Consider the following 56271-nt stretch of genomic DNA (forward strand, 5'->3'; position numbering starts at 1 on the left):
GGCACGGTCGGCTTCATCGGCGGTGTCGAGGTTCCGCTGATCAAGAAGTTCGAGGCGGGCTTCGTCCAGGGCGTCAAGGACACCAACCCCAAGGCGAAGGTGCTCACCCAGTACCTGACCCAGCCGCCGAACTTCGACGGCTTCTCGAAGCCCGACCTCGGCAAGGCCGCCGCCCAGGGTCAGCTCGACAAGGGCGCCGACGTGATCTACGCCGCCGCCGGTCTCGCCGGCTCCGGCGCCATCGAGGCCGCCTCCGCCGCGGGCAAGTGGGCCATCGGCGTCGACTCCGACCAGTACAAGCAGGCGGGTCTGGCCGCGTACAAGAACCAGATCCTGACCTCGGTCACCAAGGACGTCCAGGGCTCGGTCTACAACGTGATCAAGTCGGTCAAGGACGGCAAGCCGCAGACCGGTGAGATCCGCTACGGCCTCGCCACCAACGGCGTCGGCCTGGCCGACTCCAACCCGGCGTACGTCAAGATGACCGACGTCACCGCCGCCGTCGAGAAGGCGAAGAAGGAAATCGTCGACGGCAAGATCACGGTCAAGACCACTCCGTAAGGACATCCAGGTCACGACCTGAGCCCGGGCCCGGGTCCGGTGGCACCCCCCACCGGACCCGGGCCCCGGGCCCGTTCCCGTACGGGTTTTCACTTTTCGGCAGCGCTACGCGTGTAGATGTCTCCCTGGCACGATAACTTCGCCCCGCCCTGCCCTCCCCGCTCCCACTCCTTCCGGCCAAGGAGAGTGCGTCATCAACGCGTCCAGCCCCCCTGCCGTAGAACTGCACGGCATCACCAAGCGATTCCCCGGCGTCGTCGCCAACAAGGACATCGCCATCACGGTCCGCAAGGGCACCGTGCACGCCCTCATCGGCGAGAACGGTGCCGGCAAGTCGACCCTCATGAAGATCCTCTACGGCATGCAGAAGCCGGACGAGGGCACCATCGCGGTCGACGGCGAGCAGGTCACCTTCTCCAGCCCCGGTGACGCGATCGCCCGCGGCATCGGCATGGTGCACCAGCACTTCATGCTCGCCGACAACCTGACGGTCCTGGAGAACGTCGTCCTCGGCGGCGAGAAGCTCCACGGCATCGGCGCCAAGGCGCGGAAGAAGATCCAGGAGATCTCCGACGCGTACGGTCTCGGGGTCCGCCCCGACGCCCTCCTGGAGGACCTCGGCGTCGCCGACCGGCAGCGCGTGGAGATCCTCAAGGTCCTCTACCGCGGCGCGAAGATCCTCATTCTCGACGAGCCGACCGCGGTCCTCGTCCCGCAGGAGGTCGACGCACTCTTCGACAACCTGCGCGAGCTCAAGTCCGAGGGCCTCACGGTCATCTTCATCTCGCACAAGCTGGGCGAGGTCCTGAAGGTCGCCGACGACATCACCGTCATCCGCCGGGGCACCACGGTCGGCACCGCCGACCCGAAGACCGCCACCACCAAGCAGCTCGCCGAGCTGATGGTCGGCAGCGAGCTGCCCTCCCCGGAGACCCGCGAGTCGACGGTCACCGACGTGGCGATGCTCAAGGTCGAAGGCCTGACGCTGCTGGAGAGCGGCGCCTCCGGTGCCCCGCTGACCACCGCCGCCCCGGCCGACCCGTCCGCGACCGTCACCGTGCACGAGGAGGCCGCGGTCGGCCGCAAGCTCCTCGACGACATCTCGCTCACCATCCACAAGGGCGAGATCCTCGGCATCGCCGGTGTCGAGGGCAACGGCCAGACCGAGCTCATCGAGGCCCTGATGGGCATCGCCAGCCCCGACACCGGCGTCATCACCCTCGACGGCGACGACATCTCCAAGGTCTCGGTGCGCAAGCGCCGCGAGGGCGGCATCGGCTACATCCCCGAGGACCGGCACCGCCACGGCCTGCTCCTGGAGGCCCCGCTCTGGGAGAACCGCATCCTCGGCCACGTCACCGAGGCGCCCAACTCCAAGCGCGGCATCCTCGACCCGAAGGCCGCCCGCAAGGACACCGAGCGGATCGTGCGCGAGTACGACGTGCGCACCCCCGGCATCGACGTCACCGCGGCCTCGCTCTCCGGCGGCAACCAGCAGAAGCTGATCGTCGGCCGCGAGATGAGCCACAACCCCAAGTTCCTGATCGCCGCCCACCCCACCCGCGGTGTGGACGTCGGCGCGCAGGCGCAGATCTGGGACGCGATCCGGGACGCCCGCCGCGACGGCCTCGCGGTGCTGCTGATCTCGGCCGACCTCGACGAGCTGATCGGCCTCTCCGACACCCTCCGTGTCATGTACCGCGGCAAGCTGGTCGCCGACGCCGACCCCGCCACCATCACGCCCGAGCAGCTGGGATCCGCCATGACCGGCGCAGCCACCGGCCGCCTCGAAGGCACCGAAGAGCAGCCCGAAGACGGTGACGCCCGATGATGAAGATCGACAAGGACAAGCTGATCATCGGGGCCGCCGGCCCCGTGCTCGCCCTGGTCACGTCCTTCGTGCTCACCGTCCTGGTGCTGCTCGCGACGGGCCTCGACCCGATCGAGCCGATCCGGCTGATGATCGAGAACGCCGGGTACTCCGACGTCCAGGTCCTCATCGTCAATCAGACGGGGATCTACTACCTGGCGGCCCTGGCCGTGGCCATCGGCTTCCGGATGAACCTCTTCAACATCGGTGTCGAGGGCCAGTACCGCCTCGCCGCGATGGTCTCGGCGCTGGTGGGCGCCGCCGTGGACCTGCCCGGTCCGCTGCACATCCTGCTCATCGTCGTCGTCGCCATCGCGACCGGCGCGATCTGGGCCGGCATCGCGGGCATCCTGAAGACCACCCGGGGCGTCTCCGAGGTCGTCTCCACGATCATGCTCAACGCCATCACCACCTCCCTGGTGGCCTGGCTCATCCTGCCCAAGAACTTCGGCGTCCAGCCCGCCGGCTCCAACGACCTGACCACCGGTCAGATCGCCGAGTCCGGCTGGTTCCCCGGCATCGACATGGGCGACGGCGGCCAGATCTACGGCTTCACCTTCGTCGCGCTCGCGCTCGGCGTCGTCTACTGGTTCGTCCTCAACCGCACCCGCTTCGGCTTCGACCTGCGCGCCACCGGTGAGAGCGAGTCCGCGGCCCAGGCCAGCGGCGTCGACGCCAAGAAGATGATCCTCACCGCGATGCTGATCTCGGGCGGCCTCGCCGGTCTGGCCGGCATGCCGATCCTGCTCGGCGAGTCGCACACGTACAGCCTGGCCTTCCCGGTCAACGTCGGCTTCACCGCCATCACCGTCGCCCTACTCGGCCGCAACCACCCGGTCGGCATCCTCTTCTCGGCCCTCCTCTTCGCGTTCCTCGACAAGGCGTCCTCGAACCTCGACGTCTCGGGTTACCCGAAGGAGATCACCCAGATCATGCAGGGCATCATCGTGATCGCCGTGGTCGTCTCCTACGAGCTCGTCCGCCGTTACGGCACCCGTCGCCAGCAGCAGAAGGTCGGCGAGGAGCTCGCCGCCGGCGGCGCCATCAAGACCGACAAGGAGGTCTCGGCATGAGCACCGGCACTGTCGCCAAGCCGAGCGCCGCGCCCAAGAAGGCCGGACGCCGCAAGCTGACCTGGCCCTGGATCCTGCTGATCGTCGCGGCCGGCCTCGTCCTCTTCTCGCTGGTCCGGGTCGTCTCCGGCGCCGACGACCTCACCTCCGTCGGCCAGATCTCCGGCGCGCTCCAGCTCGCCGTGCCGATCGCCATGGCCGGTCTCGGCGGCCTGTGGGCCGAGCGCGCGGGCGTGGTCAACATCGGCCTCGAAGGCATGATGGTGCTCGGCACCTGGTTCGGTGCCTGGGCCGGCTACCAGTGGGGCCCGTGGACCGGCGTGCTCGTCGGCATCCTCGGCGGCGCGATCGGCGGCCTGCTGCACGCGATCATCACCGTCACGTTCAACGTGAACCACATCGTCTCCGGTGTGGCGATCAACATCCTGGCGGTCGGCTTCACCCAGTACCTGTCGAACTTCACCTTCGACAAGGCCGAGGGCGGCTCCTCGAAGCAGTCCCCGCGCATCGATCCGATCACCGACATCACGATCCCAGGGCTCTCCGACTGGCTGATGGACCTCCAGCAGAAGCACTGGTTCCTGATCTCGGACGTCGCCGGCATCCTCGGCGGCCTGGTCACCAACCTGTCGTTGCTGACGATCGTGGCCGCCCTGCTCATCCCGGCCACCTGGTGGCTCCTCTGGCGCACGGCCTTCGGCCTGCGGCTGCGCTCCTGCGGTGAGAACCCGGTCGCGGCCGAGTCCCTGGGCGTCAACGTCTACAAGTACAAGTACATCGCCGTCGTCGTCTCCGGCGGCCTCGCCGGCCTCGGCGGCGCGTTCCTCGCGATCGTCTCCACCGGCATCTACCAGGAGGGCCAGACCGGCGGCCGCGGCTACATCGGTCTCGCCGCGATGATCTTCGGCAACTGGATGCCCGGCGGCATGGCGCTCGGCGCGAGCCTGTTCGGCTTCACCGACAGCCTCAAGCTGCGCGGCGGCGCCGAGAACGTCCACGCGCTGCTGCTGCTCGTCGCGCTGCTGCTCGTGATCGCCGCGCTCTGGCAGCTGTACCGGAAGAAGTACGTGGTGGCGGCCGTCTCCGCCGGCTTCTCCGCCGCCTTCTTCCTCTGGTACTTCCTGACCGACGAGGTCCCGAGCCAGTTCGTCGACGCCGCCCCGTACATCACCACCCTGCTCGTGCTCGCCCTCTCGGCGCAGCGCCTGCGGATGCCCAAGGCGGACGGCTTGCCGTACCGCAAGGGCGAGGGCAAGTGACGACCCAGCTCCCGGAGGCCGACTGGGACCTGCTCCGGGAGACCGCCCGCGAGGCGATGTCCCGCGCGTACGCCCCGTACTCGGGCTTCCCGGTCGGTGCGGCGGCGCTCGTGGACGACGGGCGCGTGGTCTCCGGCTGCAACGTGGAGAACGCCTCGTTCGGCCTCGCCCTGTGCGCCGAGTGCGGCCTGGTGTCGCAGCTCCAGGCGACCGGGGGCGGCCGGCTGACGCACTTCGTGTGCGTGGACGGCAGCGGCGGCCCGCTGGTGCCGTGCGGCCGCTGCCGGCAGCTGCTGTACGAGTTCGGGGGACCCGAGCTCGTCCTGGAGACGCCCGCCGGCCGCAGCACGCTGGCGGAGATGCTGCCGCAGGCCTTCGGCCCGGACCACCTGAGCAAGTAGCACGACGGAGCGGCCCTTCCGCCACCATGGAGGGGCCGCTCCCGCCTTCCCACCCGTATCACCCTCTATGCGCGTAGAAAGAGGCTCCACCATGGACGTCATCTCCGTCATCCGCACGAAGCGGGACAAGGGCGAGCTGAGCCCCGAGCAGATCGACTGGGTCATCGACGCCTACACCCGCGGCGAGGTCGCCGACGAGCAGATGTCCGCCCTGGCCATGGCGATCCTGCTCAACGGCATGAACCGGGACGAGATCGCCCGCTGGACCGCGGCGATGATCGCCAGCGGCGAGCGCATGGACTTCTCCTCCCTCTCGCGCCCCACCTCCGACAAGCACTCCACCGGTGGCGTCGGCGACAAGATCACCCTGCCGCTCGCCCCGCTGGTCGCCGCGTGCGGCGCGGCCGTGCCGCAGCTCTCCGGCCGGGGCCTCGGCCACACCGGCGGCACCCTCGACAAGCTGGAGTCCATCCCGGGCTGGCGGGCGCTGCTCTCCAACGAGGAGATGCTGCACGTCCTGGACACCACCGGCGCGGTCATCTGCGCGGCGGGCGACGGCCTGGCCCCCGCGGACAAGAAGCTCTACGCGCTCCGTGACGTGACCGGCACGGTGGAGGCCATCCCGCTGATCGCCTCCTCGATCATGTCGAAGAAGATCGCCGAGGGTACCGGCTCGCTCGTCCTCGACGTGAAGGTCGGCACCGGCGCCTTCATGAAGAACATCGAGGACGCCCGTGAGCTGGCCTCCACGATGGTGCAGCTCGGCACCGACAGCGGTGTGAAGACCGTCGCGCTGCTCACCGACATGTCGACCCCGCTCGGCCTCACCGCGGGCAACGCCCTGGAGGTCCGCGAGTCCGTCGAGGTCCTCGCGGGCGGCGGTCCCCAGGACGTCGTCGACCTCACCATCGCCCTCGCGCGCGAGATGCTGACCGCGGCCGGCATCAAGGACGCCGACCCGGCGAAGGCCCTCGCGGACGGCTCCGCGATGGACGTCTGGCGCCGCATGATCGCGGCCCAGGGCGGCGACCCGGACGCGACCCTCCCGGTCGCCCGCGAGCAGCACGTCATCACCGCCCCGTCCTCCGGCGTCCTGACCCGTCTCGACGCCTACGACATCGGCATCGCCGCCTGGCGCCTGGGCGCCGGCCGCGCCCGCAAGGAGGACCCGGTGCAGGCCGGCGCGGGCGTCGAGCTGCACGCCAAGCCGGGCGACACGGTCACGGCGGGCCAGCCCCTGCTGACCCTCCACACGGACACCCCGGAGAAGTTCGACTACGCCCTGAAGTCCCTGACGGCGGCGTGGGACATCGCCCCGGCCGGCACCTCGTTCACGGCGAACCCGATCGTGCTGGACCGCATCGCGTAGCCAGGAGATCGCCCCTGGCATGTGCCAGTGACACCTTCGGGTGAACGGGACCGGTAGCCCCCCGCCGGTCCCGTTCGGCATGCTGGGATCGGTGACGACCGATTGAGGAGCACACCATGAGCGCACTCACCGTCGACCACTCGTCCCACGGGTACGGGTGGAGCGATCTCGTCCGGCTCTGGGAGGGGACGGACGCACCCGAGGGCTGCAAGGTGGAGATCATCGAGGGGATCATCACCGTGTCACCGCCGCCGTCCAACAAGCACAACTACATCGCCGACAGGATCCAACGGGCGCTCTACAGGGTCATTCCCGACGACTGGGGGATCTATCAGACGCTCGGTACGACAGTCCCGTCCCGCCAGGGGCTGTTCATCCCTGACCTGGCCGTAGTGCCTCAGAAAGTCCTGCACGGAGAAGGCGGCCACTTCGTCGCTGCCGACGGTGCCGAGATGATCGTAGAGATCACGTCGCCGTCGAATGCGGCCACCGACCGCATCACGAAAGCCGCCGGATACGCGCATGCCGGAGTGCCGCTCTACCTACTCGTCGACTCCTTCGCGCCCGGCGGGCCCACCGTCACCCTCTACGGCGAGCCGAAGGGCGACGTCTACCGCGTCCTGAGCGCCGTCCCCTTCGGCGAGGGCATCCACCTCCCCGCCCCCTTCGACCTCACCCTCGACACCGCCGACTTCCCCGTCAGCTGAGCAGCCCCACCAGGTCCCGCATGTCGTCGAAGACCACCGTGCCCGGCCCCGCCAGGCGGTCGGCCCGGGTGAGCCCCCCGGCGTAGCCGAAGGCGCGCATGCCGGCGGCGCGGGCGGCCTGGACGCCGTACGGGCTGTCCTCGACGACCGCGCAGCGCTCGGGCGGGACGCCCATCGTGGCGGCGGCGTGCAGGAAGAGGTCGGGTGCCGGCTTCGGGTGGGGGACGTGGCGGGCGCTGAAGAGGCGGCCCTCGAAGCGGTCGAGGAGGCCCGTGCGGGTGAGGTTGGCGCGGATGCTCTCGGGGCTGCCGTTGGAGGCGAGGCAGAAGGGGACGTCGAGGGCGTCGAGGACGTCCGTGATGCCCTCGACCACGGTCAGCTCCGCGTCCAGCGCCTCCTCGTAGCGGTGCCGGAAGGCGTGCTGCCAGTCCGGGGCCAGGGTGCGGCCGGCCCGCTCCTCGACGAGCGTCGTGAGGCGCTTGTGGGAGACGCCGATGAAGAGCTCGGCCATCTCCGTCTCGGTGAACTCCGCGCCCACCTCCGCGAAGACCTCCCGGTCCACCCGGCAGTAGACGCGCTCGCTGTCGACCAGAACACCGTCACAGTCGAAGATCACCAGTTCGACACGATCATGAGTCATGGGCCGAGCCTAAGGGGCGCCGCAAGAGCGGCGCGATGAGTTACGGGGGCGGCGGCGGTCTGCCTGGTGTGGACACCCATCGCACTCTCGAACTGCGGCTCACGGGCCGCACCGATCCGGACGAGCTCGGGCGGCTCTGCGCCCTCCTCGCCGCCGCCGAGCCCACCGACGTGGTCTGCGAGCTCGGCGGCCTCGGCCGCCGGGCCGACCTCGGCGTCGTGGACGCCCTGGCCCGGCTGCGGCTGGCCGCCCGGCGGCGCGGGCACCGGCTCACCTTCCGGGGAGCCGGGCCCGAGCTGCGCGCCGTGCTCGGCCTCGTCGGCCTCGACGGACTGCTCTGAGGGCTACGCCTCCAGCCGCGGCGGCAGGTCGAACAGCGGGAACCAGCGCTTGGTGTCCAGGAAGAAGTCCATCCCGCCGACCTTCCCGTCGTGCAGCTGGAGCACGATCAGCGCCCACGGGGCGAAACCGCCCTCCGGGTCCGGGTGGTAGTGCGCGAAGGCCGGCGAACCGTTCGCCACGGTCGGCACCAGCTTCGAGCCCCGGCACACCTCGCCGACCCCGAGCATCCAGCCCACGATGTCCTCGTGGCCGCGCAGCCACAGGTCGTAAGGCGGCATGGACATCGTCGCGTCCTCGTGGAGGAGCGCGGTCAGCGCCTGCATGTCGTAGCCCTCGAAGGCCGCCACGTACCGGTCGAGGAGCGCCTTCTGCTCCTCGTCCAGCGGGTCCGCCGCGTCCGAGGCGGCCGGCGCCTGCTCGGCCAGCGTCGCCCGGGCCCGCTGGAGCGCGCTGTTGACGGAGGCGACGCTCGTGTCGAGCAGCTCGGACACCTCGCTCGCCTTCCACGCGAGGACCTCGCGCAGGATCAGCACCGCCCGCTGCTTCGGCGGCAGGTGCTGGAGCGCCGCCACGAAGGCGAGCCGCACGGTCTCCCGGGAGACCGCCGTCTCCGCGGGGTCGGCCACCGAGGGCAGCACCCGCCCGTCCGGCACCGGCTCCAGCCAGGTGATCTCGGGGCGCTCGTTGAGCCGGGCCTGCGCCACCGGCGTCGGATCCGTGAGATCCATCGGACGGGCCCGGCGGTTGCCCGCGTTGAGGGAGTCGAGGCACACGTTGGTGGCGATCCGGTACAGCCAGGAGCGCAGCGAGGAACGCCCCTCGAAGGAGTCGAGCGCACGCCAGGCGCGCACCATCGTGTCCTGCACCGCGTCCTCCGCCTCGAAGGCGGATCCCAGCATCCGGTAGCAGTAACCCGTCAGCTCCGTACGGTACTTCTCCAGATCGTCGGTCAGCACGTCCATCGGCCCCACCCCACTCGCCCCTCACCGGCACCGGGGTTCGGAGCCGATGAGGGGAAGCTATCGCAGGGCACCGACAACGCGGGGCCTTCCGGCGTCACGTGCCCGGCTTGCGCCCGTACACGTACACGTCGTCACCGTTCCTGAGCAGGTTCCAGTACGCCTTGGCGTCGGCGGACCGCATGTTCACGCAGCCGCCCGAACCCGGCGGGTTCCACATGGACTTGGTGGTCGAGTGGAAGGCCTGCCCGCCGTCGAAGAACTGGGCGTACGGCATCGAGACGTTGTACAGCGTCGACCAGTGGTTGATGTTGCGCCAGTAGATCTTCTTCGCGCCGGTACGGGTCGGCGTGCTCGCCTTGCCCGTGCGCACCGGCACCGGGCCGAACTTCAACCGGGAGCCGTCCTGGATCCAGGTGAGCTGCCGGGTCAGGTCGACGCAGGCGATCCGGCCCTTGTTCGTCGGACACTTGCGGTCCTTGTTGGGATTGGTCCCGGCCGCCCGCTGCGCCAGCATGGTCGACATCGTGCGCCAGGTGACCGTACCGGCGTACCCCTGCGTCGGGGTGATCCCGTGCTTGCCCTGGAAGGCCTGGATCGCCTTGCAGTCGGCGAGCGACTGGCGCCCGTCGACCGGCCGGCCCAGGAACTTCTCCACCTGCTTCTGGTACGGGCCGGTCGTCACGTTGCAGGACGCCGCCGCCGCGGGCGCGGTGCCCAGCGCCACTGTGGTGGGTACCACCAGCGCCGTGACCGCGAGGCCGATGCCGGCCCTCCTCCGTATCGCGTTCATGATCGTCAACTCCCCCTTGAGTCCTGTCCCTTACGACGCTCGGGGGAGTCGAACAGTTGCAGCGGGTCAGCAGGCGACCGGCAGCCGTCGGGCCTCGATGCGGCGGGCCTCGACCCGCGCGCTGTGCGAGCCGTAGAGGGTGACCGACACGACGCCGAGCACCGCCACCAGACCGATCAGGACCGTCCCGGCCCAGCCGCCCGCGTGGAAGGCGATGGCGCCGAGCGTGCCGCCCGCGCTGCTGCCGAGGTAGTACGCGGACTGGTAGAGCGCCGAGGCCTGCGCGCGGCCGGTCTTGGCCGTGCGGCTCACCGAGGAGGAGGCGACCGCGTGCCCGGCGAAGAAGCCGGCCGTGATCAGCACCAGGCCCGCGAGGACGGCGGGCAGCGAGTCGGCGAGCGAGAGCAGCAGGCCCGCCGCCGTCGTGGAGACGGCCAGGTACAGCGCCCCGCGGCGGCCCATCCGGCCGACCAGCCGGCCCGCGGCGGCCGAGGAGACCGTGCCGACCAGGTAGACCAGGAAGATCGAGCCGATCACGCCCTGCGGGAGCGAGAACGGCGCCTCGACCAGCCGGTAGCCGATCACCGTGTACACGGCGCCGAACACCGTCATGAACAGCGCGCCGATCACGTAGAGCCGCATCAGCAGCGGGTCCGCGAGGTGCCCCCGGACGGTCCGGCCGAGCGCCTTCGGGTTCAGCGAACCGGGCGTGAAGTGCCGGGCCTTGGGCAGCAGCGCCCGGAAGGCGATCGCGCAGACCACGGCCATCAGGCCGACGGCCGCCAGAGCCGCCCGCCAGCCCCACAACTGCGCGACCCAGCCGGTGACGATCCGCCCGCTCATGCCGCCGATGGAGTTGCCCGCCACGAACAGGCCGATCGCGGCGATCAGCGCCTTCGGCCGCACCTCCTCGGCGAGGAAGGCCATCGCCGAGGCCGGCACTCCGGCCAGCGCCGCGCCCTGCACCGCGCGCAGCACGACCAGGCTCTCCAGGCTGGGGGCGAGCGGGACGAGGAGTCCGACGGCGACGGCGACCGCGAGCGAGGCCGTCATCATCGAGCGCCGCCCGAAGCGCTCGGACAGGGCGCTGAGGGGGAGGACGCACAGGGCGAGCGCGCCGGTCGCGGCGGACACCGTCCAGGAGGCGGCCGACGCGGTGGCGCCGAACTCGGCCGAGACGGCGGGGAGGAGGGCCTGGGTGGAGTAGAGGAGGGCGAAGGTGGCCACTCCCGCGGCGAACAGCGCGAGGCTCATCCGGCGGTAGCCGGAGGCACCGGGGGAGAGGCGGGAATCGGCGGCCGGGCTGGTGGCGGCCGCCTTGGTACTGGCGGAAGGCATGTCTCGAACGTAGGACGCCCCGGTTCATGCGTCCAATGCACGGAACTGCTGTAATCGTTCCCATGCTGCATGAGTACAGGTCACAGCCTCGCCTGTCACCGAACAGTAACGAAGAAGACATGGGACTGCTGCTCGCGCCGCGGCTCGCGTACTTCGCTGCCGTCGCCCGGCACGAGCACGTGACCCGGGCCGCCGCCGAGATGGGCGTACCCCAGTCGACCCTCTCGCGGGCCGTGGTCCGGCTGGAGGAGGACCTCGGCGTCGCCCTGTTCGCCCGCCGCGGCCGCACGGTCTCGCTCACCCCGGCCGGCCGCCGCTTCCTCGCCTCCGCCGAGCGGGCGCTCGCCGAGGTCGAGAAGGCCGCCGACTCGGTACGGGCCGACGCCGACCCCACCGCAGGGCGGGTCGCGTTCGGCTTCCTGCACACCATGGGCTCCGAGACCGTGCCCGGCCTCATCCGGGCCTTCCGGGTCGACCACCCCCGGGTCCGCTTCACCCTGGTGCAGAACTACGGCGAGGCGATGATCGAACGGCTCCGCGCCGGCGAGCTCGACCTGTGCCTGACCTCGCCCGTGCCGGACGCGCCCGACCTGGTCGGCCGCCGCCTCGACGAACAGCGGCTGCGGCTCGTCGTCCCCGACGACCACCGCCTCGCGGGCCGCAAGCGCATCCGCCTGGCCGAGGCGGCCGACGAGACCTTCGTGACCCTGGAGCCCGGGTACGGGCTGCGCCGCATCACCGACGACCTGTGCGCCCAGGCCGGGTTCACGCCCCGGATCGCCTTCGAGGGCGAGGAGGCCGAGACCCTGCGCGGCCTGGTCGCCGCGGGTCTCGGCGTGGCCCTGCTGCCCCCGCCGGCCGTCGCCCGCCCGGGCGTCGTCGAGCTGGGCGTGACCTCCCCGCGGGCGGCCCGCGAGATCGGCGTGGCCTGGCTCGACGGGCACCCGGACACGCCTCCGGTGGCCGCCTTCAAGAAGTTCCTGCTGGGCAAGCGGGGCAGCCTGCTGCCCGAGTGAAAGCGGGCGGCGGCGCGTGACGGCGGCGGGACGGGCCGGGGGCCCGTCCCGCGGTCCGCGTCCGGCCGGTCCTACCGCAGCGAGCGTCCGAAGCCCGCCGCCAGCGGCATCCGCAGCCCCAGCGGCGGCGGCGCGGCCATCGCGTCCGCGAGCGGCCGGCTCTGCGGGTGCGCGAAGAGCGCGGACAGGACGAAGTCGGCCGCCAGAGCGCCGACTTCGTCGTGGTACTGGCGCAGTGCGTGCCCGTCGGCGTGCACCTCGAAGCGGCAGGTGTCCCGGTTGGACTTCTTGGCCCGCTCGGCGAAGCGGTAGGACAGCTCGGGGTCGGTCCGGGCGTCGTTCGTCCCGTGCACGATCAGCACCCGCCGCCCGACGAGCTGCCGCACCGGCTCCGGCTCGGCCGCCCGGTCCTCCTCGGGCAGCCAGGGCGCGAGCGCCAGGACCGCCGCCACCGCCGTGTGCCCGGCCGCCCGCAGGGCCGCCCGGCCTCCCATCCCGCGACCCAGGAGGCAGACCGGGACGTCTCCGTAGCGCCGTACCGCCTCGGACACCGCCCAGGAGGCGTCCCCGGCCAGCTGGGCGTCCGTGCCGTTCCAGCCGCGGCCGCGGTAGCGGACCACGTGCGCGACCAGGCCGTCGGCCCGGCCCGCGCGGGCCAGCCGGCGCGCCAGCGGCAGCGCCGTCGCGTGGGCGAGGGGCGAGGGGCCCCGTGCGGAGGAGGTCTCGCCGTCCGGGAGCAGCAGGACCACCCCGCCCGCCTCGGTGACCGGGGTCGTCGCTCCTGCGGGCCGCCCGAGCCGGGGTGTCCGGGAGCCGGCCGTCCCTACGAGTGCGTAGTGCGCCATGGCAGAACAGTCTCAGAAGCCGAGGTGTACGCCATCCGTACGCGCGGTCACTGTTACGTATCGCCCGGCGCGCCCGTCGGCCGAACGGCCGCTTCCCTCACGTCCGTTCGAAGCAGTGCACGCTGCCGACCGGGACGAAGCCCCGCCGCGCGTACCAGTGGCGCGGCCAGTCGTCGGCCAGCGCGATCAGGAAGGTGGTGGTGCAGCCGGCCTCGGCGCCCATCCGCAGCGCGGTGTCCAGGACGACGCCCGCGTGGCCCTGCCCCAGGTGGGAGGCGGCCGTGACGAGGTCCTCGATCTGGGCGACGCCGACGGCCGGGTCCACGTACAGGTCGGCCCAGGAGGCCGGCTCGCCGAACTCGTCGTGCGAGGCGAGGAAGCGCACGTCGGCGGCGCCCCGGCGGCGTGCCGCGCGCCGCTCCACCAGGGTGTGGATCACCTCGTCCGGGGCGTCCGGCAGGAACCGCCGCTGGCTGTCGGCGAGCGCCCCGCGCAGCGCCGGCAGCTCCACCTCGCGGGCCCCGCCGCGCTCGGGCAGCGGACCGGTGTGGCGCATCACGACCGTGCGCGTGAGGGCGTACCCGGCCCGGGCCAGCGGCTCGGCGCACGCCTCCCCGGTCGCCGCGTCCAGCACGTACACGGCCCGGTGCGCCAGCGGGGCCATCGCCGCGTCGACGTGGCCGGGCAGCGCCTCGGGGTCGGTCGGTCCGTCGATCAGGACGTGGTTGTTCCCGTAGGACAGCGCGTACGTGTCGTCGAGCGCGGCGAACCCGCCGGGCACCGGCAGGATCCGCTCGGCCTGCCGGCGCGTGAACGCGGACAGGAAGGCGTGGATCCGGCGCAGTTCGGCGGCGTCGGAGGCGGGGTTGCGGGGTGCGGGCGCGGCGGGCGGCATACCGCCAGGCTAGGGCGCCGGGCGGCCCGTGCGCACCGGAAATTCGGGCCCTGCGAAAGGCGCGGAAGGGGCGCGCTCTACGCGCGTAGGCGCTAGAGTGCCGAAATGACGAGCCAGATCCCCAGCACCCCCGCCGCGGACCAGATCCGCCGTGCCCCGAAGGTGCTTCTCCACGACCACCTCGACGGCGGTCTGCGCCCCGGCACGATCATCGAACTCGCCCGCGCCCAGGGCTATGAGAGCCTCCCCGAGACCGAGCCCGACAAGCTGGGTATCTGGTTCCGGGAGGCCGCCGACTCCGGCTCCCTGGAGCGCTACCTGGAGACCTTCGCACACACCTGCGCCGTCATGCAGACCCGCGAGGCCCTGGTCCGGGTCGCCGCCGAGTGCGCCGTCGACCTCGCCGAGGACGGCGTCGTCTACGCCGAGGTCCGCTACGCCCCCGAGCAGCACCTGGAGGGCGGTCTCACCCTCGAAGAGGTCGTCGAGGCGGTCAACGAGGGCTTCCGCGAGGGCGAGCGCCTGGCCAGGGCGAACGGCCACCGCATCCGCGTCGGCGCCCTGCTCACCGCGATGCGGCACGCCGCCCGCGCCCTGGAGATCGCCGAACTCGCCAACCGCTACCGGGACACCGGGGTCGTCGGCTTCGACATCGCGGGCGCCGAGGCGGGCTTCCCGCCCACCCGCCACCTCGACGCCTTCGAGTACCTGAAGCGGGAGAACAACCACTTCACCATCCACGCCGGCGAGGCCTTCGGCCTGCCGTCGATCTGGCAGGCCCTCCAGTGGTGCGGCGCCGACCGGCTCGGCCACGGTGTGCGCATCATCGACGACATCGAGGTCGCCGACGACGGCTCGGTCACCCTCGGCCGGCTCGCCGCGTACGTGCGGGACAAGCGGATCCCGCTGGAGATGTGCCCCACCTCCAACCTGCAGACCGGCGCGGCCGACTCGTACAAGCACCACCCCATCGGGCTGCTCCGCAAGCTGCACTTCCGGGCCACCGTCAACACGGACAACCGCCTGATGAGCGGCACCAGCATGAGCCGGGAATTCGAATTCCTTGTCGAGGCATTCGACTACACGCTCGACGACATGCAGTGGTTCACGGTCAATGCGATGAAATCAGCGTTCATTCCTTTCGATGAACGCCTCGCAATGATCAACGACGTGATCAAGCCCGGCTATGCCGAGCTGAAGTCCGAATGGCTGTTCCAGCAGACGGCCACGACCAGCGACTCTTCCCGCCAGGCGAGCTGACTGCTTTCCGCGGGATGATCATCGGAGCGGCCGGGCCCACCACGCCCGGCCGCCTTTCGGTGTTTGCGGCCGGGGCTTCCGCTGATTAGTTTGCGTAGCCACTCTGCATTCCCCACTGAGATTCCTGAGGAAGATTTTCTGATGAAGCAGTCTGCCGCCAAGACGCTCGGTGTCGCCGCTCTCGGTGCCGCTTTCGCCGCTGCCGCCGCCGGCACGGCCTCCGCCGCGCCCTCGCTGCCGCTCGGCACCGACGCGCTCGGCACGGTCACCAGCATCGTGCCGCTCGGCGAAGACGTGACCGACCTCCCCTCCGGCGTCGCCGAGACCCTCGGAGCCGGCCAGAACGCCCTCAACCTCGGCGCCGAGCAGGGTGTCGGCACGCTCCCGCAGATCACCGACCAGGCCGGCAAGGCCCTCCCGCCGGTCACCGAGCAGGCCACCAAGGTCCCCATGGACGGCGTGCAGAACGGCCTCGCCCACACCCCCGCCGGCCAGCTCACCGGCCTCCTCGGCGGCCTCCCGGTCGGCCAGCTCACCGGCGGCCTGCCCACCGGCGGCCTCGGCCTGCCGGTCTGATCCCCCCCGGATCCACCCGCACCACGCCCGAGGGCGCCCCTCCCGGACCGGGAAGGGCGCCCTCGGGCGTATCAGGCGTACGTACGCGGTGGCGGTGCGGACCGCCTACCAGGCGGCACTCGGCGACTTCTCCGCCGGCAGCAGCACCCACAGCGCCAGGTAGAGCAGGAACTGCGGGCCGGGCATCAGACACGACACCAGGAAGATCAGGCGCATCGTCCCCGAGGAGATGCCGAAGCGCCGTGCCAGCGCCGCGCACACTCCGCCGATCATGCGTCCGTCTCGGGGGCGGGCAAGTGCGGCCATGGTGGGCTCCTTCGGAGTCTCGCGGAGGCCGCTTCGCCGGGCCCCCGCTGTGACTCCATCCTCGCCCGGACCCCGGGGACGAAGCGTCGGTCTACGGGGCGATGCCGACCCTGGGAATCGTCGGGGTCGCCCCCTGAGGGGAACGCCCCCGTCTCCTCCCGGAGGAGGACCGCGCCCCCGACCTGCGGCGCAGTCGCGCCCGCCCGGCCGGGACCACGAGCAGATGGGCCAGGGCCACGCCCGCGGTGTTCAGGAGCACCGAGTCCACGTCCACGACCTGCCCGGGCACCGCCGTCTGCAACAGCTCGATCGCCGTCGACAGCAACGCCCCCGCCGCCGTCGTCCGGGCCAGCGACGCCCACGGCGACACGGAGAGCCGCCCGTCGGCCAGCGGCAGCAGCACCCCGAGCGGGGCCAGGAGCAGCAGCCCCCCGGCGATCCGCCGGACCGCCTCGGCCGGGCCGAGCGCCAGGTCGATCCTGATCCCGGCCAGCGGGGTCAGGTTCGGCGCGGTCACCCAGGCCACGTCCCGTGGGCGGAGCGTCACCCAGGCGACGAACAGCAGATGAGCGAGGAGAAGGGCGAACCCCGCCGCACGCACGACCACGGCGGCACTGCCGCCCGAACCGTCGGAATCAACCGAACCTTGACGCTGCACGCCCCCCAAGACGCACGCCCCGGCGGAATCGGTTCCGCCGCCCCGAAGACGGAGGTCAGGGGCGCGCCGGAGCACGATGAGGAAGCCGGGTCGGGGCCGGCGGTCAGGAGGTCGTCGGCGTCGGCGCGCCCGGTGACCCGATCGGGGCCGTCGGCACCGTCGAGTCCGGGCGCTCCTTCAGTTCCTGCGTGCACCGGTAGCGCCGCGGCTCGTACGCGCCCGGGCCGCCGAGCAGCACCGTGTCGTCGCCCGCGCCCGCCGCGCTCTCCGCGAAGGTGCACACGATCTGCGCGAACGCCGTCGGCGGCAGGTCCTCCGGCTGACGGCTCAGCCGCAGCGTGCCCTTCGGGTCGCCCCGGTGGCCGGCGGTCACCACGAGCGGGCCCTTCACGGCCGTGGCGAACCCGGCCTGCCGCTCGTCCTGGGACGGCTCCGTCCCCAACTGCGCGAGCAGCGCCGAAGCCGTGCGGACGGGATCGGCCACGGCCTTCTCCTCCGGCAGCGGCGAGCGGCGGTCCACCCGCTCCAGCTGCGCCCCGCACAGCAGGTACACGCGCAGCGGCACGCCCTGCGTCCCGGAGGCCTCCGTCTCACCGCTCACGTCGCACGGCACCCGGGAGGGGGCCGCGCCCGCGTCCACCGGCACCGAGGTCGTCCTGATCCCGCAGCCGGAGACCAGCCCGGCGGCCAGGGCCACGCCCATGACGAGCAGGGCACCCGTACGGTGACGTCTCAACGCTCCCCCACCTCGCCCTGGCTGCTGCGGGTCTGCAGCTCCCGTGCGATCCCGGAGGCGTCCCGGGGCAGCCGCAGCACGAACACCGCGCCGTCCACCCGGCCTTCCTCGTCCGTCGAGTTGGCGGCGCTGATCGAACCGCCGTGGATCAGCGCGTTCTCCATGGCGATCGACAGGCCGAGACCGCTGCCCTCGGACCGCGGCCGGGAGGCGCTCGCCTTGTAGAAGCGGTCGAAGACGTGCGGCAGGACCTCCACGGGGATGCCGGGCCCGTGGTCGCGCACCGCGATCACCAGGTCCTCCCTGTCCTCCCCGCCCTCGCCGCCCTCTGCGTCCCCGCCGTGCTCGGGCACCTCGGTCCGCACCGAGACCCGCACCGGCGAACCGCCGTGCTTGAGCGCGTTGCCGATCAGGTTGGCCAGGATCACGTCGAGCCGGCGCGGGTCGAGGCGCGCCACGATCCCGCGCTCGGCGTCCAGGTCCACCGCGTCCAGCCAGGCCCGCGCGTCGATGCACGCGGTGATCTGGTCGGCGATGTCCACGTCGTCGAGGACGAGCCGCGCGGTGCCCGCGTCGAAGCGGGTCACCTCCATCAGGTTCTCCACCAGGTCGTTGAGCCGCCGGGTCTCGCTGACCACCAGCGCCACCGCCGGGGCGATCATCGGGTCGAGCGTGTCCTGCTCGTCCTCCAGGACCTCGGTGACGGCCGTCAGCGCGGTCAGCGGGGTGCGCAGCTCGTGCGACATGTCGGCGACGAAGCGGCGGCTCGCCTCGTCCCGGGCGCTCATGTCCGCGACCCGCTTCTGCAGCGATTCGGCGGCGCCGTTGAACGTACGCGAGAGATCGGCCAGTTCGTCGGTGCCGGAGACCTGCAGGCGGGTGTCCAGCTTGCCCTCGCCGAGCTGCCGGGCGGCCTCGCCGAGCCGCTGCACCGGCCGCAGCACGGTGGCGGCCGCGACCTGCGCGAGCAGCACGGAGCCGATCACCGCGAGCCCGGTGGCGATCCCGAGGGACCAGGACAGGGAGTTGAGGTCGGCCTTCTCCGCGGCGAGCGACTTGAACATGTAGCCGGTCGGCCCGCCGCCGTCGATCTTCGTCCCGCCGACCAGGAACGGCGTCGAGCCGCGCTGCGTCCGCTGCCAGAACAGGTGGTACGGGAAGTCGTTGGCGTCCGTCACCGGTCGCTTGGTCGCCACCGCGGTCTGCAGCGAACGCGGTACGTCCGCGAGCGTGAACGCGTCCGGGTCGGAGGCGCCGACGATCGGCTTGCCCGCGTCGCGCTCCCCGATGAGCAGCACGCTGTAGCCGGCGCTGCCGCTCGCCATCTGCTCGGCGGTGCGCCGCAGCTCCTCCTCCGTGGGCCGCGGCGGCAGCGTCGCCGCCCGGTTCTGCATCTCCTGCCGGAAGTCGTTGAGCGCCCCGTTCTGGGTGCGCGTGAGCACCGCCTCACGGTTCAGCCAGTACGCGATGCCGGAGGCGGCGGCGGCAGCGGTGAGCGCGACGAGGGCGAACACGATGACGAGCCGGAGCCGCAGGCTGGTGAGCCGGAGCCCCGCGATGATCCCTTTGCTCACGCAGGGACGTCCAGCCGGTAACCGACACCCCGCACCGTGCGGATCAGGGTCGGCGAGGACGGCACGTCCTCGACCTTCGCCCGCAGCCGCTGCACGCAGGCGTCCACCAGCCGCGAGTCGCCCAGGTAGTCGTGCTCCCACACGAGCCGCAGCAACTGCTGGCGCGACAGGGCCTGTCCGGGCCGCCGGCTCAGCTCCAGGAGCAGCCGCAGCTCGGTCGGGGTGAGCTGGAGGTCCTCGCCGTTCTTGGTGACGGTCATCGCCGAGCGGTCGATGACCAGCGAGCCGAAGCTGGCCGAGTCGGTGGACTCCCGCTCGCCGCGGCGCAGCACCGCCCGGATCCGGGCGTCGAGCACCCGGCCCTGGACGGGCTTGACCACGTAGTCGTCGGCTCCGGACTCCAGGCCCACGACCACGTCGATGTCGTCGCTGCGGGCCGTGAGCAGGATGATCGGCAGCTGGTCCGTGCGCCGGATCCGACGGCACACCTCGAAACCGTCGATGCCGGGCAGCATCACGTCCAGCACGACCAGGTCGGGCCGCTGTTCCTTCAGCAGCTTCAGACCGTCCTCTCCCGTCGCCGCGGTGGCCACACGGTGGCCCTGGCGGGACAGGGAGAGTTCGAGGGCCGTGCGGATGGCGTCGTCGTCCTCGATCAGCAACAGGAAAGGCACGGGCTCATTCTGTCCCATCGGCCGTCCGAGTTCGACCGTCCGGCCGGGCCGCTGTGCGACCCCCCGCCTGTGACACGCCTGTGACAGTCGGGGGACACCGCCATGAAGTGGGCCGGGCAGGCTTTTCGACATCAGGGACCTACGGACTCCGAACGACGGGGGGCGCGGAATGAACGCACTGCACAGCACCACCTCAAGCGCAGTTGTCACGCGTCTCCACGACGTCACACGGAGCACCGAGAAGTCCGGCGCGGTGAACGGACGGGGGTGCGTTCGCAGCGTCGGGCGTCAGTACAAGGCGCCGTACATGGTCGCCGTGACTGACGGGGCAGCGGTGTACGGGGAGGTCACGGGGGAGCGCTCCGGCTGTTCGGAGGCCGAGTTCACGGCCTACGTCCAGGAGCGCCGGGCCTCCCTGTACGCCACCGCCTACCACCTGACCGGTGACCGTTTCGAGGCCGAGGACCTGCTGCAGAGCGCGCTGTTCTCCACGTACCGGGCCTGGGACCGGATCAGCGACAAGGCCGCGGTCGGCGGCTACCTGCGGCGCACCATGACCAATCTGCACATCAGCGCCTGGCGCCGGCGCAAGCTCAACGAGTACCCGACCGAGGAGCTCCCGGAGACGGTGGGCGAGACGGACGCGATGCGGGGCACCGAGCTGCGCGCGGTCCTGTGGCAGGCGCTGGCCCGGCTGCCCGAGCTCCAGCGCACGATGCTGGTGCTGCGCTACTACGAGGGCCGCACGGATCCGGAGATCGCCGAGATCCTGGACATCAGTGTCGGCACGGTGAAGTCGAGCATCTGGCGCTCGCTGCGAAGGCTGCGCGAGGACGAGGTGCTGAGCTTCGGCCGTGACGAGGAGGAGTCCTTCGGGCAGCTTGTCGCCTGAAGGCGGTACGGGGGACCACGGGGGAAAACGGGGGACCGTACGGGGGTAACGGGGTAACGGGGGAAGAACGGCGAGGGCCGGACAGGATCGGGGGATCCTGTCCGGCCCTCGGCGCGTGGGGAGCGCGTGCGGCGGGTCAGCGGGTCAGCGGGTCGCGGGGGTGCGGCAGCGGCCGGCCGCCGCGGCGGCCAGGCGGCCCAGGGCCTCGTCCTTGCCGCAGGGGTGGGCGCCCAGCGCGGTCTGGCGGGCGACGATGGAGCGTTCGGCGCGCATCAGGCGCCAGCCGCGGCGCAGCAGGAAGGGGACCGACTTGCGGCCCTCCTTCAGGTCGCGCAGCAGCCGGCGGCGGAAGGTGGTCGACGGGCGGCCGCGCAGGCAGAGCGCGTCGGCGAGGACGCCGAGCTCACGGCAGCGCTCCACGATGTCGGCGGCGAAGATGCCCTCCGCGACGAACAGCGGGGTCCGCTCGATGTCGAGCGTCTCGCGGTCCACGCGCGAGCTGGTCGCGATGTCGTACACGGGGACGGCGGTCCGGCCGCTGCGGCAGAGCTCGACGATCGCGGCGACCGCCGCGTCCCCGTCCCAGGAGAGCGGGGAGTCCCAGTCGATGTCCGCGCTGTCCTCGACCAGCGGCAGCGTGGGGTCGTCGGCCTCCTTGTAGAAGTCGTCGAGGCGCAGCACCGGCAGACCGGTGACGGCGGCGAGGGACGACTTGCCGGAGCCTGAGGGGCCCGAGAGCAGGACGACCCGGGTCGGGATCGGTTGGGAACTCACGGGACACCAGTGTGAACCATTACCCCGTAAAGGGGACCACCGAGGCGGCCCGTTGGTATCGAGCATCACACCTCCACTACTGTCTGTGCCCGCCCGCTCACTCCACGGAAGGATCTTCATGGCACGCCACGCAGAATCCAGGACCGCACGCCGCAGCGCCCTGTTGAGGGCCGGACTCACCGTCACGGCGGCCGGCGCGGCGGTGCTCGGCGCCGGTGCCGCGGGGGCCCAGGCCGCCGCCCCGCTGCCGCTCCCGGTCGACTCGCTGACCCGGACGGACGCAACAGCCGCCGGCGCGGGTGCCGTCGAGGGCGTCGGTCAGGGCCTCGCCCCGCTGACCCGGCTCCAGCTCGACCCGCTCGCCAACACCGGCGTCGACCCGCTCGACAACGGGCTCGGCACCCAGGTCGCCGACTTCAAGCCGGTCGGCACCAACCTGGTCACCGACCACGTCACGAAGGGCGGGGCGCTGGCCGACCTTCCGGTCGCGGGGCCGCTGACCCAGGGGCTGCTTCCGTAGCGACGGGCGCCTCGGGCGCGGCCTCGGGGGCCGCGCCGGGGCGGCTCGGCGGGATCTCCCGTACGAGCCAGGCCGCGGCGAAGGCGAGGGCGGCCAGCGGGGTGGTGCCGAGCAGCACCCCGTGCAGCCCGCTCGTCACCGCCGCCCGGAGCCCGTCCCGTACCGGCGCGGGCAGGGCCGCCGCCTGGGCCGGGGGCAGGTCCGTGGCGGACGTGAAGGAGCAGGGTTGGGGGACGCCGACGAGACCCGTGGGCGGGGCGCGGGGTGCCGGTCCGGGGCCGGGGTGCCCGTACGGGGCCGCACCCGCGTCCGGGGCCGTACCCCCCTCGCGTCCGGGTTCGCGTCCGGATGCGGCGACGGCCCCCGGGGGTGTCCCCGGGGGCCGTCGCCAATGGTGCGTGCCGCGATCAGTACGAGGAGCCGCTCGCGCCCAGCGAACCCGTCGGGTGCCAGACGGTCTTCGTCTCCAGGAACGCGGTCATGCGGTCCGTGCCCGGGGACGCGGTGAAGTCCTCGGTGCGCGGGCGCAGGACGCGCTTCAGGTTGTCCGCCGCGGCGATCTCCAGCTCGCGGGCCAGACCGGCGTCCGCGCCGGTCAGGTCGATCGCGTTGACGTCCTGGTGGGCCGCCAGGTGCGGACCCATCTCGGAGGCCTTGCCGGACAGCAGGTTGACCACGCCGCCCGGCAGGTCGGAGGTGGCCAGCACCTCGCCCAGGGACAGCGCCGGGAGCGGGGCCTTCTCGCTCGTGACGACGACCGCCGTGTTGCCGGTCGCGATGACCGGGGCGATCACCGAGACCAGGCCGAGGAAGGAGGACTCCTGCGGGGCGATCACCGTGACGACACCGGTCGGCTCCGGGGTCGACAGGTTGAAGTACGGGCCCGCCACCGGGTTGGCGCCGCCGACGACCTGGGCGATCTTGTCGGTCCAGCCCGCGTACCAGACCCAGCGGTCGATCGCCGCGTCCACGACGGCCGCGGCCTTCGACTTCGACAGGCCCTCGGCCTCGCCGACCTCGCGCACGAACTGGTCCCGGCGGCCCTCCAGCATCTCGGCCACGCGGTAGAGGACCTGGCCCCGGTTGTAGGCCGTCGCGCCCGCCCAGCCGCCGAAGGCCTTGCGCGCGGCGACGACCGCGTCACGGGCGTCCTTGCGGGAGGAGAGCGGCGCGTTGGCCACCCAGTTGCCCTTGGAGTCCGTCACCTCGTACACCCGGCCGCTCTCGGAACGGGGGAACTTGCCCCCGACGTACAGCTTGTAGGTCTTGAAGACACTGAGGCGCGTCACATCAGACATCGAGGTAGGCCTCCAGACCGTGGCGGCCGCCCTCGCGGCCGAAGCCCGACTCCTTGTAGCCGCCGAAGGGCGAGGTCGGGTCGAACTTGTTGAACGTGTTGGCCCAGACGACCCCGGCGCGGAGCTTGTTGGCGACCGCGAGGATCCGCGAGCCCTTCTCCGTCCAGATGCCCGCCGACAGGCCGTACTGGCTGTTGTTGGCCTTGGCGACGGCCTCGTCGGGCGTACGGAAGGTCAGCACCGACAGGACCGGGCCGAAGATCTCGTCGCGGGCCACGGTGTGCGCCTGCGTGACGCCCGTGAAGAGCGTCGGGGCGAACCAGTAGCCGGCCGACGGGATCTCGCAGGCGGCGGACCAGCGCTCGGCGCCCTCCGCCTCGCCCCGCTCGACGAGCGAGGTGATCCGGGCCAGCTGCTCCTCGGAGTTGATCGCGCCGATGTCGGTGTTCTTGTCGAGCGGGTCGCCCAGGCGCAGGGTGCTCAGGCGCCGCTTGAGCGAGTCCAGCAGCTCGTCGTGGATCGACTCCTGGACCAGCAGGCGGGAGCCCGCGCAGCAGACCTGGCCCTGGTTGAAGAAGATGCCGTTGACGATGCCCTCGACGGCCTGGTCGATCGGGGCGTCGTCGAAGACGATGTTGGCGCCCTTGCCGCCCAGCTCCAGGGTGAGCTTCTTGTCCGTGCCCGCCACCGACTTGGCGATCGCCCGGCCGACCGCGGTCGAACCGGTGAAGGCGACCTTGTTCACGTCCGGGTGCTCGACCAGGGCCGCGCCCGTGTCGCCGTACCCGGGAAGGATGTTGACGACGCCCTTGGGCAGGCCCGCCTGACGGCAGATGTCCGCGAAGAACAGGGCCGACAGCGGGGTCGTCTCGGCCGGCTTCAGGACGACCGTGTTGCCGGTCGCGAGGGCCGGGGCGATCTTCCACGCCAGCATGAGCAGCGGGAAGTTCCACGGGATGACCTGGCCGGCCACGCCCAGCGGGCGCGGGTCCGCGCCGTAGCCCGCGTGGTCCAGCTTGTCGGCCCAGCCCGCGTAGTAGAAGAAGTGCGCGGCGACCAGCGGGAGGTCCGCGTCGCGGGTCTCCTTGATGGGCTTGCCGTTGTCCAGGGTCTCCAGGACGGCCAGCTCGCGGCTGCGCTCCTGGATGATCCGGGCGATCCGGAAGAGGTACTTGGCGCGCTCGGAGCCGGGCAGCGCCGACCACTTCTCGAAGGCCTTGCGCGCCGCCTTCACCGCGCGGTCCACGTCCTCGGTGCCCGCCTGGGCGACCTCCGACAGGACCTCCTCGGTCGACGGGGAGACGGTCTTGAAGACCTTGCCGTCGGCCGCTTCGACGAACTCGCCGTCGATGAACAGGCCGTAGGAGGGGGCGATGTCGACGACGGACCGGGACTCGGGCGCCGGCGCGTACTCGAATGCAGTTGCCATGTTGATCAGTCCACCGTCACGTAATCGGGGCCGGAGTAGCGGCCGGTCGCCAGCTTCTGACGCTGCATCAGCAGGTCGTTCAGCAGGCTGGAGGCACCGAAGCGGAACCAGTGGTTGTCCAGCCAGTCCTCGCCGACGGTCTCGTTGACCAGGACCAGGAACTTGATGGCTTCCTTCGTGTTGCGGATGCCGCCCGCGGGCTTCACGCCGATCTGGACGCCGGTCTGCGCGCGGAAGTCGCGCACGGCCTCCAGCATCAGGAGCGTGTTGGCGGGGGTGGCGTTGACCGCGACCTTGCCGGTCGAGGTCTTGATGAAGTCCGCGCCGGCCATCATGCCGAGCCAGGAGGCGCGGCGGATGTTGTCGTACGTGGAGAGCTCGCCCGTTTCGAAGATCACCTTCAGGCGGGCGCGGTCGCCGCACTCCGCCTTGATGGCGGCGATCTGCTCGTAGACCTTCAGGTAGTGGCCGGCGAGGAAGGCGCCACGGTCGATGACCATGTCGATCTCGTCGGCGCCCGCGGCGATGGCGTCGGCCGTGTCGGCCAGCTTCACCGGCAGCGCGGCGCGGCCGGCCGGGAAGGCGGTGGCGACGGAGGCGACCTTGACGCCGGAGCCCGCGACGGCGGCCTTGGCGGTGGCCACCATGTCGGGGTAGACGCAGACGGCGGCCGTCGTCGGGGTGGTGCGGTCGGTCGGATCGGGGTTGACGGCCTTGGCGGCGAGCGCCCGGACCTTGCCCGGGGTGTCCGCGCCTTCGAGCGTCGTCAGGTCGATCATGGAGATGGCCAGGTCGATGGCGTAGGCCTTGGCCGTGGTCTTGATCGAGCGGGTACCGAGGGACGCGGCGCGCGCCTCCAGGCCGACGGCGTCGACGCCGGGCAGCCCGTGGAGGAAACGGCGCAGCGTGCTGTCGGACGCGGTCACGTCGGCGAAAGCGTGTGCTGCGGTTGCAGTGGTGGGCATGGTCACCAGTCGAGCATATCTACGCGCGTAGCGGCCTGTACAGGGGGCCGCTCGGACGAGCGGGCGAAAGCGCAGGTGGGTGCGGGGGAGGGGGGTGCGGGTGAGGTCTGTCACATGCCCGTGACATGGAGCGGACGAGTCCAGAACCGCAGGTCAATAGCGTTTCTCCTGCAGCCGGCCAGAACTCACCGGCCCCGACCGAACGAGATGTCAGCGGCATCGGCTCTCCATCCACCACCTGACCGTCTTCAGGAGTCGTTATGCGCACCGCCCTCCGCACCGCCGTCGCCACCGCCCTCCTCACGGGCCTCGCGATCACCCCGGCGATCACCGCCACGTCCGCCTTCGCGGCGGACGGCCCGGCCGCCACCGCGGAGAGCGCAGGCACTCTCGTCCGAACCGAGACCCTCGGCGACGGCACCGTCGTCAAGATCTACAAGCTGGGCCCCACGTCCTACCGCGCCGACTCCTTCGCGCGCGGCGGGTCGACCGGCTCCGTGTACGCGAACGGGCGCCCCGGAGCGGCCAACGACAACGGCAGGTTCCTCGTCCTCTTCGAGGACGGCCGCCTCCTCTGGTGGGCCGGCAACAACGCCTACGGCGTCCAGCTGGGCCTGTACCGGCTGGCCGACGGCACCGTCCTGGAGGTCGGCAAGAACCCGCGGGACGGCCGCTACGGCCTCCAGCTGGTCGAGAACGGCAAGGGCCGCGGCTTCACCTACACCCACGACCCCGTCCGCACGGTGTGGACGTACGGCAAGGCCGTCGTCGTCCTCGGCGCCGGCGGCGGCGAGTTCGCCGCGTACGTCCCCGGCGCGGCCAAGCAGTCCGCCCCCGTCTACGTCGGCCCGCCGACCACCCCCGAGGGCTCCACGCCGCCCCCGGCCGAGATCATCAGCGGGCCGACCCTCACCTCGATCTGCACGATGACGGAGGACATCCGCTCCTCCTACGGCACCACCCGGTACGTCACCCTCACCAACGACTCCACCCAGGGCCCCACGGCCGTCCTCAAGGACGCCAAGGGCCGGACCGTCGCCAAGGTCGACCGCGCGCACCCCCTCGACACCGTGAACGGCCTCAGGATCGAGCGCGGCGACACCCTCACCCCGCGCTTCGGCCAGCGCACCCAGGGCGGCGACACGCCCTACCGCTGGAACGACTTCCCCAAGGTCCCCAAGGGCTGCAAGCAGCCGGCCCCCGCCAAGCCCACCCCCGCGCCCACCCACTCGGCCACCCCCGCGCCCACGACCGGCACGGGCACCGGCACCGGCACCGGCACCGGCACCGGCACGGGCACGGGCACCCAGGGCGGTCAGACCTCCGTCGTGCCCCAGGGCGGGGTCGCCGCCGGCGCCGAGTTCGGCAGCGTCGAGCAGGCCAACGACACCGCGCTGCTGGCCTCCGGCGCCGGAGCCGCCGTGGTCGTCGCCGGACTCGGCTTCGGCGTCCTGCGCCGCCGCGCCGGCACCCGCGGCTGACGCCGCCCCGCACACCCCACCCCACACCCCTACGGCGGGCCGCCCCTCCTCCTCGGCGGCCCGCCGCACCCCTGCCCGGAGCCCGCCCATGACCCGCCGCCGCCCCCTCCTGCTCACCCTCGCCGTCGCCGCCGTGGCCCTCGCGGGCTGCGCCGCGCCCGCCGCCGAGGCCCCGCACGGACCCGCCGCCCCCGCCCCGCGGATCACCGCGACCGCCGCGCCCGCACCGGCCGCGCAGCTCGCCACCGCGCCGATGCCGCGCTCGAAGCCCGTGCGCGTGCGGGTGCCCGCGGCCGGCGTCGACGCCCGGCCGGTGCTCGACCTCGGACTCGACGCGGACGGCACGGTCCAGGTGCCCACGGTCGCCCAGGCCGACCGCATCGGCTGGTACGACAAGGGCGTCACGCCCGGCGAGAGGGGCCCCGCCGTCCTGATCGGGCACTTCGACACCGTCGAGGGCCCCGCCGTGCTCAAGGACGTGGCGAGGATCCGCGTCGGCGACCGCATCACCGTCACCCGCGCCGACGGCACCGACGCCGTCTTCCGGGTGCGCGAGCTGGAACAGGTCGACAAGAAGGCCTTCCCGACCCGCAAGGTGTACGGGGACACCCGGCGGCCCGAGCTGCGGCTGATCACCTGCGGCGGCGAGCTGGTCGACGGCCACCGCCCCGACAACATCGTCGTGTACGCCGATCTGCTCACCCGAGCCGCGTGAGCCGAACGGGGAGCGCTGAGGCACAATCGGCCCCATGACGACCCCCGAGCCGCCCTCCCAGCAGCCCTCCGAGCCCGCCTCCGCCGACCGAGTCTTCCGGTCCGGCATGGGCATCGCGGGCGGGGTCACCCTGCTCGTCCTCGCCGCGCTCCTCGGCGGCGACTCGCTGTTCCGCGGCGAAGGCCGCGTCCCGTGGATGGCGCTCGCAGGGCTGGTCCTCGTGGTCCCGCTGATCGTCGCCTTCACGATCCGCCCCGCCGTCTTCGCCAACGACGAGCGGCTGCGGATCCGCAACCCGTTCCGCAGCATCGTGCTGCCCTGGGGCGCGATCGCCGACCTCCGCGCCGGCTACTCCAGCGAGGTCTTCACGCAGGACGGCGACAAGTACCAGCTGTGGGCCGTCCCGGTCTCCCTGCGCCAGCGCAAGCGCGCCGCCCGCAAGGCCGCGCGCTCCTCCCAGGACGACCCGCACGGGCGCTCGTCGGCCACCGCCGACGTCACCGACTCCAAGGCCAGGACCGCCCCCGCCGACCAGACCGTCGCCGACCTGCGCGAGATGGCCGAGCGGCTCGGCGGCCGGCCCGAGGCCCAGGGTGCGCCGCAGATCCGCTGGGCGTACGAGATCCTCGCGCCCGCGGCGGCCGGACTCGTGCTGCTCGTCGTGCTCTCCGTGACCGGCTGACTCGGGGTCGGGCGGGCGCCGTACGCCCGAACGGCCGAGGGCCGGGAGCGCACCTCACGGTGTGCTCCCGGCCCTCGGCTCTTCCCGCGGCCGCTCGATCAGGGGCCGTAGAACCCGGCGACGTCGGCGATGAGGTCGATGCTGCCGTTGCGGTTGTAGAAGGTGACCTTGCCGTCCTTCACGGGGACCACGACGAGGTTGGGGACGGTCTGCCCGGCGACGACGTTGAGGTTCGACGCGCTGGTGCGGGTCGTCCCGTACGGGTAGACGGAGACGAACGTCGATGCCGTCGCGTTGGTGGCCGTGACGTTCAGGACGACGGCGGTCACGCCCTCGGCGGGGACGCCGCCCTTGCCCGCGACGGTCAGCGTGACGGTCTTGTCCGCGCCGACCTTCGCCTTCGGCACGCCGGTGCCCGAGCGGGTGTCCATCAGCCGGGCCGGGGCCACCGGCTCGTAGAGGGAGCCCGTGGTGCCGCTGGTGTAGTACCCGGCGACGTCGGCCAGCAGGTCGAGCGAGCCGTTGCGGTTGTAGAAGGTGACCTTGCCGTCCTTCACGGGGACGACGACCAGGTTGGGGACGGTCTGCCCGGCGACGACGTTGAGGTTCGACGCGCTGGTGCGGGTCGTGCCGTACGGGTAGACGGAGACGAAGGTCGACGAGGTCGGGTTCGTGGCCGTCACGTTCAGGACGACGGCGGTCACGCCCTCGGCGGGGACGCCGCCCTTGCCCGCGACGGTCAGGGAGACGGTCTTGTCGGCGCCGAGCTTCGCCTTGGCGACGCCGGTGCCGTCGCGGGTGTCCATCAGCCGGGCCGGGGTCACCGGCTCGTAGAGGGAGCCCTGGCCCGACAGCGTGTAGTACCCGGCGACGTCGGCCAGCAGGTCGAGCGAGCCGTTGCGGTTGTAGAAGGTGACCTTGCCGTCCTTCACGGGGACCACGACGAGGTTGGGGACGGTCCGGCCGGCGACGACGTTGAGGTTCGACGCGCTGGTGCGGGTCGTCCCGTACGGGTACGCCGAGACGAACGTCGACGCCGTGGCGTTGGTCGCCGTCACGTTCAGGACCACGGCCGAGACGCCCTTGGCGGGCACCCCGCCCTTGCCCGCGACGGTCAGGGTGACGGTCTTGCCGGCGCCGATCTTCGCCTTGGCGACGCCGACGCCGGAGCGGGTGTCCATCACGCGCGTCGGCGTCACCGGCTCGTACCGCCCGGTGGCCAGCGTGGACTGCCCGCGCACGAGCGCGACGTCGCCGGTGCGGGTGAGCGCGGGGCCCGCGCCGTCCGCCGGGGCGGCCGTCAGGGTCCAGTCGTACAGCCCGTCCGGCAGCGCGTTCCCGGCCGCGTCCTTGCCGTCCCAGGCGGGCTTCACGAGCCCGCGGGCCTCGCCGCCCTCAAGGGTGCGCACGACCGTGCCCGCACTGTCGCGCACGTCGACCTTCCAGGAAGAGGTGGGCTTGTTCAGCCACCACCTCGCGCCCCAGGTCGGCGTGGCCGCCTTGCGGTCCAGGGTCTTCGTCTCCTCGGCGTCGAGGAGGCGCAGCGGTGAGGCGGGGACGCCGGTCGGCACGACGTGGATGTTCTGGTCCGCGTCCACGAGGCTCACGTGGCCGCCGAAGCGGTCGACCGTCCAGCCGTAGTCGGGCCGTGAGTCGGCCACGGTCCCGATCGCGCGGGTCGCGCCGCCGCCGCGCAGCGGGGTGACGGAGACCGTGCCGCCCTTCTCGTGGGCGAGGTAGCCGTCGCCCAGGAGCGCGTTGGTGTGTGCGGGCAGGGAGATGTTCGCGAGGGTGTCGAGGTTCTTCACGCCGGAACTCGTCGCGCACTTCCAGTACGCGAAGGAGCCCACGACCTGGAGCCCGGTGAGGTCGCAGCCGGCCAGCTTCACCGTGCGCCTGGTGGCGTCGGTGGGCACGTCGATCGCGTCGACGGTGCCGGTGGTGGTCGACTCGGCCCACAGGGTGCTGCCGTCGAGTGCGGCCCGGCGGTCCCCCAGCTCGCGGTTGACCAGCACCTTCTTGGTGTCGATGTCGCGGACCTCGCGCATCCGGGACGGCCCCGTCTGCGCCTCCGCGAGGTACGAGACGTAGCGGCCGGAGGCCAGGAAGTCCCAGCCGTACTGGAAGGGCCGGGCGCCCGTCCAGCTGCTGTGGTCCATGTCCTGGCCCTCACCGACCGCGTACAGGTCGCCCGGGTACCCCTGGAAGACGAGCCGTCCGTCGCCGGTGGGGACCACGGGCACGCAGGACGGAGTGCAGTGGCCCGGGACGACGGCCTCGTGCTCGTACCCGCGGTCGGTCTTGGGGCCCGCGGCGAGCTCGCCGCTGACGGTGAGCCTCCTGCTGGTCACCCGCCCGTACATGTCGTCGAAGCCGTTGGCGTCGAGGCCGAAGTTCTCCGAGGCGTTCAGCTCGCCCTGGGCGACGGCGAACCGCTGGGTCCGGGCGATCGCGGGCGGGGTGTCGTAGACCTTGGCGAGGACGGGGGCCGCACCGTCCGCCGGGAAGACCGCCTTGCGGACGGCGGGCTGCTGGTCGGGGCCGAAGGCGGTGGCGAGGGCGCCGCCGTCCTGGGTGGGGACGACGTCGGCCGCGTCGAACGCCGGCCGGGGCTCCCCGCCGGACAGCGGGTACAGCGCGTACGGCTCGTCGCCGAACTGGACGAACTTCGTCCGCACCAGGAGGTCCTGGCCCACGAGGGCGGTCGGCGCCTGGGGCACCGTGATCTCCGCCGTGGGCGCGGTGAGGTCGCCCGTCAGGTCCCAGACGCTCGCCCGCTTGGCCCGCGCGTCGTAGCTGACGGCGCGGGTCCCGTGGACGTCGGGCGCGTAGCCGGAGCTGTCGTACGGGATCGAGGTGGGCTTCACGACCGGGTCGGCGAGGGAGACCCAGCCGAGGAGCGTCTTGCCGTTCAGGGAGTAGGCGACGAAGAAGCCCTGCCCGTCGCCCGGCCGGCCGTCGCGCGGCGTGACCGTGGAGATCCAGGCCGATCCGGCCGGGGCGACCGCCTTCACGTCCTTCTGGACGCCGTTCTCGACCGACAGGACGTGTACGGCCTTGTCCTCGCCGTTGGTGAGGACCTTGCCGCCCTGGACGCTCGCGAAGTACTGCCGCTGCGGGATCGTCACGGTCCGCCCGGGCCCGGTGGGCCCGTCCTGGAGGACGACCCTGTCGTTGTACTGGCGCGCGATGACGTCACCACCGCCGCCGTGCAGCGCGTACGTGCGGTCGGCGGCGAACCGGGTGGGCTTCCCGCCCGCGTACGGCACCCAGGCGTAGCCGCGGGAGTCCTGGTGCATGAAGCCGGTGGTGCCGGCGAAGCGGAGCAGGCCCTGGCCCGGGTGGGCCTCCACCGGAATGGTCAGCGGCGCCTGTGCCGTGGGTGCCTCCGCCGCGACCGCCGTCCCCCCGGCGAGCGGTGCGAGCGAGGCGACGGCCGCCGTCACGGCGACCGCGGTCGCCGTCAGACGTCTGCCGCCGGTGTTCCTTCGGGACCGGCTTGATCGTGTGTCACGCACAGTGTCCCCCCTCAGAGTCACTAGTGGTTCACGTGTCAACCTCCCGAGGTTAGAACCCCCTTCTCCGTTCGAACCCCAGGTCGATCGTCACAACCTCGTCCCGGTTCGTCACGGTTCTGTGACAGAGGCGGGCAGTCGTCCGCGGAGGCACCCGGGCCCCCTTCCTCACGGCGGCCCGGACCACACCAGCAGCATGTAGCCCCCCAGCCACGCCGAGGACAGCGCCGCCCCCGTCAGCACCAGGACCGCGGCCGGGCGCCGCGCGCGGGCCAGCGCCAGAGCCACCGGAAGCAGCAGCGGGAAACCCGGCAGGAGGAAGCGGGCGCGCGGGAAATAGACACCGCCGCTCCCCAGGACGACCAGCAGCAGCACCCCTGAGAAGACCAGCAGCGGCAGCGGCTGCCGGTCCGCCACGCACAGCAGGAACAGGCCCGCCGACACCACCAGGACCAGCGAGACCACCACCAGGAACAGCTGCGGATGGCGGGAGTAGACCAGCAGCCCGCGCAGCTCCCGCAGGGTGCCCGCGCCGCCGTCCCACTCGTTCGTCCACAGCCGCTGCACCGCGAAGTAGCCGTCCCAGCGGCCCAGCCGCACCCCGACCCAGGTCACGTAGCCGAGCCAGCCCAGCGGAGCCGCGAGGGCGGCCGGCAGCGCCCGGTGCCCGCCCCGCCGGACCGCGAGCAGCGCGGCCGCCGACACCGCCGCCGCGACCGCGACACCGGTCGGCCGGGTCAGCCCCGCCGCCACCGCGAGCCCCGCCGCCCACGCCCAGCGGCCGGTCAGGACGGCGTACAGCGCCCAGGCCGCGAGCGCCGTGAAGAGCGACTCGGTGTAGCCCATCCACTGCACCACCGCGACCGGCAGCGTCCCCCACAGCACCGCCAGGACCGTGCCGGTGCGGCGCCCGTGCAGCCGGTCGCCGACGGCGAACACCCCCCAGGCGGCGACCAGCGAGCACCCCCACGCGAGCACCAGGCCCACGGAGGCCCGCGAGCCGGGGGTGACCGCCGCGACGGCCTTGACCAGCAGCGGGAACAGCGGGAAGAACGCCAGGTTGTTGTGGTTGGTCAGGGTGCCGAGCTCGTGGTCGTAGCCGTGGTCGGCGATCCCCAGGTACCAGTGGGAGTCCCAGGAGGTCGCCAGGGTCGGCCACACCCCGTGCCCCTTGAGGTGCGCCCAGCGGGCCAGCACCAGCAGGCCGAGGAGGCGTACCGCCAGATAGCCGAGCAGGGCCGGGGCCGCATGCCGCAGCAGGCCCGGCAGCCGCCGGTCCGGCGCGGGAGCGGGGCCGCGCGCGGCGGGGACGGTACGGCGCGGGCGGGGGTGGGGGGTCAGCTGGGACGGCACGGGGGACACCGGGTCACCCTCGCCCCGGGCACCCGGACCCGGGCGCGCGTTACGTCACGTGCCGTACCCGGTTCACCCGAAAGGGGAGCCGATCGGAGCCGTACGGAGGCCGCACCGGGAAGGCCGGGAAGGCCGGGAAGGCCGGAGGGCCCGTACGGAAACGATTCCGTACGGGCCCTCCGGCGTTCCCGGCAGGCGGCGGCCGCTACAGGCCGGCGGCCTCCGCCAGGTCCTTCTTGATCGCGGCCAGCACGTCGGCGCCGGTCGCGCGGGCCGTCGTCAGCTCGCTCGCGTCGGCGACCGGGACCACGACCTCCAGGTAGCACTTGATCTTCGGCTCGGTGCCGGACGGGCGGACGATCACCCGGGCCTTGTAGTCGCCCTCCAGGTGGTAGCGCAGACCGTCGGTCGGCGGCAGCGCCTCCGTGCCCTTGGTCAGGTCCTCCGCCGAGACGACCGTCAGGCCCGCCAGGCGCACCGGCGGCTTCGCGCGCAGCGCCGCCATCGCGTCGGCGATGACGCTCAGGTCCTCCACGCGCACCGACAGCTGGTCCGTGGCGTGCAGCCCGTGGGCCACCGCCAGGTCGTCCAGCAGGTCGGTCAGGGTGCGGTTCTGCTCCTTGAGCTCCGAGGCCAGCTCGGCGACGAGCAGTGCCGCCGTGATGCCGTCCTTGTCGCGGACGCCCTCCGGGTCGACGCAGTAGCCCAGCGCCTCCTCGTAGCCGTACCGCAGGCCCTCGACGCGGGCGATCCACTTGAAGCCGGTCAGCGTCTCCTCGTACCCGACGCCCGCCGCCTGAGCGATCCGGCCGAGCAGCGAGGACGACACGATCGACTCGGCGAACACGCCCTGAGCGCCCTTGTGCACGAGGTGCGCCGCCAGGAGCGCGCCCACCTCGTCGCCGCGCAGCATCCGCCAGCCGCCCTCGGCGGACGCGTCCGGCACGGCCACCGCGCAGCGGTCGGCGTCCGGGTCGTTGGCGATCACGATGTCGGGGTCCACGGCCCGGGCCGCCTCGAAGGCGAGGTCCATGGCACCCGGCTCCTCCGGGTTGGGGAACGCGACCGTCGGGAACGCCGGGTCCGGCTCGGCCTGCTCCGCGACCAGAGCCGGCGGCGGGAAGCCGTGCCGGCCGAAGGCCGCCGTCAGGACGTCCTTGCCGACACCGTGCATGGCCGTGTAGACGGTCCGCACGGTACGGGGGGAGCCGGGGGTCAGCACGGCGTCCGTACGCGCCAGGTACGCCTCCAGGACCTCGTCGCCGAGGGTCTCCCAGCCGTCCTCGGGGCGGGGCACGTCGGCCAGCGCGCGCACCGCGTCGATCTCGGCGGCGATCTCCACGTCGGCGGGCGGCGTGATCTGCGAGCCGTCGCCCAGGTACACCTTGTAGCCGTTGTCGCGCGGCGGGTTGTGGCTCGCGGTCACCTCGACGCCCGCGACGGCGCCCAGGTGCCTTATAGCGTACGCCAGCACGGGGGTCGGCAGCGGGCGCGGCAGCAGCGCGGCGCGCAGCCCGGCGCCGGTCATCACGGCGGCCGTGTCACGGGCGAAGTCGGCGGACTTGTAGCGGGCGTCGTAGCCGACGACGACCAGGCCGCCGCTCTGCCCCTTCGCCTTGAGGTACGCGGCGAGTCCGGCGGCCGCGCGGATGACCACGGCACGGTTCATCCGCATCGGGCCGGCGCCCAGCTCGCCGCGGAGGCCGGCGGTGCCGAACTGCAGCCGGCCGGAGAAGCGCTCGGCGAGCTCGTCGACGGCCCCGCGGTCCAGGAGCGCGCCGAGCTCCTCGCGGGTCTCCGGGTCGGGGTCCTCGGCGAGCCACGCCTGGGCCCGGGCGAGGAGGTCGTCCTGCGTCGTCACGGTGGTGTGCCTTTCGGAGGGTGCGGCGGGGAGGGGCGTTGTCTCTTTCCCCACCCCGCCCCTTCCCGAACGGGGGGCGGGCCCCGGACCCCCGTACGGCCTGCGGCCGTGTCCGTTCGGGACGCGGGGGTCCGGGGGCGGAGCCCCCGGTCACGGGAAGCGGCGGGGAGGGGGAGGAATCAGATCCGGTCCAGGACCCGCGTCAGCAGCTCGCCCATGCGGGCGGCCGAGTCGCGCCCCGCCTGGAGGACTTCCTCGTGGTTCAGCGGCTCGCCCGAGAGCCCCGCGGCCAGGTTGGTGACCAGGGAGATGCCCAGGACCTCGGCGCCGGCCTCACGGGCCGCGATGGCCTCCAGGACGGTGGACATGCCGACCAGGTCGCCGCCCATGACGCGGACCATGTTGATCTCGGCCGGGGTCTCGTAGTGCGGGCCGGGGAACTGGACGTACACGCCCTCCTCCAGCGTCTCGTCGACCTCCTTGCACAGCGCGCGCAGGCGCGGCGAGTACAGGTCGGTGAGGTCGACGAAGTTGGCGCCGACGATCGGGGAGGCGGCCGTCAGGTTGAGGTGGTCGCTGATCAGGACCGGCTGGCCGGGGCGCATGCCCTCGCGCAGACCGCCGCAGCCGTTGGTCAGGACGACGGTCTTGCAGCCCGCGGCGACGGCGGTGCGGACGCCGTGGACGACGGAGGCGACGCCGCGGCCCTCGTAGTAGTGGGTGCGGCCGAGGAAGACCAGGGCGCGCTTCTCACCGATCTTGTACGAGCGGACCTTGCCGCCGTGGCCCTCGACGGCCGGCGGCGGGAAGCCGGGCAGCTCGGTGACGGGGAACTCGGCCTCGGGGGCGCCCAGCGCGTCGACGGCCGGCGCCCAGCCGGAGCCCATGACCAGGACGACGTCGTGGTTCTCGACTCCGGTCAGCTCGCGAAGGCGCGTGGCAGCGGCCTCGGCGGCCTCGTACGGGGTGGCAGTTGCGTTCACTGGCTCTCTCGCCTCGGGGAGGGGGGTCCGAGGGGAGCCCCGGACGGATTTGATACGCGCAGCAGCCTAGCCGGAGAATCCCTACGCGCGTAGATGACGTTGCGGACGGAGCCGCGATCGTTGTCTTGTCGTTTCCCACGAACGCGTGTCCGGCCCAAGCGGACGTGAACGTCCGACGGAGGCCCCGGGGGCCTTCCGGCCGCCCGCCGTCAGCACGGGCGCTTGCGCAGCTCCATCACGTAGTCGTGCGGCGCGCCGGCCGACTCCGCCGCGTCGGCGACCTCGCCCAGGTAGCGGGCGGACGGCAGCCCGCCCTCGTACGCGTTGAGCACGTACACCCACGCCGGCTCCTCGCCGTCCAGGGTGTGCACCCGCACCCGCATCCGCCGGTAGATGTCGAGGCCGACGCCCTCCCAGCGGTCCAGCGAGTCCTCGTCCATCGGCGCGATGTCGTACAGGGCGACGAAGACCTGGGAGCGCGGCGCCTCCACGATCGTGGCCAGCGCACCCTCCCAGCCCATCTGCTCCCCGCCGAAGGTCAGACGCCAGCCGTTCAGCCAGCCGGTGCCGCGCAGCGGCGAGTGCGGAGCGCGGCGCGTCATGAGCCGCGCGTCGAGGTTGCCGGCGTAGGCGGCGTAGAGCGACATGGGTCCGAGGGTACGGGAGGGGGCGGGGTGGATGACGAAGTCCGTGGTAGGGGGCTTGCCCGGACGGGCCGCGGGGGCGCCCCGGGGGTGCGGCGACCGGCTGGTACGCCCCCGGCGCGTGGCTCCCCCGCGCGTACGGGACAATGGGGTACGCACTTGAAGCGTGCGGGACAATGGCGTACGCACTGCACCCCAGCGGGGGGACCCCCCGGCAGAACGAGAGCGCGAGGCGTAGATCCCAGTGACCCGGATCGTGATCATCGGCGGCGGACCCGGCGGCTACGAGGCGGCCCTCGTGGGCGCCCAACTCGGCGCGGAGGTGACCGTCGTCGACTGCGACGGTCTGGGCGGGGCGTCCGTCCTGACCGACTGCGTGCCCTCCAAGACCCTGATCGCCACCGCGGAGGTGATGACGACCTTCGACTCCTCGTACGAGGAGCTGGGCATCATCGTCGCGGACGACACCCCGCATCTGGAGCAGGCGGCCCGGGTGGTCGGCGTCGACCTGGGGAAGGTCAACCGACGGGTGAAGCGCCTCGCGCTCGCCCAGTCGCACGACATCACCGCCTCCGTCACCCGGGCAGGCGCCCGGGTGCTGCGCGGCCGCGGCCGGCTCTCCGGGCGGCAGGCCATGGACGGCTCCCGCCAGGTGATCGTGACCGCCGCCGACGGCAGCGAGGAGACGATCACCGCCGACGCGGTCCTGATCGCCACCGGCGGCCACCCGCGCGAGCTGCCCGACGCCAAGCCGGACGGCGAGCGGATCCTGAACTGGACCCAGGTCTACGACCTCAAGGAGCTCCCCGAGGAGCTCATCGTGGTCGGCTCCGGCGTCACCGGCGCCGAGTTCGCCGGCGCCTACCAGGCGCTCGGCTCCCGGGTCACCCTGGTCTCCTCCCGCGACCGCGTGCTGCCGGGCGAGGACCCCGACGCAGCCGCCGTCCTGGAGGACGTGTTCCGCCGCCGCGGCATGAACGTCATGGCCCGCTCCCGCGCGGAGTCCGCCAAGCGGGTCGGCGACCGCGTCGAGGTCACCCTCTCGGACGGCCGGGTCATCTCCGGCACCCACTGCCTCATGGCCGTCGGCGCCATCCCGAACTCGGCGGGAATGGGTCTGGAGGAGGCCGGTGTCCGGCTGAAGGACTCCGGGCACATCTGGACCGACAAGGTCTCCCGCACCTCCGCCCCCGGCGTGTACGCGGCCGGCGACGTCACCGGCGTCTTCGCCCTCGCCTCGGTCGCCGCCATGCAGGGCCGCATCGCCATGTACCACTTCCTGGGCGACGCGGTGGCCCCGCTCAACCTGAAGACGGTCTCCTCGAACGTCTTCACCGACCCGGAGATCGCCACCGTCGGCTACACCCAGGCCGACGTGGACGCGGGCAAGATCGACGCCCGGGTCGTCAAGCTGCCGCTGCTGCGCAACCCCCGCGCGAAGATGCAGGGCATCCGGGACGGCTTCGTCAAGATCTTCTGCCGCCCGGGCACCGGCATCGTGGTCGGCGGCTGCGTCGTCGCACCCCGTGCGAGCGAGCTGATCCACCCGATCTCGATCGCGGTCGACAACAATCTGACCGTCGAACAGATCGCAAATGCTTTCACCGTGTACCCCTCCCTGTCGGGCTCGATCGCGGAAGTGGCACGGCAGTTGCACACCCGAAAGACGACGGGCGAGGCGTAGCGCCCCCTCGCCGGTCCGCTCCGGCACGGTCCGGTACCGCCCCCGCCTGCGGGAACGGTTCGCCGAGTCGGACAACCCCCGGCAAGGCGGGGCATAGCCCGGACATAAAGCTGATCAACGGCGGGGTCTCCCATACCACTTGGGGGCCCCGCCTGTGTGCATCTTCTGCAATTCGGCGCATACTGCTGAAAAGTATCGGCCGCTCACGTTACTGTCAGTTTCGTGTTCGCTGCAGAACGTCGCCAGTTGATCCTCGAAATGGTGCGGGCCAATGGAGCCGTGTCGCTCCGTGAGCTCGCCCGCGTCGTCCAGACCTCAGAAGTGACCGTACGGCGAGACGTGCGGGCGCTGGAGGCAGAAGGACTCCTCGACCGCCGCCACGGCGGTGCGGTGCTGCCGGGCGGATTCACGCGCGAGTCCGGCTTCCCGCAGAAATCCCATCTCGCGACCGCCGAGAAGACCGCCATCGCCGACATGGCCGCGAGCCTCGTCGAAGAGGGCGAGGCCATCGTCGTCGGCGCGGGTACCACCACGCAGGAGCTGGCCCGTCGGCTCGCCCGGGTGCCCGGGCTCACCGTCGTCACCAACTCGCTGCTCGTCGCCCAGGCCCTCGCCCACGCCAACCGGGTGGAGGTCGTCATGACCGGCGGCACCCTGCGCGGCTCCAACTACGCGCTGGTGGGCAGCGGGGCCGAGCAGTCGCTCCAGGGGCTGCGGGTCTCCCGGGCCTTCCTGTCCGGCAGCGGGCTGACCGCCGAGCGCGGCCTGTCCACCTCCAACATGCTCTCCGCGAGCGTGGACCGGGCGCTGGTGCAGGCTGCGGCCGAGGTGGTGGTCCTCGCCGACCACACCAAGCTGGGCACCGACACCATGTTCCAGACGGTGCCGACCGACGTGATCACCCGCCTGGTCACCGACGAGCCTCCCGCCCACGACGAGCGGGCCGCCACCGAGCTCCAGGCCCTGGCCGACCAGGGCGTGCAGATCGCGGTGGCCGGCACGGGCGCGGCGCACGGAGGCGACCAGCACCCCCCGGGCGGTCGCCCGCGCCGTGACGTCCCGCTGCCGGGGCAGCGCGGCCGCGTGCCGGCCGGGCAGTTCCGCGGCGGCCCCGGTGGACCGGGTGGCCCCGGTGGCCCCGGCGGTCTCGTGGGCGAGGTGCTCGCCCCCGAACGGCCGGTGCGGGTCGCGGACATGCGGCGGCGCTGAGCGGCGCGGGGCCCGTGCGGGCCCCGCGCCGCCGCCGTGCCGCTCAGCTCTTGATGCCCCGCAGCGTCAGTGTGAGCAGCCGGTCGGCCAACCCCGGGTCCTCCGGGGAGCGTTCGGCGGCCAGCGCGATGGCGTTGGTGAGCTGCATCAGGTCGCCGACCGACACGTCCGCGCGCACCGCGCCCGCCTCCTGAGCGCGGGTGAGCAGGCGCAGGCCCGCCGCCCGGAGCGGCTCGCTGCACTCGGCGAGCGCCGAACTCCGGTCGTGCGAGGCGGACATGAGCGCGATCGCGAGGCCGCGGTACTCGCCCGCGTGGGTGATCAGGGTGCGCAGCCAGGCCACGAGCGCCGTGCAGGGCTCGGGCGCGTCGGCGAGCTCCGCCGAGTGGCGCAGGAGGGCCGAAAGGGCGTCCTGGAAGACGGCGCCGAGCAGCGCCTCGCGGTGGGGGAAGTGGCGGTACAGGGTGCCGATGCCGACCCCGGCGCGGCGCGCGATGTCCTCCAAGGACGCGTCCGTCCCGTGCGCGGCGAACGCGGCGCGGGCCTCGGTGAGCAACCGTTCGTGGTTCCGGCGCGCGTCGGCACGCATCCGTACTCCTCCATGCCTGGGGGCCGGGTCGCGAAGGGCCCGCAGGCGGTCGACGCCTGCGGGCCCTTCGTACCGTACCCCGGTGTCCGGGGCCCCGGTTCAGTCCTTGATCTCGCAGATCGGGGCGCCGGAGGTGATCGAGGCGCCGACCTCGGCGGACAGGCCCTTGACGGTGCCGGAACGGTGCGCGTTCAGCGGCTGCTCCATCTTCATGGCCTCCAGGACGACGATCAGGTCGCCCTCCTTGACCTCCTGGCCCTCCTCGACGGCCACCTTGACGATGGTGCCCTGCATCGGGGACGCGAGGGTGTCGCCGGAGGCGGTCGGGCCGGACTTCTTCGCGGCGCGGCGCTTCGGCTTGGCGCCGGCGGCGAGGCCGGTGCGGGCCAGCGTCATGCCGAGCGAGGACGGCAGGGAGACCTCGAGGCGCTTGCCGCCGACCTCGACGACGATCGTCTCGCGGCCGCTCTCGTCCTCCTCGGCCTCACCGCCCGCCGGGGCGAACGGCTTGATCTCGTTGACGAACTCGGTCTCGATCCACCGGGTGTGGACGCGGAACGGGTCGGCGGTGAACGCCGGGTCGACCACGACGGCCTGGTGGAACGGGATGGCGGTGGCCATGCCCTCGACCTTGAACTCGGCGAGCGCGCGGGCGGCACGCTGCAGCGCCTGCTCGCGGCTGGCGCCGGTGATGATCAGCTTCGCGAGCAGCGAGTCCCAGGCCGGGCCGATGACCGAGCCGGACTCGACGCCGGCGTCCAGACGCACACCCGGGCCGGTCGGCGCGGCGAAGGTGGTGACGGTGCCGGGGGCCGGGAGGAAGTTGCGGCCCGGGTCCTCGCCGTTGATGCGGAACTCGAAGGAGTGACCGCGGATCTCCGGGTCGCCGTAACCGAGCTCCTCGCCGTCGGCGATCCGGAACATCTCGCGGACCAGGTCGATGCCGGTGACCTCTTCGGTGACCGGGTGCTCGACCTGCAGACGGGTGTTGACCTCCAGGAAGGAGATCGTGCCGTCGACGCCGACCAGGAACTCGACGGTGCCGGCGCCGACGTAGCCGGCCTCCTTCAGGATGGCCTTGGACGCCGCGTACAGCTCGGCGTTCTGAGCCTCCGACAGGAACGGGGCCGGGGCCTCCTCGACCAGCTTCTGGTGCCGGCGCTGGAGGGAGCAGTCACGGGTCGAGACGACGACCACGTTGCCGTGCGAGTCGGCGAGGCACTGGGTCTCGACGTGCCGCGGCTTGTCCAGGTAGCGCTCGACGAAGCACTCGCCGCGGCCGAAGGCGGCGACGGCCTCGCGGACGGCGGAGTCGTAGAGCTCCGGCACCTCTTCGAGGGTGCGGGCGACCTTCAGACCGCGGCCACCGCCACCGAAGGCGGCCTTGATCGCGATCGGCAGGCCGTTCTCCTTGGCGAAGGCGACGACCTCGTCGGCGCCCGAGACCGGGTCCGGGGTGCCGGCGACCAGCGGGGCGCCGGCGCGCTGCGCGATGTGGCGCGCGGCGACCTTGTCACCGAGGTCGCGGATGGCCTGCGGCGGCGGACCGATCCAGATGAGGCCGGCGTCGAGGACGGCCTGGGCGAACTCGGCGTTCTCGGAAAGGAAGCCGTAGCCCGGGTGGATCGCGTCGGCGCCGGAATCCGCAGCCGCCTGGAGCACCTTGCCCATGTCCAGGTAACTGGTGGCCGGGGTGTCACCGCCCAGGGCGAACGCCTCGTCGGCCGCGCGGACGTGCAGAGCGTCCCGGTCCGGATCGGCGTAGACGGCTACGCTGGCGATCCCGGCGTCCCGGCAGGCCCGGGCGACGCGGACAGCGATTTCGCCACGGTTGGCGATGAGCACCTTGCGCACGATGGCTCCCTCCTTGAAACAAGCTGAGTTTAGGGACTGCCGACACGGCCTTTCGACCCGTCCCCAGTGGTGAGCTTGCCCACACGGAGCGTGATACCAGGCCTGCTCGGGTCGTGAAATCCCTTGTCGCACCACGGTACGCAGGGTTTCTTTACGGCACAGTAGCTCCGAGGTGTGGCGCAGGTCTCTGTTCGTGGGACCAGTCGCCAAATGGGTTTCTTTGTGGAGTCCCTACGAATGGCTCAATCATTCTTTGCCCGGGCGCCGTCGTTCCGCTCCGCGGCACGAACCCTTGTCCAGGGTTTTACCGGCCAGTAGCCTTCGCACTGTCGTACGTACCGGAGGTAACAGCCGTACTCAGGGGGTGGCCGAGGTGGCCCGCAGACCGATAGCGCTCGTGACGGCCGCGGTGCTCTTCCTCGAAGCACCGGGAATCGTCGCTTTCAACGCCGTGATGGCCCGTTTCGTGAAGGCCCAGTCGATGTCCCTCGACGGGCTGCATCCGGACGCGATGTACGCCGGCACCTGGGCCCTCGGCCTCGGCTCCGGCGCCCTGCTCGTCCTCTGCGGCCTCGTCCCTCTCATCGCCGCGATCCGCGACCGCCGCCCCGGCCGCGCGGGCCGCGCCCTGCTCATCGGCTGCGCGGTGGTCCACGGCGTCCTGGGCGCGGTGACGGTCGGTCTCATGGGCTGGCTCGCCTTCGCCTTCATGATGCTGGTCGTCGCCCTGATCGTGCTCACGCTGGTGGCGTACGGGGAGCCCAAGGCGGCCGAGGAGGCGGCGCCGGCTCCCGCGTGAGGACGAGGACCTCGCTGCTCATGCTGACCAGGAGGTTGTCGTGGTGAGGGGTCAGCGCCTCGACGGGCAGCGGCAGGGTGATCGTCTCGGTGAGGCGACCCGTCGTCAGGTCGAAGATCTGCAGCGCCCAGTGCCAGGTGGCGACCACGGCGTGCGGCAGGCCGTCGAGGACGGTGCAGGCCACGTAGGCCACCTGAGAGCCGTTCCTCAGCAGTTCCAGGCCCGTCTTGCGCGTCGTCAGATCCCAGACGTGGACGCCGCCGCCGGAGTCCCCGACGACGGCGACCGGGCGGCCGCCGACGACGGCGCAGCCGATCGCCGTGACCCGGTCGCCGCCGGCCAGCGTGCCCAGGAACCGGCCGGTCCGCGCGTCGCGGAGTAGCACCGAACTGCCCCGCTCACCGGAGAGCAAGACCGGTCGGCCGCCCAGCGACGTGACGGCCAGCGCGCGGTGTGCGACGTCGATGCCGTCGGGGGCCAGCATGTGCCGCGAGCCTCGGTCGAGGTCCCATCGTGTGATTCGTTCGTAGCAGGCCAGCGCGTTCAGTCGGTCGCCCGACCGGAACGCCACGACGCCGTTGAGTGAGCCCCCGCCGTCATCGTTGCCGACCGCCGCCGCCTCCGCGCGCTTCTCCAGGTCCCAGAGGGTCACTCCGCCGCCCGACGAGACCGTGACCATGTGCGCCGGCGAGCCGGGATCGGGCGCGAGGGAGGTGAAGGCGGTGTGGCTGCCCGTCAGTACTCCGAGCGGGGTGCCCTCGCGTAGGTCCCACAAGCGCACGCTTCCGTCGTAGCCGGCCGTCACGGCGCACGGTGCGCCGTCCAGTTCGGTGACGGCTGTCCCGTACACCGTGCTCGGGTGCCCGGACGGTTCCGATTCATGCGGCTGCCGGTCGTCCAGGTCCCAGACACGTACGTTTGAGTCGGCCGCAGAGACCACGTGCGTCCGGCCCTCGACCTCGTAACAGGCAACGTGGTCCAGCGGGATCGAGTGCCCTGTCAGGCGGAGGCGTTCCGCGCCGTCCTTCAGGTCCCAGACGCGCACCGTTTGGTCCGCACAGCCGGCGACCAGGTGCGGACGCCCGTGCAGGGTGGTCGTGGTGAGTCCGTAGACGTCGTTGTACTCGGGGACCTTCAGGGAGCGCTCCGAGCCGTCGGTGAGATTCCAGACGGTGAGGCTGTTTCCGGCGCCCCGGCTCACCAGGTGGGGGTGTCCCTCGTTTGTCACGCAGGTGAGGGCGTAGACCGGTACATCGGCGAGCAGGGGAGCGCGCCGCCGGCCGGTGACCAGGTCCACCAAGGTGATCGCGCCGCTTCTGGGCGAGGTCAGCGCGACGTGGGCATGCCCTTCGAGGACGGTCCACGCCCGCAGATCGAAGGTCTCCTGCCGACGGGGGAGCCGGACGGAGCGGTGCGATCCTGAGGTCAGGTCGACGACGATCAGGCCGTCCGAGGCCAGGAGGGCCACAGCGTGGGCCCGGCCCTCCAGCTCGACGCACAGCATGGTGCGGCCCGACAGCCTCGGCACCTTGAAGCGGCGCGGAGCGAGTGTGGCGAGGTCCCACAGGACGAGGTCACCAGCGGAGCTCGCGGACATCGCGCTGGCGCGGCCGTCGACCGTGCAGAAGGCGGCCATCGTCGCTACTCCCGCGGAGGGCAGCACCTCATGCGAACCCGTGCTCAGGTTCCACAGATGAAGCTCACCCGGGCTGGTGACGCCCACCGCGTGCAACTGCCCGTCCAGCTCCGCGCAGCTCGCCGCCGCGAGGTAGCCGCCCGTGTAGTACGAGGAGCCCGTGTGGAACGACCCCACCAGCGCCGTATGGACCTCCGACCCCGTCGCCCACCGCGGCCGCCACGTCCGCGTCCGCGCCAGCTCGCCCGCCGCCTCGCGCTCCCCGAAGCGGGCCGCGTCCACCGCGAGGACGTCCCTGCGGCCCCCCTCGTCCAGGTGGCGGTGGACGTCGGACGAGGTGCGGTACACCGAGCGCCACAGGCGGCCCCGCGGGGTCCGTACGGCGGCCAGTGCGCGGAGCAGTTCGGGCGGGTGCGCGTGGACCAGGTACTCGGGGTCGGCGAGGAGGCCGTCCAGGGAGCCGCCCGCCGCCGCGTGGGTCGCCAGGTGCTCGCGGACGTAACGGTGGGCGGCCGGCCAGTCGCGCAGGCCGGTGCGCGGGTCCTCCGGGACGCCCGCGAGGAGGGCGGCGGCGACGGCGCGGTGGGCGTCGGCGTCGGGGCCCGCCGCGGCGCGGAGCCATTCGGCCATCGTCTCGTGGAAGAGGCGGTAGGCGGAGCCCGCGGGCGTGGCCGTCTCCACGAGGTAGGCGCCCGCGTGTTCGTGCAGCCAGCGCAGGTCGTCCTGGGCGCAGGGCAGCCCCGACAGGGCCTCGGTCAGCGGGCCCCACAGGGTGGACCAGGGCAGGCCCGCGCCCTGCGCGTACGCGAGGGGGCGCAGCAGGCGTTCGACGCGCGGCCGGTCGGGGCCGAAGCGGGCCAGGTACGCGGCGAAGGCCTGCCCCGCCTCGTCGGGCAGCGCCTGTTCCCAGCCGGGGCGGGAGGTGTCGGCCTCGATCTGGCCGTCGACGAGGGCGCGGGCGGTCATCCGGGCCACCAGGAACGAGCGGCCCGCGCGGGCCGCGATGCCCCGGGCCGCCTCGGCGGCCTCGTCCGGGCGGGCGCGGTAGGGGGAGCGGGTGTCCGGGTCGCCTTCGGCGAGCAGCAGTTTGGCGGCGTAGGCGGCGACGTCCTCGGGGGTGGTGAAGGCGGGGGCGTCGAGGTCGACGACCTCCACCGCGGGGCCGAGGGCGGCCAGCAGCGGGCGGCGTGTGCCGACGACGAGGCGGACCGCGGGCAGCGAGGACAGGGGGCGCAGGAGCTCCCGGGCGATCCGCAGGCCCTCGTCGGCGTGGCCCGCGGGGCCGGCCTCGTCGAGCGCGTCGACCAGGACGGTGACGGGTGCGGTGCGCCGGCCGAGGGCCTCCAGGACGTCGTCGCGGTCGGTGCCGGGCAGGCGGAGCGCGGCGGCGAGATCGGCGCTCAGGTCCTCGAGGGCGGCGCGGCGGGCGTGCAGGGCCACGATCGCGTGGTGTTCCGCGGCGCGCAGCAGCCGGCCGAGGAGGGCGGACTTGCCGGAGCCGGGGTCGCCGGTGACGACGCGGGCCCGCCGGTCGTGCCGGTCGGCGGTCAGCCAGGAGGCGAGGGCGGTCAGGGCCCGGGTGCGGCCGGTGAAGTAGTCGCCGCGTTCGCCGGTGTGCTCGACGCCCCGGCCGCGGGCCTCGAAGTGTCCGCGGGTCGCGCGGCGCAGCCGGTCCAGGGTCTCGACGTCGAGCGCGTCGGCGGGCAGGCCCGCGATGTGGGCCCGGTTGCGGAAGAAGGGGTCGCGGCCGTCGCTGTCGACGGTGGAGTGGCTGACGCGCTGGGGCACCCGGCGCTCGGCGAGGTGTCGGTTGACGCGTTCGGTGACCTCGCGGACGCCCAGGAACTCCTGGTGGGCGCCGGCCTGGGGGTGGTCGAGGACGGTGGCGAGCGCGTCGACGAAGACGTTCTCGCGGGCGCGTTCCTTGCCGCGGGCGGCGGCGAGCATCCAGCGACCGGCCGGTCCCCGCTGGGTGTGGGCGAGTTCGGTGGCGAGGGCGGCGATCTCGCCCGCGCCGGCGCCCGCGAAGCAGGTGTCGAGCACGACGAGGACGTGTCCGGCCTCGCCGCGCAGCAGCGGGCGGGCCAGGTCCTCGGCGGCGAGGGCGGCCGAGTAGCGTCCGGGGCGGGCGGTGGAACCGAGCAGGTAGTGGCGGTCGGCGGCCTTGGTGCCGTGGCCGGCGAAGTAGACGACCACGATGTCCTCGGGGCCCGGCTCGGTGTCGTGCGCCCAGTCCTCGACGGCCTCCTGGATCGTGGCGGCGGTCGGGTCGGCGGCGAGCCGGTCGAGCACCGCCTCGTACCCCATGGGCAGCAGCAGTTCCCGTAACCGCCGTACGTCCTCGGGGACGCCCGGCAGGTCGGGGATGTCCGGGTCGGCGTAGGCGGAGACGCCGATGGTGATGAGGAAGCGTCGTCCCTCGGGGGGCACGCTCACCCGAGTCCTCGGGCGATCGCCGTCCCCGTGCTCGGCGCCGACAGGTAGCGGGCGAGGTCGTGCATCCGGGTGCCGTTGTCGATCCGCTGGTCGGACACGGCGGGGCCGAAGCGGGGCGCGAGGCGGTCGGGGAGGGCGACGACGTCGCCGCGGTCGGCGATGTTGGTCCAGTGGCGGATCCCGCCGGGCCAGCGGGCCGTGCCGTCCACCGGTGCCGGGGCCAGCCGGTCGAAGACGATCCCGCGCAGGCCGAGCGGGGAGCCGAGGGTGACGAGGTCGGTGACGGGCAGCTCCGGGCGGGCGCACAGCGTCTCGTACGCGACGACGGACCCCAGCGAGTGGGCGACGAGGACCCGGGTGCCGGGGCCGACGGCGGCGGCGACCCGGTCCTGGGCGGCCGCCCGCAGCGCGGGCTCGGTGAGGTAGCGGCGGACCTGCCGCAGCGCGAGGACGAGCAGCCGGTCGGAGACCCGGCCGAAGAAGCGGGTGCCGGCCAGGGTGTCGAGGCCGGCGCGGATCCGCTCGACGCGCAGGGCGCGGGAGGCGGCGTGGCCGAGGACGCCGCGCGTCCCGGCGGGGTCCCCGACGCCTTCCGGGTCCTCGGCGGCCCGCCGCCACGCGTCGAGCAGTTCGGCCTCCAGCCCCTCCTCGACGTCCCACTCGTCCCAGGGCGGCAGGTCGTCGGAGCGGGTTCCGGGCTCGGTGAACAGGTCGCCGTAGAAGGCGCAGCCGACGTCCTCGGCGGCCGGCGGCGGGGAGCCGGCGAGCAGGACGCCGTCCCGCAGCGCGGGCACGACGTCCCGGTGCAACTGCGCGGGCCCCAGGAACTCCTGGCCTATCCCGTGGACCACGACGACCCGCGCCATGCCGGCTTCCCCCTTGGTTCCGGGCCGGGGCCCGCAGTGGTTCCGGGCTCAGGCCCAGAGGTCGGTGATCGAGACGTCCAGCTTGCCGAGCAGGGTGCGCAGGAGGGGCAGGGACAGGCCGATCACGTTGCCGGGGTCGCCGTCGATGCCGTCGATGAAGGGGGCCGAGCGGCCGTCGAGGGTGAACGCGCCCGCCACGTGCAGGGGTTCGCCGCTGGCGACGTAGGCGGCGATCTCGGCGTCGGTCGGGTGACCGAAGCGGACGACGGTGGAGGCGGTGGCCGACTCGTAGCGCTTGGCCGTCGTGTCGTACACGCAGTGGCCCGTCTGGAGGATGCCGACCCGGCCCCGCATCGCCTGCCAGCGGGCGGTGGCCTCCTCGGCGTCGGCCGGCTTGCCGAGCGCCTGCTTGTCCAGCTCCAGGACCGAGTCGCAGCCGATCACGAGCGCGCCGAAGGCCTCGGGGCGGGCGGCGACGTGGGCGGCCTTGGCCTCGGCGAGGGCGAGGGCGAGCTCGGCCGGGGTCGGGGCGTGCGTCTTGTCCTCGTCGACGCCGCTCACGATCACCTCCGGGGCGAGCCCGGCCTGGCGGAGCAGCCCCAGGCGGGCGGGGGAGGCGGAGGCGAGGACGACACGGCGGCGTTCAGCAGTCATGGGGGCAGCGTATCGAGCGCTCTCAGCGCGCGCCGAGCACGAACATGAGCAGCACCATCGCGAGCCCGAGCAGCACGCCGGCGCGGCGCAGCATGGCCTGCATGTCGCGCATGTCCTTCGGCGGCTCGTTCTTCGGGTCGGACCAGAGCATGGTCCCGATCCTGCGGCCCGGAGGGCCGGGGCGCCTGAGTACGGGTACTCAAGCGCCCCGCGTCAAAGGACTAGTCCGTGGCGGGGCCGGCGCCGGCCCGCGTGGCGAAGGCACCGGCGGCCGCCGCGGCGAGGGCCGCCGCGACGGCCCGCTCCGCGTCGGCCGGGGTGAGCTCCTCGCGGGTGACGGCGAAGCGGTAGTAGAGCGGGGCGGAGACCGCCCGGAGGAGTTCCAGGGCGTCGGTGTCCGGGGGGAGTTCGCCGCGCGCCGCCGCCCGGGTCACGACCGGGGCCCAGGCCGCGAGCCGGGTGCGGTAGAAGCCGTTCAGGGCCCGCGCGCACTCCTCGTCGCAGGCCGCCGCGGCGATCACGGCGCGGAAGACGGCGCCCATCCGCGGGTCGGTGAGGGTCCGGTGCACGAGCTCCGCGTTGGCCCGCAGGTCGCCCGCGAGGCCGCCGGTGTCGGCGGCGGGCACGGACTGCTCCGCCATGTCGTGCAGGAGGTCGGCGACGAGGCCGACGGGGGAGCCCCAGCGGCGGTAGACGGTGGTCTTGCCGACGCCGGCGCTCGCCGCGATCTGATCCATGTTCAGGGTGTGGAAGGCGGCCGCCGCGAGGGCGTCCTCGGTGGCGTCGAGGACCGCGCGGCGCACCTTCGCGGTACGGCCTCCGGGGCGCACGGTGCCGGGCACGGCCGACGGGCTCTCGCTCAAACGGGTCTCCTGTTCCATTAACGCTTTCGGCTCTGCTAGTGTCGCCGACATCTTAACGGAACCGACATCCCATTAAGGGGTCCCCGTCATGGTTTCCCTCGACAGCCCTGCCCATGTCCCCGTCGCCGCCCCCGCGGAGCACCGCATGGACGGGCGGATGCGGCTCGTCCTCCTCGTCCTCCTGGTCTCCCAGTTCATGCTGGCCGTCGACTTCTCGATCCTGAACGTCGCCCTGCCGGTCATCGGGCAGGGGCTCGGCTTCAGCCTCGGCGGCCTCCAGTGGATCGCCACCGCCTTCGCCCTCGCCGCCGCCGGATTCACCCTCCTCTTCGGGCGCGTCGCCGACCTCGTCGGCCGCCGGCGGGTCTTCCTCGGCGGCATGGGCGTCCTCGGCCTCGCCTCCCTGGCCGGCGGGCTCGCCACCGGCCCCGAGGTCCTGATGGCCGCCCGCGTAGCCCAGGGGCTCGCCACCGCCGCCGTCACGCCGGCCGGGCTCTCACTGCTGACCTCCGCGTTCCCCGAGGGCCCGCTGCGCGCCAAGGCGCTCGGCCTCAACGGGGCCCTCATGTCAGCCGGGTTCACCACCGGAGCCGTCCTCGGCGGGGTCCTCACCGACCTGCTCTCCTGGCGGTGGGCCTTCTTTATCAACGTGCCCGTCGCCCTCGCCGTGCTGCTCGTCGCCCCCGCCGTCCTCAAGGAGAGCCGCCCGGCCGCCCGGCCCCGGCTCGACGTGCCCGGCGCGATCACCGTCACCGGCGGACTCCTCGCCCTCGTCTACGGCCTCACCGCCGCCGGCGAGCACGGCTGGAGCGACCCGGCCGTCCTCGCCGCCCTCGCCGCCGCCCTCGTCCTGCTGGGCGCCTTCCCGCTGGTGGAGCGGCGGGCCGCCGCGCCCCTCGTGCCGGTCCGGGTACTGCGGCGCCGCACCGTCGTCTGGGGCAACCTCGCCGGACTCGTCGCCTTCGCCACCGAGACCTCGCTGGTCTTCCTGATGACCCTGCACCTCCAGGACGTCCTGGGCTTCTCCCCGCTCGCCGCGGGCCTCTCCTTCGGCGTCCTGGGCGCGGGCACGGTGCTCGGCGGGCTGTTCGCCGCCCGCTTCATCGGCCGCTGGTCCGCCCGTACCGCGCTGATCACCGGCGGAGTGCTCCAGGCCGCCGCGACCCTCTCCCTGATCGGCCTCGGCGACGACCGGAGCATGTACGGGCTGCTGCTCGCCGGCACCTTCGCCGGCGGCGTGGGCAACATGCTCGCCATCGTCGGCTTCATGGTCACCGCCACCTCCGGACTGCCCGACGCCGAACAGGGCATGGCCACCGGCATCGCGACCATGACCCAGCAGGTCGGCATCACGCTCGGCACGCCCGTCATGAGCGCCGTCGTCGTCACCTCGGCCGCCCTGCCCGACGGCATCGGGCGGGCCGTCCTCGTCAACGCGGCCGTGGTCCTCGCCGGGGTGCTCGCCTCGGCGCTGTTCCTGCGGCGCCGGGCGTAGGGGCCGAGGCCCCGCGCACGGCGAAGGCCGGACCTCCGTCCTGGAGGTCCGGCCTTCGCCGTGCGCGTGTGCCCGTGCGCGTGTGCCCGTGCGCGTGTGCCCGTGCGCGTGTGCCCGTACGCGTGTGCCCGTGCGCATCTCTGCGTGTCGGTGTGTGACTGGGCGTGTCGGTGCGTGTCCGGGCGTGCCCGTCCGGCCTCAGACCGGCCAGTAGGACCGCGCCCACGAGCGCGGGCCCGGGCGGTGGCGCACGCCGAGGGCGATGCGCGCCGGGTCCGACCAGCCCTCCGGGGTGCCGGGGCCGCCGCCCTCGGCGGCAGCCGCCGCCGTGGCCGCGGCCCGGGCCTGGACCACCGCCAGTGCGGCGGCCAGCTCCTCGGGGGTCGGATTGCCTCGTACGACCTTGATCATCGTGTTGTCCCTCCCAGCGCCTAGAGCGGGATGTTGCCGTGCTTCTTCGGGGGCAGGGATTCCCGCTTCGTCCGCAGTTGACGCAGCCCCTTCACGATCTGCGGGCGCGTGTCGGACGGCAGGATCACCCCGTCGATGTAACCGCGCTCGGCCGCGATGTACGGGTTGAGCAGCGCGTCCTCGTACTCCTGGATCAGCCGCGCCCGCTCCGCGTCCGCCGTGCCGGCCTCCTCGGCCTCGGCGATCGTGCGGCGGTGCAGGATGTTGACCGCGCCCTGGGCGCCCATGACGGCGATCTGCGCGGTCGGCCAGGCCAGGTTGAGGTCCGCGCCCAGGTGCTTGGAGCCCATGACGTCGTACGCGCCGCCGAAGGCCTTGCGGGTGATGACGGTGATCAGTGGCACGGTCGCCTCGGCGTACGCGTAGATCAGCTTCGCGCCGCGCCGGATGATGCCGCCGTACTCCTGGTCCACGCCCGGCAGGAAGCCCGGCACGTCGACGAAGGTGAGCACCGGGATGTTGAACGCGTCGCAGGTGCGCACGAAGCGCGCGGCCTTCTCGCTCGCGTTGATGTCGAGGCAGCCGGCGAACTGCATCGGCTGGTTGGCGACCACGCCGACCGGGAAGCCCTCGACGCGGCCGAAGCCGGTCAGGATGTTCGGCGCGAACAGCGCCTGGGTCTCCAGGAACTCGCCGTCGTCGAGGACGTGCTCGATCACGGTGTGCATGTCGTACGGCTGGTTCGCCGAGTCCGGGATGAGGGTGTCGAGCTCGCGGTCCTCGTCCGTGGCCTCGGTCTCCGCGGTCTCCGGGAAGGCCGGCGGCTCGGAGAGGTTGTTCGAAGGGAGGTAGGACAGAAGGGACTTGACGTACTCGATCGCGTCCTTCTCGTCGCCCGCCATGTGGTGCGCGACACCCGACGTGGTGTTGTGGGTGCGGGCGCCGCCCAGCTCCTCGAAGCCGACGTCCTCGCCGGTCACCGTCTTGATGACGTCCGGTCCCGTGATGAACATGTGCGAGGTCTGGTCCACCATCACCGTGAAGTCGGTGATCGCGGGCGAGTAGACCGCGCCGCCCGCGCACGGGCCGACGACCAGCGAGATCTGCGGGATCACACCGGAGGCGTGCGTGTTGCGGCGGAAGATCTCGCCGTACATGCCGAGCGCGCTCACACCCTCCTGGATGCGGGCGCCGCCGGAGTCGTTGATGCCGATGACCGGGCAGCCGGTCTTCAGCGCGAAGTCCATCACCTTGATGATCTTCTGGCCGTAGACCTCGCCGAGGGCGCCGCCGAAGACGGTGAAGTCCTGCGAGAACACCGCCACCGGACGCCCGTCGACCGTGCCGTAGCCGGTCACGACGCCGTCACCGTACGGACGGTTCTTCTCCAGGCCGAAGTTGGTCGAGCGGTGCCGGGCCAGTTCGTCCAGCTCCACGAACGAACCTTCGTCGAGCAGCAGTGCGATCCGCTCGCGCGCGGTCAGCTTTCCCTTCGCGTGCTGCTTCTCGACCGCCCGTTCGGAACCGGCGTGCGTCGCCTCGCCGATCCGGCGCTGCAGGTCCGCGATCTTGCCCGCGGTCGTGTGAATGTCGATCTGGTCGTGCTCTGCCGGCTCGGACATCGGGATGCGGCTCCCTGCCTGGTCACGGGGGGTTCGTTGACTACGAATGGGCTACTGCTGGGCTACTGACCCGTAGCGTATCGGCGCCGATACGGTTCGGCAGTGCGGCGTTTGCCACACCTACGCTGGCTTGCATGACGTCCTCCCAAGGCTCCGCGGGACGCTGGTCCGACCTCGACCGGCCGCCGCTCAACGCGCCCGCCCTGCGCCACGCGCTCGTCCTCCCCGACGGGCTGTGGACCTCCGTCGACGTGGTCGAGTCCACCGGCTCCACCAACTCCGACCTCGCCGACCGCGCCGACGAACTCCCCGAAGGCGCGGTGCTCGTCGCCGAGGAGCAGACCTCCGGCCGCGGCCGGCTCGACCGCAGCTGGACCGCCCCCGCCCGCTCCGGCCTCTTCTTCTCCGTACTGCTCAAGCCGGACGTGCCCGTGCACCGCTGGGGCTGGCTGCCGCTGCTCACCGGTGTCGCCGCCGCGAGCGGCCTCGCCAAGGCCGCCGGCGCCGACCTGACCCTCAAGTGGCCCAACGACCTGCTGGTGCGCGTCGCGGGCGAGGAGCGCAAGACCGGCGGCATCCTCGCCGAGCGGGCCGGTGCGGACGGCGTCGTCGTCGGCCTCGGCGTCAACGTCAGCCTGCGCCCCGACGAGCTCCCCGTCCCCACGGCCGGCTCGCTCCTCCTCGGCAACGCCGTCTCCACCGACCGCGACACCCTGCTGCGGGCCGTCCTGCGCTCGCTGGAGCAGTGGTACGGGGACTGGGTGCGGGCCGACGGGGACCCGGGCGCCTCCGGCCTCCTGGAGGCGTACGAGGCCCAGTGCGCCACCCTCGGCCGGCGGGTCCGCGCCGACCTGCCCGGCGAGCGGATGCTGCAGGGCGACGCCGTCGGGGTCGACGGCGACGGGCGCCTGGTCGTCGCCACCGAGGGCGGCGGCACCGAGGCGGTCGCGGCCGGCGACATCGTCCACCTGCGCGCGGCCGACTGACCCGGGCGGGAGCGCGTGGCGCGTCCGAACCGGTCCGTCACCCCCGGTGGCGGCCGGTTCGGGCGTGAGCCAGCACACACCTGTCGTATCGTGGAGCCCGATTCGTGGGGCGCGATCGTGAAGCGCCGTCCACGCGACAGAACGGCAGGACAGTGGGCAGGGAACGGGCAGGAGGCGGCCGGTGACCGTCGACGACGCGAGCAGCGGCGGCGTGGCCGAACCAGCCGAACCCTCCGCCACGGAGGGTTCCTCCGGAACGGCTCCCGGGACACCTTCCGGCACCCCCTCGGGGGACACGCCCGGAACCGCTTCCGGAGCCTCCTCCGAGACGCCCTCCGGGGCCTCCGGGGCCTCCGGGGCCGCCCCCGCGCCCGAGCCGCCCTCGGCGTACCCCACCCCCCACCACGTCGTCGACCACACCGTCGAACCGACCGACGACCCCCTCGCGATCCGCCTGGAACAGCTCATCCTGGGCGCCGACCGCCGCTACACCCCCTTCCAGGCCGCCCGCACCGCAGGCGTCTCCATGGAGCTCGCCTCCCGCTTCTGGCGCGCCATGGGCTTCGCCGACATCGGGCAGGCCAAGGCGCTCACCGAGGCCGACGTCCTGGCGCTGCGCCGCCTCGCCGGCCTGGTCGAGGCGGGGCTGCTCAGCGAGCCGATGGCCGTCCAGGTCGCCCGGTCCACCGGGCAGACCACCGCCCGGCTGGCCGAATGGCAGATCGACTCCTTCCTGGAGGGCCTGACCGAGCCGCCCGAGCCCGGCATGACCCGCACCGAGGTCACGTACCCCCTCGTCGAACTGCTCCTGCCCGAGCTGGAGGAGTTCCTGATCTACGTGTGGCGCCGCCAGCTGGCCGCCGCCACCGGCCGGGTCGTCCAGGCCGCCGACGACGAGGAGATGGTCGACCGGCGGCTCGCGGTCGGCTTCGCGGACCTCGTCGGCTTCACCCGGCTCACCCGGCGCCTGGAGGAGGAGGAGCTCGGCGAGCTCGTGGAGGCCTTCGAGACCACCTGCGCCGACCTGGTCGCCGCGCACGGCGGCCGGCTCATCAAGACCCTCGGCGACGAGGTCCTCTACGCCGCCGACGACGCCGGCACCGCCGCCGAGATCGCGCTGCGCCTCATCGAGACGCTGAGTCACGACGAGACCATGCCCGCGCTGCGCGTCGGCATCGCGTTCGGCACCGTGACCACCCGGATGGGCGACGTCTTCGGCACCACGGTCAACCTGGCCAGCCGGCTCACCTCGATAGCCCCCAAGGACGCCGTCCTGGTCGACAGCGCCCTCGCCGAGGAGCTGACCAGGACCGGAGAGGCCCCCGTCTCCGAGACGGGGGCGGCGGAGGAGGCCGCCCGCGCGGAGAAGGAGGGCGAGCGCGCCCCCACGTACCGCTTCGCGCTCCAGCCGATGTGGCAGCGCCCGGTCCGCGGACTCGGTGTCGTCGAGCCCTGGCTGCTGGGGCGCCGCCCGACCTAGGATCCCGGTGAACAGTCGTTAACCGGGAGGGTGTGCGGTGATGTCGGAGCAGTCGTCCGAGCAGGCGTCGGGGCAGTCGGGACGGACCGAGCTGCGGTTCGGTGAGTTCGTCGCGGTCCGCAAGGAGGGATTCGTCGCCGAGCTCGTCCTCGACCGGCCCAAGGCGATGAACGCGGTCTCCTCCGAGATGGCCCGCTCCATCGGCGCCGCCTGCGACGCGCTGGCCGCCGACCCGTCCGTGCGGGTCACCGTGCTGACCTCCTCCAACGACCGGGCCTTCTGCGTCGGCGCCGACCTCAAGGAGCGCAACTCCTTCAGCGACGCCGAGCTGGTCCGGCAGCGGCCCACCGCCCGGGCCGCCTACACCGGCGTCCTGGAGCTGCCCATGCCGACCGTCGCCGCCGTGCACGGCTTCGCCCTCGGCGGCGGCTTCGAGCTGGCCCTCGCCTGCGACGTGATCGTCGCCGACGCGACCGCCGTGGTCGGGCTGCCCGAGGTCTCCGTGGGCGTCATCCCCGGCGGCGGCGGTACGCAGCTGCTGCCGCGCCGGGTGGGCGCTGCCCGCGCGGCCGAGCTGGTCTTCACGGCCCGCCGGGTCGAGGCCGCCGAGGCGCGCGAACTGGGCCTGGTGGACCTGCTGGAGGAGGACGCCCGGACGGCGGCCCTGGAGCTCGCCGGCCGGATCGCGGCCAACTCGCCGGTCGGCCTGCGCGCCGCCAAGAA

The 56271-nt window shown here is 72.8% G+C and carries 52 protein-coding genes (2 of these 52 only partly in view); 23 read left to right on the top strand and 29 right to left on the bottom strand.

The window, feature by feature from the left end; translation table 11 throughout:
* The 7 genes from OG309_RS23150 to OG309_RS23180 all read left to right on the top strand — a co-directional run.
* A protein-coding gene (locus tag OG309_RS23150) for a BMP family lipoprotein (RefSeq protein WP_329423350.1) crosses the window boundary here: on the top strand, positions 1 to 561 show its 3' portion. 498 nt of this gene lie to the left of the window's left edge; the window shows 561 of its 1059 coding nt (coding positions 499-1059); the start codon falls outside the window, past its left edge; it ends in the stop codon at positions 559 to 561.
* A gap of 193 nt (positions 562 to 754) precedes the next feature.
* Complete coding sequence (locus OG309_RS23155) at positions 755 to 2392, top strand: ABC transporter ATP-binding protein (protein ID WP_402545458.1); 1638 nt, start codon at positions 755 to 757, stop codon at positions 2390 to 2392.
* Entirely contained in the window at positions 2389 to 3504 is a 1116-nt protein-coding gene (locus tag OG309_RS23160; protein ID WP_329423351.1) for an ABC transporter permease, read from the top strand. The genes OG309_RS23155 and OG309_RS23160 overlap by 4 nt, the downstream gene beginning before the upstream one ends.
* Positions 3501 to 4763, top strand: coding sequence for an ABC transporter permease (locus tag OG309_RS23165; RefSeq protein ID WP_329423352.1), 1263 nt, complete (start codon positions 3501 to 3503; stop codon positions 4761 to 4763). The genes OG309_RS23160 and OG309_RS23165 overlap by 4 nt, the downstream gene beginning before the upstream one ends.
* Entirely contained in the window at positions 4760 to 5164 is a 405-nt protein-coding gene (locus OG309_RS23170; protein WP_329423353.1) for a cytidine deaminase, read from the top strand. The genes OG309_RS23165 and OG309_RS23170 overlap by 4 nt, the downstream gene beginning before the upstream one ends.
* A gap of 91 nt (positions 5165 to 5255) precedes the next feature.
* On the top strand, positions 5256 to 6533 hold the full coding sequence (locus tag OG309_RS23175) for a thymidine phosphorylase (protein ID WP_329423354.1): 1278 nt from the start codon (positions 5256 to 5258) through the stop codon (positions 6531 to 6533).
* 116 nt (positions 6534 to 6649) lie between these two features.
* Positions 6650 to 7240 (top strand): Uma2 family endonuclease, encoded by a 591-nt coding sequence (locus OG309_RS23180; protein WP_329423355.1) that lies wholly within the window; start codon positions 6650 to 6652, stop codon positions 7238 to 7240.
* On the opposite strand, the gene OG309_RS23185 is transcribed toward OG309_RS23180, so the two are convergent.
* On the bottom strand, positions 7233 to 7880 hold the full coding sequence (locus OG309_RS23185; RefSeq protein WP_329423356.1) for an HAD family hydrolase: 648 nt from the start codon (positions 7878 to 7880) through the stop codon (positions 7233 to 7235). The genes OG309_RS23180 and OG309_RS23185 overlap by 8 nt on opposite strands.
* Before the next feature lie 35 nt (positions 7881 to 7915).
* On the opposite strand from OG309_RS23185, the gene OG309_RS23190 reads away from it, so the two are divergent.
* Entirely contained in the window at positions 7916 to 8221 is a 306-nt protein-coding gene (locus OG309_RS23190) for an STAS domain-containing protein (protein WP_329423357.1), read from the top strand.
* A 3-nt stretch (positions 8222 to 8224) separates the two neighbouring features.
* On the opposite strand, the gene OG309_RS23195 is transcribed toward OG309_RS23190, so the two are convergent.
* The 3 genes from OG309_RS23195 to OG309_RS23205 form a co-directional block, all read right to left on the bottom strand.
* Entirely contained in the window at positions 8225 to 9184 is a 960-nt protein-coding gene (locus tag OG309_RS23195; RefSeq protein ID WP_329423358.1) for a sigma-70 family RNA polymerase sigma factor, read from the bottom strand.
* 94 nt (positions 9185 to 9278) lie between these two features.
* Positions 9279 to 9974, bottom strand: a complete 696-nt coding sequence (locus tag OG309_RS23200; protein ID WP_329423359.1) for a L,D-transpeptidase family protein — start codon at positions 9972 to 9974, stop codon at positions 9279 to 9281.
* A 66-nt stretch (positions 9975 to 10040) separates the two neighbouring features.
* Positions 10041 to 11312 carry an MFS transporter gene (locus OG309_RS23205; protein ID WP_329423360.1) on the bottom strand — a complete coding sequence of 424 codons (1272 nt, stop codon included), beginning with the start codon at positions 11310 to 11312 and terminating at the stop codon, positions 10041 to 10043.
* A gap of 62 nt (positions 11313 to 11374) precedes the next feature.
* Here OG309_RS23205 and OG309_RS23210 point away from each other — a divergent pair, with 62 nt between their 5' ends.
* Positions 11375 to 12328 carry a LysR family transcriptional regulator gene (locus OG309_RS23210; protein WP_329423361.1) on the top strand — a complete coding sequence of 318 codons (954 nt, stop codon included), beginning with the start codon at positions 11375 to 11377 and terminating at the stop codon, positions 12326 to 12328.
* Between the two features lie 71 nt (positions 12329 to 12399).
* On the opposite strand, the gene OG309_RS23215 is transcribed toward OG309_RS23210, so the two are convergent.
* Together OG309_RS23215 and OG309_RS23220 are read right to left on the bottom strand one after the other, a co-directional pair.
* Positions 12400 to 13077, bottom strand: coding sequence for an alpha/beta hydrolase family protein (locus OG309_RS23215; protein ID WP_329428507.1), 678 nt, complete (start codon positions 13075 to 13077; stop codon positions 12400 to 12402).
* A gap of 193 nt (positions 13078 to 13270) precedes the next feature.
* Positions 13271 to 14068 (bottom strand): GNAT family N-acetyltransferase, encoded by a 798-nt coding sequence (locus OG309_RS23220; protein WP_329423362.1) that lies wholly within the window; start codon positions 14066 to 14068, stop codon positions 13271 to 13273.
* A 105-nt stretch (positions 14069 to 14173) separates the two neighbouring features.
* Here OG309_RS23220 and OG309_RS23225 point away from each other — a divergent pair, with 105 nt between their 5' ends.
* Together OG309_RS23225 and OG309_RS23230 are read left to right on the top strand one after the other, a co-directional pair.
* Positions 14174 to 15328, top strand: a complete 1155-nt coding sequence (locus tag OG309_RS23225) for an adenosine deaminase (protein ID WP_329423363.1) — start codon at positions 14174 to 14176, stop codon at positions 15326 to 15328.
* A 141-nt stretch (positions 15329 to 15469) separates the two neighbouring features.
* Positions 15470 to 15904 (top strand): hypothetical protein, encoded by a 435-nt coding sequence (locus OG309_RS23230; RefSeq protein ID WP_329423364.1) that lies wholly within the window; start codon positions 15470 to 15472, stop codon positions 15902 to 15904.
* 105 nt (positions 15905 to 16009) lie between these two features.
* Here OG309_RS23230 and OG309_RS23235 read toward each other — a convergent pair whose 3' ends face one another.
* From OG309_RS23235 to afsQ1, 5 genes are all read right to left on the bottom strand, one after another.
* Complete coding sequence (locus tag OG309_RS23235; protein WP_329423365.1) at positions 16010 to 16210, bottom strand: PspC domain-containing protein; 201 nt, start codon at positions 16208 to 16210, stop codon at positions 16010 to 16012.
* 91 nt (positions 16211 to 16301) lie between these two features.
* Entirely contained in the window at positions 16302 to 16817 is a 516-nt protein-coding gene (locus OG309_RS23240; RefSeq protein WP_329423366.1) for a VanZ family protein, read from the bottom strand.
* A gap of 154 nt (positions 16818 to 16971) precedes the next feature.
* Positions 16972 to 17604 carry a hypothetical protein gene (locus tag OG309_RS23245; RefSeq protein WP_402545366.1) on the bottom strand — a complete coding sequence of 211 codons (633 nt, stop codon included), beginning with the start codon at positions 17602 to 17604 and terminating at the stop codon, positions 16972 to 16974.
* Positions 17601 to 19178 carry a HAMP domain-containing sensor histidine kinase gene (locus OG309_RS23250; RefSeq protein ID WP_329423367.1) on the bottom strand — a complete coding sequence of 526 codons (1578 nt, stop codon included), beginning with the start codon at positions 19176 to 19178 and terminating at the stop codon, positions 17601 to 17603. The genes OG309_RS23245 and OG309_RS23250 overlap by 4 nt, the downstream gene beginning before the upstream one ends.
* The gene (afsQ1, locus tag OG309_RS23255; RefSeq protein ID WP_205628185.1) at positions 19175 to 19852 is read right to left on the bottom strand and encodes a response regulator transcription factor; all 678 of its coding nucleotides are present in this window, start codon (positions 19850 to 19852) and stop codon (positions 19175 to 19177) included. Before afsQ1 ends, OG309_RS23250 begins: the two co-directional genes overlap by 4 nt.
* Before the next feature lie 169 nt (positions 19853 to 20021).
* On the opposite strand from afsQ1, the gene OG309_RS23260 reads away from it, so the two are divergent.
* Complete coding sequence (locus tag OG309_RS23260; RefSeq protein WP_329423368.1) at positions 20022 to 20744, top strand: SigE family RNA polymerase sigma factor; 723 nt, start codon at positions 20022 to 20024, stop codon at positions 20742 to 20744.
* A gap of 144 nt (positions 20745 to 20888) precedes the next feature.
* On the opposite strand, the gene OG309_RS23265 is transcribed toward OG309_RS23260, so the two are convergent.
* On the bottom strand, positions 20889 to 21584 hold the full coding sequence (locus OG309_RS23265) for a uridine kinase (RefSeq protein ID WP_329423369.1): 696 nt from the start codon (positions 21582 to 21584) through the stop codon (positions 20889 to 20891).
* 52 nt (positions 21585 to 21636) lie between these two features.
* On the opposite strand from OG309_RS23265, the gene OG309_RS23270 reads away from it, so the two are divergent.
* Positions 21637 to 22038 (top strand): hypothetical protein, encoded by a 402-nt coding sequence (locus OG309_RS23270; protein WP_329423370.1) that lies wholly within the window; start codon positions 21637 to 21639, stop codon positions 22036 to 22038.
* Positions 22039 to 22445: 407 nt separating this feature from the next.
* Here OG309_RS23270 and OG309_RS23275 read toward each other — a convergent pair whose 3' ends face one another.
* Genes OG309_RS23275 through deoC form a run of 3 tightly spaced genes read right to left on the bottom strand, consistent with a single transcriptional unit; the run spans position 22446 to position 25730 of the window.
* Entirely contained in the window at positions 22446 to 23336 is an 891-nt protein-coding gene (locus OG309_RS23275; protein ID WP_329423371.1) for an aldehyde dehydrogenase family protein, read from the bottom strand.
* A complete protein-coding gene (locus OG309_RS23280; RefSeq protein WP_329423372.1) occupies positions 23329 to 24765 on the bottom strand; it encodes an aldehyde dehydrogenase family protein in 1437 nt (478 codons plus the stop codon). Before OG309_RS23280 ends, OG309_RS23275 begins: the two co-directional genes overlap by 8 nt.
* Positions 24766 to 24770: 5 nt before the next feature.
* Positions 24771 to 25730 (bottom strand): deoxyribose-phosphate aldolase, encoded by a 960-nt coding sequence (gene deoC / locus OG309_RS23285; protein WP_329423373.1) that lies wholly within the window; start codon positions 25728 to 25730, stop codon positions 24771 to 24773.
* Positions 25731 to 25990: 260 nt separating this feature from the next.
* Here deoC and OG309_RS23290 point away from each other — a divergent pair, with 260 nt between their 5' ends.
* From OG309_RS23290 to OG309_RS23300, 3 genes are all read left to right on the top strand, one after another.
* Entirely contained in the window at positions 25991 to 27211 is a 1221-nt protein-coding gene (locus tag OG309_RS23290; protein ID WP_329423374.1) for a hypothetical protein, read from the top strand.
* 88 nt (positions 27212 to 27299) lie between these two features.
* A complete protein-coding gene (locus OG309_RS23295) occupies positions 27300 to 27926 on the top strand; it encodes a class F sortase (RefSeq protein WP_329423375.1) in 627 nt (208 codons plus the stop codon).
* 34 nt (positions 27927 to 27960) lie between these two features.
* Positions 27961 to 28608, top strand: a complete 648-nt coding sequence (locus OG309_RS23300; RefSeq protein ID WP_329423376.1) for a PH domain-containing protein — start codon at positions 27961 to 27963, stop codon at positions 28606 to 28608.
* A 98-nt stretch (positions 28609 to 28706) separates the two neighbouring features.
* Here the strand turns inward: OG309_RS23300 and OG309_RS23305 are convergent, their stop codons facing one another.
* From OG309_RS23305 to OG309_RS23325, 5 genes are all read right to left on the bottom strand, one after another.
* On the bottom strand, positions 28707 to 32054 hold the full coding sequence (locus OG309_RS23305) for a FlgD immunoglobulin-like domain containing protein (RefSeq protein WP_329423377.1): 3348 nt from the start codon (positions 32052 to 32054) through the stop codon (positions 28707 to 28709).
* Between the two features lie 237 nt (positions 32055 to 32291).
* Positions 32292 to 33476, bottom strand: coding sequence for a hypothetical protein (locus OG309_RS23310; RefSeq protein WP_443067640.1), 1185 nt, complete (start codon positions 33474 to 33476; stop codon positions 32292 to 32294).
* A gap of 205 nt (positions 33477 to 33681) precedes the next feature.
* Entirely contained in the window at positions 33682 to 35337 is a 1656-nt protein-coding gene (locus OG309_RS23315) for a phospho-sugar mutase (RefSeq protein ID WP_329423379.1), read from the bottom strand.
* A gap of 179 nt (positions 35338 to 35516) precedes the next feature.
* Positions 35517 to 36320 (bottom strand): purine-nucleoside phosphorylase, encoded by an 804-nt coding sequence (locus OG309_RS23320; protein ID WP_132912723.1) that lies wholly within the window; start codon positions 36318 to 36320, stop codon positions 35517 to 35519.
* Positions 36321 to 36529: 209 nt separating this feature from the next.
* Positions 36530 to 36967 (bottom strand): gamma-glutamylcyclotransferase, encoded by a 438-nt coding sequence (locus OG309_RS23325; protein ID WP_046908459.1) that lies wholly within the window; start codon positions 36965 to 36967, stop codon positions 36530 to 36532.
* A 241-nt stretch (positions 36968 to 37208) separates the two neighbouring features.
* Here OG309_RS23325 and OG309_RS23330 point away from each other — a divergent pair, with 241 nt between their 5' ends.
* Both OG309_RS23330 and OG309_RS23335 read left to right on the top strand, forming a co-directional pair.
* Positions 37209 to 38648, top strand: coding sequence for an NAD(P)H-quinone dehydrogenase (locus OG309_RS23330; RefSeq protein WP_329423380.1), 1440 nt, complete (start codon positions 37209 to 37211; stop codon positions 38646 to 38648).
* Positions 38649 to 38906: 258 nt separating this feature from the next.
* Positions 38907 to 39857 (top strand): DeoR/GlpR family DNA-binding transcription regulator, encoded by a 951-nt coding sequence (locus OG309_RS23335; protein WP_402545455.1) that lies wholly within the window; start codon positions 38907 to 38909, stop codon positions 39855 to 39857.
* 43 nt (positions 39858 to 39900) lie between these two features.
* Here OG309_RS23335 and OG309_RS23340 read toward each other — a convergent pair whose 3' ends face one another.
* Together OG309_RS23340 and OG309_RS23345 are read right to left on the bottom strand one after the other, a co-directional pair.
* On the bottom strand, positions 39901 to 40446 hold the full coding sequence (locus OG309_RS23340) for a TetR/AcrR family transcriptional regulator (RefSeq protein ID WP_329423382.1): 546 nt from the start codon (positions 40444 to 40446) through the stop codon (positions 39901 to 39903).
* Between the two features lie 99 nt (positions 40447 to 40545).
* Positions 40546 to 42300 carry an acetyl/propionyl/methylcrotonyl-CoA carboxylase subunit alpha gene (locus tag OG309_RS23345; protein ID WP_329423383.1) on the bottom strand — a complete coding sequence of 585 codons (1755 nt, stop codon included), beginning with the start codon at positions 42298 to 42300 and terminating at the stop codon, positions 40546 to 40548.
* A 373-nt stretch (positions 42301 to 42673) separates the two neighbouring features.
* Here OG309_RS23345 and OG309_RS23350 point away from each other — a divergent pair, with 373 nt between their 5' ends.
* Positions 42674 to 43099, top strand: a complete 426-nt coding sequence (locus OG309_RS23350) for a hypothetical protein (protein WP_329423384.1) — start codon at positions 42674 to 42676, stop codon at positions 43097 to 43099.
* On the opposite strand, the gene OG309_RS23355 is transcribed toward OG309_RS23350, so the two are convergent.
* The 5 genes from OG309_RS23355 to OG309_RS23375 all read right to left on the bottom strand — a co-directional run bounded on the left by OG309_RS23355 (position 43038) and on the right by OG309_RS23375 (position 49605).
* Positions 43038 to 47171, bottom strand: a complete 4134-nt coding sequence (locus OG309_RS23355; protein WP_329423385.1) for a caspase family protein — start codon at positions 47169 to 47171, stop codon at positions 43038 to 43040. The two genes, OG309_RS23350 and OG309_RS23355, sit on opposite strands and share 62 nt — an antisense overlap.
* Positions 47168 to 48037, bottom strand: a complete 870-nt coding sequence (locus OG309_RS23360) for an antibiotic ABC transporter ATP-binding protein (RefSeq protein ID WP_329423386.1) — start codon at positions 48035 to 48037, stop codon at positions 47168 to 47170. Before OG309_RS23360 ends, OG309_RS23355 begins: the two co-directional genes overlap by 4 nt.
* A 48-nt stretch (positions 48038 to 48085) precedes the next feature.
* Complete coding sequence (locus OG309_RS23365; RefSeq protein ID WP_329423387.1) at positions 48086 to 48691, bottom strand: Maf family protein; 606 nt, start codon at positions 48689 to 48691, stop codon at positions 48086 to 48088.
* Between the two features lie 22 nt (positions 48692 to 48713).
* Positions 48714 to 48842 (bottom strand): morphogenic membrane protein MmpB, encoded by a 129-nt coding sequence (gene mmpB / locus OG309_RS23370; protein WP_329423388.1) that lies wholly within the window; start codon positions 48840 to 48842, stop codon positions 48714 to 48716.
* Between the two features lie 70 nt (positions 48843 to 48912).
* The gene (locus OG309_RS23375; RefSeq protein ID WP_402545356.1) at positions 48913 to 49605 is read right to left on the bottom strand and encodes a TetR/AcrR family transcriptional regulator; all 693 of its coding nucleotides are present in this window, start codon (positions 49603 to 49605) and stop codon (positions 48913 to 48915) included.
* Between the two features lie 37 nt (positions 49606 to 49642).
* Here OG309_RS23375 and OG309_RS23380 point away from each other — a divergent pair, with 37 nt between their 5' ends.
* Positions 49643 to 51049 carry an MFS transporter gene (locus OG309_RS23380; RefSeq protein WP_329423390.1) on the top strand — a complete coding sequence of 469 codons (1407 nt, stop codon included), beginning with the start codon at positions 49643 to 49645 and terminating at the stop codon, positions 51047 to 51049.
* 198 nt (positions 51050 to 51247) lie between these two features.
* Here the strand turns inward: OG309_RS23380 and OG309_RS23385 are convergent, their stop codons facing one another.
* Together OG309_RS23385 and OG309_RS23390 are read right to left on the bottom strand one after the other, a co-directional pair.
* Positions 51248 to 51460 carry an acyl-CoA carboxylase epsilon subunit gene (locus OG309_RS23385; protein WP_329423391.1) on the bottom strand — a complete coding sequence of 71 codons (213 nt, stop codon included), beginning with the start codon at positions 51458 to 51460 and terminating at the stop codon, positions 51248 to 51250.
* A gap of 20 nt (positions 51461 to 51480) precedes the next feature.
* A complete protein-coding gene (locus tag OG309_RS23390) occupies positions 51481 to 53082 on the bottom strand; it encodes an acyl-CoA carboxylase subunit beta (protein ID WP_329423392.1) in 1602 nt (533 codons plus the stop codon).
* A gap of 134 nt (positions 53083 to 53216) precedes the next feature.
* Here OG309_RS23390 and OG309_RS23395 point away from each other — a divergent pair, with 134 nt between their 5' ends.
* The 3 genes from OG309_RS23395 to OG309_RS23405 all read left to right on the top strand — a co-directional run.
* On the top strand, positions 53217 to 54068 hold the full coding sequence (locus OG309_RS23395) for a biotin--[acetyl-CoA-carboxylase] ligase (protein WP_329423393.1): 852 nt from the start codon (positions 53217 to 53219) through the stop codon (positions 54066 to 54068).
* Between the two features lie 181 nt (positions 54069 to 54249).
* The gene (locus OG309_RS23400; RefSeq protein WP_329423394.1) at positions 54250 to 55548 is read left to right on the top strand and encodes an adenylate/guanylate cyclase domain-containing protein; all 1299 of its coding nucleotides are present in this window, start codon (positions 54250 to 54252) and stop codon (positions 55546 to 55548) included.
* Positions 55549 to 55588: 40 nt separating this feature from the next.
* Positions 55589 to 56271, top strand: partial view of an enoyl-CoA hydratase/isomerase family protein gene (locus OG309_RS23405; RefSeq protein ID WP_329423395.1) — the 5' portion only. It continues 148 nt past the right edge of the window; only the first 683 of its 831 coding nucleotides appear in the window; the start codon lies at positions 55589 to 55591; the stop codon falls past the right edge of the window.

Origin of the sequence: Streptomyces sp. NBC_01268 (assembly GCF_036240795.1) — a bacterium.
GTDB lineage: Bacteria > Actinomycetota > Actinomycetes > Streptomycetales > Streptomycetaceae > Streptomyces.

What these genes read in the sequence shown, in the direction of transcription:
- OG309_RS23160 (WP_329423351.1), top strand. Translation starts at nt 2,389, where the DNA reads ATGATGAAGATCGACAAGGACAAGCTGATCATCGGGGCCGCCGGCCCC.
- OG309_RS23165 (WP_329423352.1), top strand. Translation starts at nt 3,501, where the DNA reads ATGAGCACCGGCACTGTCGCCAAGCCGAGCGCCGCGCCCAAGAAGGCC.
- OG309_RS23175 (WP_329423354.1), top strand. Translation starts at nt 5,256, where the DNA reads ATGGACGTCATCTCCGTCATCCGCACGAAGCGGGACAAGGGCGAGCTG.
- OG309_RS23180 (WP_329423355.1), top strand. Translation starts at nt 6,650, where the DNA reads ATGAGCGCACTCACCGTCGACCACTCGTCCCACGGGTACGGGTGGAGC.
- OG309_RS23185 (WP_329423356.1), bottom strand. Translation starts at nt 7,880, where the DNA reads ATGACTCATGATCGTGTCGAACTGGTGATCTTCGACTGTGACGGTGTT.
- OG309_RS23190 (WP_329423357.1), top strand. Translation starts at nt 7,916, where the DNA reads ATGAGTTACGGGGGCGGCGGCGGTCTGCCTGGTGTGGACACCCATCGC.
- OG309_RS23195 (WP_329423358.1), bottom strand. Translation starts at nt 9,184, where the DNA reads ATGGACGTGCTGACCGACGATCTGGAGAAGTACCGTACGGAGCTGACG.
- OG309_RS23200 (WP_329423359.1), bottom strand. Translation starts at nt 9,974, where the DNA reads ATGAACGCGATACGGAGGAGGGCCGGCATCGGCCTCGCGGTCACGGCG.
- OG309_RS23205 (WP_329423360.1), bottom strand. Translation starts at nt 11,312, where the DNA reads ATGCCTTCCGCCAGTACCAAGGCGGCCGCCACCAGCCCGGCCGCCGAT.
- OG309_RS23210 (WP_329423361.1), top strand. Translation starts at nt 11,375, where the DNA reads ATGCTGCATGAGTACAGGTCACAGCCTCGCCTGTCACCGAACAGTAAC.
- OG309_RS23220 (WP_329423362.1), bottom strand. Translation starts at nt 14,068, where the DNA reads ATGCCGCCCGCCGCGCCCGCACCCCGCAACCCCGCCTCCGACGCCGCC.
- OG309_RS23225 (WP_329423363.1), top strand. Translation starts at nt 14,174, where the DNA reads ATGACGAGCCAGATCCCCAGCACCCCCGCCGCGGACCAGATCCGCCGT.
- OG309_RS23230 (WP_329423364.1), top strand. Translation starts at nt 15,470, where the DNA reads ATGAAGCAGTCTGCCGCCAAGACGCTCGGTGTCGCCGCTCTCGGTGCC.
- OG309_RS23235 (WP_329423365.1), bottom strand. Translation starts at nt 16,210, where the DNA reads ATGGCCGCACTTGCCCGCCCCCGAGACGGACGCATGATCGGCGGAGTG.
- OG309_RS23260 (WP_329423368.1), top strand. Translation starts at nt 20,022, where the DNA reads ATGAACGCACTGCACAGCACCACCTCAAGCGCAGTTGTCACGCGTCTC.
- OG309_RS23265 (WP_329423369.1), bottom strand. Translation starts at nt 21,584, where the DNA reads ATGCTCGATACCAACGGGCCGCCTCGGTGGTCCCCTTTACGGGGTAAT.
- OG309_RS23270 (WP_329423370.1), top strand. Translation starts at nt 21,637, where the DNA reads ATGGCACGCCACGCAGAATCCAGGACCGCACGCCGCAGCGCCCTGTTG.
- OG309_RS23275 (WP_329423371.1), bottom strand. Translation starts at nt 23,336, where the DNA reads ATGTCTGATGTGACGCGCCTCAGTGTCTTCAAGACCTACAAGCTGTAC.
- OG309_RS23280 (WP_329423372.1), bottom strand. Translation starts at nt 24,765, where the DNA reads ATGGCAACTGCATTCGAGTACGCGCCGGCGCCCGAGTCCCGGTCCGTC.
- deoC (WP_329423373.1), bottom strand. Translation starts at nt 25,730, where the DNA reads ATGCCCACCACTGCAACCGCAGCACACGCTTTCGCCGACGTGACCGCG.
- OG309_RS23290 (WP_329423374.1), top strand. Translation starts at nt 25,991, where the DNA reads ATGCGCACCGCCCTCCGCACCGCCGTCGCCACCGCCCTCCTCACGGGC.
- OG309_RS23295 (WP_329423375.1), top strand. Translation starts at nt 27,300, where the DNA reads ATGACCCGCCGCCGCCCCCTCCTGCTCACCCTCGCCGTCGCCGCCGTG.
- OG309_RS23300 (WP_329423376.1), top strand. Translation starts at nt 27,961, where the DNA reads ATGACGACCCCCGAGCCGCCCTCCCAGCAGCCCTCCGAGCCCGCCTCC.
- OG309_RS23325 (WP_046908459.1), bottom strand. Translation starts at nt 36,967, where the DNA reads ATGTCGCTCTACGCCGCCTACGCCGGCAACCTCGACGCGCGGCTCATG.
- OG309_RS23335 (WP_402545455.1), top strand. Translation starts at nt 38,907, where the DNA reads ATGGTGCGGGCCAATGGAGCCGTGTCGCTCCGTGAGCTCGCCCGCGTC.
- OG309_RS23340 (WP_329423382.1), bottom strand. Translation starts at nt 40,446, where the DNA reads ATGCGTGCCGACGCGCGCCGGAACCACGAACGGTTGCTCACCGAGGCC.
- OG309_RS23360 (WP_329423386.1), bottom strand. Translation starts at nt 48,037, where the DNA reads ATGGCGCGGGTCGTCGTGGTCCACGGGATAGGCCAGGAGTTCCTGGGG.
- OG309_RS23365 (WP_329423387.1), bottom strand. Translation starts at nt 48,691, where the DNA reads ATGACTGCTGAACGCCGCCGTGTCGTCCTCGCCTCCGCCTCCCCCGCC.
- mmpB (WP_329423388.1), bottom strand. Translation starts at nt 48,842, where the DNA reads ATGCTCTGGTCCGACCCGAAGAACGAGCCGCCGAAGGACATGCGCGAC.
- OG309_RS23375 (WP_402545356.1), bottom strand. Translation starts at nt 49,605, where the DNA reads ATGTCGGCGACACTAGCAGAGCCGAAAGCGTTAATGGAACAGGAGACC.
- OG309_RS23380 (WP_329423390.1), top strand. Translation starts at nt 49,643, where the DNA reads ATGGTTTCCCTCGACAGCCCTGCCCATGTCCCCGTCGCCGCCCCCGCG.
- OG309_RS23385 (WP_329423391.1), bottom strand. Translation starts at nt 51,460, where the DNA reads ATGATCAAGGTCGTACGAGGCAATCCGACCCCCGAGGAGCTGGCCGCC.
- OG309_RS23390 (WP_329423392.1), bottom strand. Translation starts at nt 53,082, where the DNA reads ATGTCCGAGCCGGCAGAGCACGACCAGATCGACATTCACACGACCGCG.
- OG309_RS23395 (WP_329423393.1), top strand. Translation starts at nt 53,217, where the DNA reads ATGACGTCCTCCCAAGGCTCCGCGGGACGCTGGTCCGACCTCGACCGG.